Origin of the sequence: Mesorhizobium sp. B3-2-1 (assembly GCF_006439515.1) — a bacterium.
In the GTDB taxonomy this organism is placed as follows: Bacteria; Pseudomonadota; Alphaproteobacteria; order Rhizobiales; family Rhizobiaceae; genus Mesorhizobium.
The window spans coordinates 114,792-170,502 of sequence record NZ_VFTI01000002.1 but is presented as its reverse complement, the minus strand read 5'-3'; the positions used below and the strand labels follow the sequence as shown (position 1 = coordinate 170,502).

At 62.9% G+C, this 55,711-nt stretch carries 53 protein-coding genes and 1 pseudogene (2 of these 54 only partly in view); 27 read left to right on the top strand and 27 right to left on the bottom strand.

Annotated features, from left to right (window positions below; genetic code table 11):
* Together FJW08_RS02655 and FJW08_RS02650 are read left to right on the top strand one after the other, a co-directional pair.
* Positions 1-614: the final stretch of an MlaD family protein gene (locus tag FJW08_RS02655; protein ID WP_140757564.1), read on the top strand. It extends 760 nt beyond the left edge of the window; 614 of the gene's 1,374 nt are visible here — the last part of the coding sequence; its start codon lies beyond the left edge, outside the window; its stop codon occupies positions 612-614.
* Positions 615-651: 37 nt separating this feature from the next.
* On the top strand, positions 652-1,302 hold the full coding sequence (locus FJW08_RS02650) for an ABC-type transport auxiliary lipoprotein family protein (RefSeq protein ID WP_140808616.1): 651 nt from the start codon (positions 652-654) through the stop codon (positions 1,300-1,302).
* A 40-nt stretch (positions 1,303-1,342) separates the two neighbouring features.
* Here the strand turns inward: FJW08_RS02650 and FJW08_RS02645 are convergent, their stop codons facing one another.
* Together FJW08_RS02645 and FJW08_RS02640 are read right to left on the bottom strand one after the other, a co-directional pair.
* Complete coding sequence (locus FJW08_RS02645) at positions 1,343-1,957, bottom strand: 3'-5' exonuclease (protein ID WP_140808614.1); 615 nt, start codon at positions 1,955-1,957, stop codon at positions 1,343-1,345.
* A 124-nt stretch (positions 1,958-2,081) separates the two neighbouring features.
* Complete coding sequence (locus FJW08_RS02640) at positions 2,082-8,474, bottom strand: kinesin (RefSeq protein ID WP_140808612.1); 6,393 nt, start codon at positions 8,472-8,474, stop codon at positions 2,082-2,084.
* Between the two features lie 275 nt (positions 8,475-8,749).
* Here FJW08_RS02640 and FJW08_RS02635 point away from each other — a divergent pair, with 275 nt between their 5' ends.
* From FJW08_RS02635 to FJW08_RS02625, 3 genes are all read left to right on the top strand, one after another.
* A complete protein-coding gene (locus FJW08_RS02635) occupies positions 8,750-9,118 on the top strand; it encodes an Hpt domain-containing protein (RefSeq protein WP_140757560.1) in 369 nt (122 codons plus the stop codon).
* Between the two features lie 144 nt (positions 9,119-9,262).
* Positions 9,263-9,583: a 2Fe-2S iron-sulfur cluster-binding protein gene (locus FJW08_RS02630; protein WP_140757559.1), complete on the top strand. Its 321-nt coding sequence runs from the start codon at positions 9,263-9,265 to the stop codon at positions 9,581-9,583.
* Between the two features lie 90 nt (positions 9,584-9,673).
* Positions 9,674-10,705, top strand: coding sequence for an NAD(P)/FAD-dependent oxidoreductase (locus FJW08_RS02625; RefSeq protein WP_140808610.1), 1,032 nt, complete (start codon positions 9,674-9,676; stop codon positions 10,703-10,705).
* On the opposite strand, the gene FJW08_RS02620 is transcribed toward FJW08_RS02625, so the two are convergent.
* Complete coding sequence (locus FJW08_RS02620; RefSeq protein WP_140808608.1) at positions 10,706-12,187, bottom strand: MDR family MFS transporter; 1,482 nt, start codon at positions 12,185-12,187, stop codon at positions 10,706-10,708.
* A gap of 222 nt (positions 12,188-12,409) precedes the next feature.
* On the bottom strand, positions 12,410-13,030 hold the full coding sequence (locus FJW08_RS02615; RefSeq protein WP_181178407.1) for a DUF922 domain-containing protein: 621 nt from the start codon (positions 13,028-13,030) through the stop codon (positions 12,410-12,412).
* A 114-nt stretch (positions 13,031-13,144) separates the two neighbouring features.
* On the opposite strand from FJW08_RS02615, the gene folP reads away from it, so the two are divergent.
* From folP to folK, 3 genes are read left to right on the top strand one after another with little or no spacing between them, the layout of a single operon-like run.
* On the top strand, positions 13,145-13,993 hold the full coding sequence (gene folP / locus FJW08_RS02610) for a dihydropteroate synthase (protein ID WP_140808606.1): 849 nt from the start codon (positions 13,145-13,147) through the stop codon (positions 13,991-13,993).
* Between the two features lie 3 nt (positions 13,994-13,996).
* Complete coding sequence (gene folB / locus FJW08_RS02605; protein ID WP_140701472.1) at positions 13,997-14,356, top strand: dihydroneopterin aldolase; 360 nt, start codon at positions 13,997-13,999, stop codon at positions 14,354-14,356.
* On the top strand, positions 14,340-14,852 hold the full coding sequence (gene folK / locus FJW08_RS02600; RefSeq protein WP_140808604.1) for a 2-amino-4-hydroxy-6-hydroxymethyldihydropteridine diphosphokinase: 513 nt from the start codon (positions 14,340-14,342) through the stop codon (positions 14,850-14,852). The genes folB and folK overlap by 17 nt, the downstream gene beginning before the upstream one ends.
* A gap of 10 nt (positions 14,853-14,862) precedes the next feature.
* On the opposite strand, the gene FJW08_RS02595 is transcribed toward folK, so the two are convergent.
* Together FJW08_RS02595 and FJW08_RS02590 are read right to left on the bottom strand one after the other, a co-directional pair.
* Positions 14,863-15,408 carry a DUF924 family protein gene (locus FJW08_RS02595; protein ID WP_140808602.1) on the bottom strand — a complete coding sequence of 182 codons (546 nt, stop codon included), beginning with the start codon at positions 15,406-15,408 and terminating at the stop codon, positions 14,863-14,865.
* A 15-nt stretch (positions 15,409-15,423) separates the two neighbouring features.
* Positions 15,424-17,259, bottom strand: coding sequence for a monovalent cation:proton antiporter-2 (CPA2) family protein (locus tag FJW08_RS02590; RefSeq protein ID WP_140808600.1), 1,836 nt, complete (start codon positions 17,257-17,259; stop codon positions 15,424-15,426).
* A 163-nt stretch (positions 17,260-17,422) separates the two neighbouring features.
* Between FJW08_RS02590 and FJW08_RS02585 the strand changes: the two genes are divergently transcribed.
* From FJW08_RS02585 to FJW08_RS02575, 3 genes are all read left to right on the top strand, one after another.
* Positions 17,423-18,412, top strand: coding sequence for an AraC family transcriptional regulator (locus FJW08_RS02585; protein WP_181182823.1), 990 nt, complete (start codon positions 17,423-17,425; stop codon positions 18,410-18,412).
* Between the two features lie 59 nt (positions 18,413-18,471).
* Positions 18,472-19,680 carry an MFS transporter gene (locus FJW08_RS02580; protein WP_140808598.1) on the top strand — a complete coding sequence of 403 codons (1,209 nt, stop codon included), beginning with the start codon at positions 18,472-18,474 and terminating at the stop codon, positions 19,678-19,680.
* A gap of 178 nt (positions 19,681-19,858) precedes the next feature.
* Positions 19,859-20,125 carry a hypothetical protein gene (locus FJW08_RS02575; RefSeq protein ID WP_140808596.1) on the top strand — a complete coding sequence of 89 codons (267 nt, stop codon included), beginning with the start codon at positions 19,859-19,861 and terminating at the stop codon, positions 20,123-20,125.
* Positions 20,126-20,246: 121 nt separating this feature from the next.
* On the opposite strand, the gene FJW08_RS02570 is transcribed toward FJW08_RS02575, so the two are convergent.
* From FJW08_RS02570 to FJW08_RS02555, 4 genes are all read right to left on the bottom strand, one after another.
* The gene (locus FJW08_RS02570; protein WP_140808594.1) at positions 20,247-20,798 is read right to left on the bottom strand and encodes a hypothetical protein; all 552 of its coding nucleotides are present in this window, start codon (positions 20,796-20,798) and stop codon (positions 20,247-20,249) included.
* A gap of 123 nt (positions 20,799-20,921) precedes the next feature.
* Positions 20,922-22,007: a TIGR01620 family protein gene (locus FJW08_RS02565; RefSeq protein ID WP_140808592.1), complete on the bottom strand. Its 1,086-nt coding sequence runs from the start codon at positions 22,005-22,007 to the stop codon at positions 20,922-20,924.
* On the bottom strand, positions 22,004-23,482 hold the full coding sequence (locus FJW08_RS02560) for a YcjX family protein (protein WP_140808590.1): 1,479 nt from the start codon (positions 23,480-23,482) through the stop codon (positions 22,004-22,006). The genes FJW08_RS02565 and FJW08_RS02560 overlap by 4 nt, the downstream gene beginning before the upstream one ends.
* Before the next feature lie 76 nt (positions 23,483-23,558).
* Positions 23,559-24,062 carry a histidine phosphatase family protein gene (locus FJW08_RS02555; RefSeq protein ID WP_140757547.1) on the bottom strand — a complete coding sequence of 168 codons (504 nt, stop codon included), beginning with the start codon at positions 24,060-24,062 and terminating at the stop codon, positions 23,559-23,561.
* A gap of 275 nt (positions 24,063-24,337) precedes the next feature.
* Here FJW08_RS02555 and dksA point away from each other — a divergent pair, with 275 nt between their 5' ends.
* The gene (dksA, locus tag FJW08_RS02550) at positions 24,338-24,754 is read left to right on the top strand and encodes an RNA polymerase-binding protein DksA (RefSeq protein WP_006202025.1); all 417 of its coding nucleotides are present in this window, start codon (positions 24,338-24,340) and stop codon (positions 24,752-24,754) included.
* A 135-nt stretch (positions 24,755-24,889) separates the two neighbouring features.
* Here the strand turns inward: dksA and FJW08_RS02545 are convergent, their stop codons facing one another.
* On the bottom strand, positions 24,890-25,636 hold the full coding sequence (locus tag FJW08_RS02545) for a flagellar biosynthetic protein FliO (protein WP_140808588.1): 747 nt from the start codon (positions 25,634-25,636) through the stop codon (positions 24,890-24,892).
* A 329-nt stretch (positions 25,637-25,965) separates the two neighbouring features.
* Here FJW08_RS02545 and FJW08_RS02540 point away from each other — a divergent pair, with 329 nt between their 5' ends.
* Together FJW08_RS02540 and FJW08_RS02535 are read left to right on the top strand one after the other, a co-directional pair.
* Positions 25,966-28,542: an ATP-binding protein gene (locus FJW08_RS02540; protein WP_140808586.1), complete on the top strand. Its 2,577-nt coding sequence runs from the start codon at positions 25,966-25,968 to the stop codon at positions 28,540-28,542.
* Positions 28,543-28,628: 86 nt separating this feature from the next.
* Positions 28,629-29,342 (top strand): DeoD-type purine-nucleoside phosphorylase, encoded by a 714-nt coding sequence (locus FJW08_RS02535; RefSeq protein ID WP_140808584.1) that lies wholly within the window; start codon positions 28,629-28,631, stop codon positions 29,340-29,342.
* On the opposite strand, the gene FJW08_RS02530 is transcribed toward FJW08_RS02535, so the two are convergent.
* On the bottom strand, positions 29,339-29,638 hold the full coding sequence (locus FJW08_RS02530) for a ribbon-helix-helix domain-containing protein (RefSeq protein WP_140701458.1): 300 nt from the start codon (positions 29,636-29,638) through the stop codon (positions 29,339-29,341). The two genes, FJW08_RS02535 and FJW08_RS02530, sit on opposite strands and share 4 nt — an antisense overlap.
* Before the next feature lie 230 nt (positions 29,639-29,868).
* Between FJW08_RS02530 and FJW08_RS02525 the strand changes: the two genes are divergently transcribed.
* The 3 genes from FJW08_RS02525 to FJW08_RS02515 all read left to right on the top strand — a co-directional run bounded on the left by FJW08_RS02525 (position 29,869) and on the right by FJW08_RS02515 (position 32,493).
* Positions 29,869-30,264 (top strand): VOC family protein, encoded by a 396-nt coding sequence (locus FJW08_RS02525; protein ID WP_140757543.1) that lies wholly within the window; start codon positions 29,869-29,871, stop codon positions 30,262-30,264.
* Positions 30,265-30,344: 80 nt separating this feature from the next.
* The gene (locus FJW08_RS02520; RefSeq protein ID WP_140808582.1) at positions 30,345-30,875 is read left to right on the top strand and encodes a gluconate 2-dehydrogenase subunit 3 family protein; all 531 of its coding nucleotides are present in this window, start codon (positions 30,345-30,347) and stop codon (positions 30,873-30,875) included.
* 46 nt (positions 30,876-30,921) lie between these two features.
* Complete coding sequence (locus FJW08_RS02515) at positions 30,922-32,493, top strand: GMC family oxidoreductase (protein WP_140808581.1); 1,572 nt, start codon at positions 30,922-30,924, stop codon at positions 32,491-32,493.
* Between the two features lie 169 nt (positions 32,494-32,662).
* Here FJW08_RS02515 and FJW08_RS02510 read toward each other — a convergent pair whose 3' ends face one another.
* Entirely contained in the window at positions 32,663-33,070 is a 408-nt protein-coding gene (locus FJW08_RS02510) for a hypothetical protein (RefSeq protein ID WP_140757540.1), read from the bottom strand.
* A gap of 312 nt (positions 33,071-33,382) precedes the next feature.
* On the opposite strand from FJW08_RS02510, the gene urtA reads away from it, so the two are divergent.
* The 6 genes from urtA (at position 33,383) to FJW08_RS02480 (ending at position 39,616) form a co-directional block, all read left to right on the top strand.
* On the top strand, positions 33,383-34,693 hold the full coding sequence (gene urtA, locus FJW08_RS02505) for an urea ABC transporter substrate-binding protein (protein WP_140808579.1): 1,311 nt from the start codon (positions 33,383-33,385) through the stop codon (positions 34,691-34,693).
* Between the two features lie 117 nt (positions 34,694-34,810).
* Positions 34,811-36,427 (top strand): urea ABC transporter permease subunit UrtB, encoded by a 1,617-nt coding sequence (urtB, locus tag FJW08_RS02500; protein ID WP_140808577.1) that lies wholly within the window; start codon positions 34,811-34,813, stop codon positions 36,425-36,427.
* Positions 36,424-37,659: an urea ABC transporter permease subunit UrtC gene (urtC, locus tag FJW08_RS02495; protein ID WP_140808575.1), complete on the top strand. Its 1,236-nt coding sequence runs from the start codon at positions 36,424-36,426 to the stop codon at positions 37,657-37,659. Before urtB ends, urtC begins: the two co-directional genes overlap by 4 nt.
* A 6-nt stretch (positions 37,660-37,665) precedes the next feature.
* The gene (urtD, locus tag FJW08_RS02490) at positions 37,666-38,412 is read left to right on the top strand and encodes an urea ABC transporter ATP-binding protein UrtD (protein WP_140808573.1); all 747 of its coding nucleotides are present in this window, start codon (positions 37,666-37,668) and stop codon (positions 38,410-38,412) included.
* Between the two features lie 69 nt (positions 38,413-38,481).
* Positions 38,482-39,177 (top strand): urea ABC transporter ATP-binding subunit UrtE, encoded by a 696-nt coding sequence (gene urtE, locus FJW08_RS02485; protein WP_140808571.1) that lies wholly within the window; start codon positions 38,482-38,484, stop codon positions 39,175-39,177.
* Positions 39,178-39,439: 262 nt separating this feature from the next.
* Positions 39,440-39,616, top strand: coding sequence for a hypothetical protein (locus FJW08_RS02480; protein ID WP_084636783.1), 177 nt, complete (start codon positions 39,440-39,442; stop codon positions 39,614-39,616).
* A gap of 48 nt (positions 39,617-39,664) precedes the next feature.
* Here FJW08_RS02480 and FJW08_RS02475 read toward each other — a convergent pair whose 3' ends face one another.
* The 9 genes from FJW08_RS02475 to FJW08_RS02435 all read right to left on the bottom strand — a co-directional run bounded on the left by FJW08_RS02475 (position 39,665) and on the right by FJW08_RS02435 (position 48,097).
* A complete protein-coding gene (locus FJW08_RS02475; RefSeq protein ID WP_140808569.1) occupies positions 39,665-40,816 on the bottom strand; it encodes a GGDEF domain-containing protein in 1,152 nt (383 codons plus the stop codon).
* 115 nt (positions 40,817-40,931) lie between these two features.
* Positions 40,932-41,192: a hypothetical protein gene (locus FJW08_RS02470; protein WP_140808567.1), complete on the bottom strand. Its 261-nt coding sequence runs from the start codon at positions 41,190-41,192 to the stop codon at positions 40,932-40,934.
* A 161-nt stretch (positions 41,193-41,353) separates the two neighbouring features.
* Positions 41,354-42,160 (bottom strand): DUF72 domain-containing protein, encoded by an 807-nt coding sequence (locus FJW08_RS02465; RefSeq protein WP_140808565.1) that lies wholly within the window; start codon positions 42,158-42,160, stop codon positions 41,354-41,356.
* A 28-nt stretch (positions 42,161-42,188) separates the two neighbouring features.
* On the bottom strand, positions 42,189-42,653 hold the full coding sequence (locus FJW08_RS02460; protein WP_140808884.1) for a GNAT family N-acetyltransferase: 465 nt from the start codon (positions 42,651-42,653) through the stop codon (positions 42,189-42,191).
* 41 nt (positions 42,654-42,694) lie between these two features.
* Positions 42,695-45,616 carry an excinuclease ABC subunit UvrA gene (gene uvrA / locus FJW08_RS02455; RefSeq protein WP_140808563.1) on the bottom strand — a complete coding sequence of 974 codons (2,922 nt, stop codon included), beginning with the start codon at positions 45,614-45,616 and terminating at the stop codon, positions 42,695-42,697.
* Between the two features lie 691 nt (positions 45,617-46,307).
* A complete protein-coding gene (locus FJW08_RS02450; protein ID WP_140808562.1) occupies positions 46,308-46,607 on the bottom strand; it encodes a hypothetical protein in 300 nt (99 codons plus the stop codon).
* Positions 46,608-46,695: 88 nt separating this feature from the next.
* Positions 46,696-47,301 carry an ATP-dependent Clp protease proteolytic subunit gene (locus FJW08_RS02445; protein ID WP_140757529.1) on the bottom strand — a complete coding sequence of 202 codons (606 nt, stop codon included), beginning with the start codon at positions 47,299-47,301 and terminating at the stop codon, positions 46,696-46,698.
* Between the two features lie 23 nt (positions 47,302-47,324).
* Positions 47,325-47,786, bottom strand: coding sequence for an SRPBCC domain-containing protein (locus FJW08_RS02440; RefSeq protein ID WP_140808560.1), 462 nt, complete (start codon positions 47,784-47,786; stop codon positions 47,325-47,327).
* Positions 47,783-48,097, bottom strand: coding sequence for a metalloregulator ArsR/SmtB family transcription factor (locus FJW08_RS02435; protein WP_140808558.1), 315 nt, complete (start codon positions 48,095-48,097; stop codon positions 47,783-47,785). Before FJW08_RS02435 ends, FJW08_RS02440 begins: the two co-directional genes overlap by 4 nt.
* A 225-nt stretch (positions 48,098-48,322) precedes the next feature.
* Between FJW08_RS02435 and FJW08_RS02430 the strand changes: the two genes are divergently transcribed.
* Both FJW08_RS02430 and FJW08_RS02425 read left to right on the top strand, forming a co-directional pair.
* Positions 48,323-48,847: a single-stranded DNA-binding protein gene (locus tag FJW08_RS02430; RefSeq protein ID WP_140808557.1), complete on the top strand. Its 525-nt coding sequence runs from the start codon at positions 48,323-48,325 to the stop codon at positions 48,845-48,847.
* Positions 48,848-48,976: 129 nt separating this feature from the next.
* Positions 48,977-49,387, top strand: a complete 411-nt coding sequence (locus FJW08_RS02425) for an OsmC family protein (protein ID WP_140808555.1) — start codon at positions 48,977-48,979, stop codon at positions 49,385-49,387.
* A gap of 10 nt (positions 49,388-49,397) precedes the next feature.
* Here FJW08_RS02425 and FJW08_RS02420 read toward each other — a convergent pair whose 3' ends face one another.
* From FJW08_RS02420 to FJW08_RS02410, 3 genes are all read right to left on the bottom strand, one after another.
* Positions 49,398-50,027, bottom strand: coding sequence for a MarC family protein (locus tag FJW08_RS02420; RefSeq protein WP_140808554.1), 630 nt, complete (start codon positions 50,025-50,027; stop codon positions 49,398-49,400).
* A 120-nt stretch (positions 50,028-50,147) separates the two neighbouring features.
* Complete coding sequence (locus tag FJW08_RS02415; RefSeq protein ID WP_246682185.1) at positions 50,148-50,663, bottom strand: hypothetical protein; 516 nt, start codon at positions 50,661-50,663, stop codon at positions 50,148-50,150.
* A gap of 100 nt (positions 50,664-50,763) precedes the next feature.
* Entirely contained in the window at positions 50,764-51,297 is a 534-nt protein-coding gene (locus FJW08_RS02410) for a hypothetical protein (RefSeq protein WP_140808552.1), read from the bottom strand.
* 85 nt (positions 51,298-51,382) lie between these two features.
* Between FJW08_RS02410 and FJW08_RS02405 the strand changes: the two are divergent.
* Positions 51,383-52,215 (top strand): annotated as a pseudogene (locus FJW08_RS02405) (AraC family transcriptional regulator).
* Between the two features lie 23 nt (positions 52,216-52,238).
* Here FJW08_RS02405 and FJW08_RS02400 read toward each other — a convergent pair.
* Positions 52,239-52,859, bottom strand: coding sequence for a ParB-like protein (locus tag FJW08_RS02400; RefSeq protein WP_140757522.1), 621 nt, complete (start codon positions 52,857-52,859; stop codon positions 52,239-52,241).
* On the bottom strand, positions 52,847-54,586 hold the full coding sequence (locus FJW08_RS02395; RefSeq protein ID WP_246682167.1) for a SulP family inorganic anion transporter: 1,740 nt from the start codon (positions 54,584-54,586) through the stop codon (positions 52,847-52,849). The genes FJW08_RS02400 and FJW08_RS02395 overlap by 13 nt, the downstream gene beginning before the upstream one ends.
* A 174-nt stretch (positions 54,587-54,760) precedes the next feature.
* On the opposite strand from FJW08_RS02395, the gene gyrA reads away from it, so the two are divergent.
* On the top strand, positions 54,761-55,711 hold the 5' end (the start) of the coding sequence (gene gyrA / locus FJW08_RS02390) for a DNA gyrase subunit A (RefSeq protein WP_140808548.1). It continues 1,851 nt past the right edge of the window; the window shows 951 of its 2,802 coding nt (coding positions 1-951); its start codon is at positions 54,761-54,763; the stop codon falls past the right edge of the window.

Sequence of the window (55,711 nt, the reverse complement as noted above, 5' to 3'; positions counted from 1 at the left end):
CGCGGCAGCTCGATGGTGTGATCAAGAACGTCGATACGGCGGTGGGATCGGTCAACGATTTCGCCAAGCAGACGCAAGGCACACTGGCCAAGGTCGACGGCGTGCTCGACGGTATCGACCCGGCGCAGGTCCGCACGGCCCTAGCCAACATCCAGAAGGCCAGCGACAGCGCCAACAAGGCGGCAGCCGATATCGCGCAGGTGACCGGCAAGATCGCCAATCGGGCCGACGACATCGACCAGACGATCAAGGACGCCAGGCACCTGGCGCAACGGCTCAACGACGCCTCGGTGCGGGTCGACGGCATCCTCGCCAAGGTCGACAAGCTGCTCGGCTCGGGTCAGGCCGACGGCGTGTTGGCCGACGCAAGGGATACGCTGAAATCGTTCAAGCAGGTCGCCGATACGCTGAATGCCCGCCTTGGGGTCATCACCGACAATCTGGCGCGCTTCTCCGGTCAGGGGCTGCAGAATGTCGAGGCGCTGGTGCAGGACAGCCGCCGCTCGATCAATCGCATCGAGGAGGCGGTGACGGATCTCAGCCGAAATCCGCAGCGCATCCTTTCGGGTGGCGAAGGCGAGGTTCGGCAGTTCGACGGCAGGGCGCGGCGTTGACTTCGGCGCCGGCCCGCCGCAAGAACATTGCTCGCGAATGCGGGTTGATCTTACGATCCGGGGACAACGGGGATCACGCGTGACTTTGAGTAGGCTTGGAACGGGCGGGTTGAAATCAGCCGCGGCGCTGCTTGTCCTGGCGGTTGCCGGTTGTGCGGTGCTGGGCGCCAAGCCCACACCGCTCGACACGTTCGAACTGTCAGCGCCATCCGTCGACGCGCATGGCCATAGCCGCAAGCAAATCCTGATCGCGCAGCCTTCGGCGCTGAAGGCGCTGGACAGCCAGAACATCGTTATCAAACCCTCGGATCGCTCGATCCAATATTTGAAGGGCGCTCAATGGGCCGACCGCCTGCCGCTGGTCGTGCAGGCGCGGCTGGCCGAGACGTTCCAGCGCTCGGGCAGCTTTGCCGGCGTCGGGAAGCCGGGCGAGGGGCTGGCGATCGACTATCAGGTGATCGTCGAGGTCCGGTCCTTCGAAGTGCGTGTCGACGGCGGCGAACATGCCGAGGTCGAGCTGTTCGTGCGCGTGCTCAACGATCGAAACGGCGAAGTGAAGGCTTCCAAGAGTTTCACTGCATCGGCACCGGTATCGGGCAGCGGCAACCCGGCCTATGTCGGCGCTCTCGACGCGGCCTTCGGCGATGCTGCCAAACAGATCGTCCGGTGGACCGATTCGGTGATCTGAGCGTCAGGCGCGCAGAGGGATTCCACCAAACTCTTTCAGGCTACGGACGGTCAAAGACGTCCGGCCGCAGCTTTCCAGTCTTCATCAGGTGCTGCAGGGTGTAAGTCACGGACAGCGCATCGTCGAGCGCGTCATGTCCCTGCAATGGCGGGTGTTCGACGCCGTAGTAATCCGCAAGCTTGTTGCTCGGCGTCCTTGCCAGGTCCTCGATCGGCATGCCGGCCGCGATCAGCAACTTGACCGCGTTGTCGAACCGGTTGGCCGGGATGGAAGGCTCGATGCCCGCGACATAGCAACTGATGGCGATCATGTTCAATTCGTCCTTGCCCCAGGACCAGAACCGAGCCCCATCGGAAAAACGATCGATGCCGGAAAGAGCTTCTTCCAGCTCGACGCCCTCGGCCTCGATGACTTCTTCGGTGATTCCGGTCAGCCTGGTGAAGAACGGATCGAGCGCGTATCTCTCGCCAAATCGGTCGATCGGCCTGATGTAGGCCTTGTGCGTGCCCAGCACGGGGAAGTCGCCTTCGAGGCCGAGCCTTGCCGCGCCGATTTGTGCGATGATCGGATCGGGGTCATGCGCCGCGCACCAGAATCTGCGTTGTGAGCCCTCGAGGCAGAGAAACTCGCAGTCGAAGATGATTGCCGTCTTCACAACTCAGGATCCGGTTCCGGGAAAACGAGATAAAACCCGGATGCGTCTCCCGGGTGGCGACATCAGTGCCTTCAAGAAAAAAGGCGGGAGTCCCCCGCCATTTTCGTTTTGGCTCGTCGACCGCTTAGTGCAGGCGGCCGCTGGCATGGGCCAGCATGGTGTAGACCTTGCCGGTGTCCGACGTGAGATAGGTCTGCGCCATGATGTTGTCGCGGTCGTTGCGCGAGACATCCTTGAGCAGCTTCTCGAAATCGTCGCAATAGCGGTCGACGGCGGCTCGGAATTCGGCCTCCGCCTGGTACTTACGGCGGATTTCGTCGAACGTCTGCTGGCCCTTCAGAGTGTAGAGCCTGCGTGTGAACACGTCACGCTCGCCACGCCGGTAGCGGTTCCACAGCTCGATCGAGGCATCGTGATCGATCGCCCGTGCGATATCGACGGACAGCGAGTTCAGCGATTCCACGACATGCAGCGGCGAACGCTGGGCAGGGGTCGGGCGCGGGGCTTCGGCAGGCGCCTGGGGGGCCGCCGGCTGGAGGTCGGCATCGTTCGACGCGGCAGTCAGCAGATCACGCACCCAGCCGCCTTGCGGCGCGCGGGCAGTGGTGTCGGCGGCACGCTGGCGCGGTGCCGCCTCCGCCGGACGCTCCAGATCGAGCGTGCCACGCAGTCCCGCGCCGCCCAGCGGTGCCTGCGGCGGGCGCAAATCCGCCTGCGGCGGTGCCGGGGCGCGACGGGGCGGCTCGGCGGCCCGTGCGGCCGGTGCCTGCGGGGCCGGGCGCAAGGGGCGTGGTTCCGAGGAGTCGCCGCCACGACCGGATTTCGCAACGATATCCGAAAGCTCCTTCAAGGCGTTTATCTGCTCGGAAACGGCGCGGCGGATGGCCGAGGTCGATTCCTTGGCCTCTTCCGGCATCTCGATGACGCCTTTCTTGAGTTCGGCCCGGGTGAGGTCGAGTTCGCTCTTGATCGAGCCCGCCGTGCGCCGCATTTCCTCGGTCGCATCGGCGAAGCGCTTGGTTGCCGACTCGACGACATCGGTGATGGCGTTGCGGATCTTGTCGGCAGATTCCAGCGTCTTGCCTTCGGCGTTCTGCAGCGTCTGGCCGACGAGGTTTTCGAAAGAACGCATGACCCTCTCGAGATCTTCCGACTTCTTGACCAGGCCAACGGCAAGATCCTCGAGCGACGACTGTCTTTCCAGCGTGTGTTCGAGGTTGCTCTGGGCCGAGCTCAGGAGGTCGGAAGCGCCGGCGAGCAGGCGGCTGTGTTCGTCGAACTTGGTGGCGATCGAGGCGACTTCACGCAAGGTCGACGACGACAGTTCCGTCAGCCTTGTCGTGTTCGAATCGACCAGACGAGCCGAGCTGGCAAAGATCTGCGCCGCCTTTTCGGTGGTCGCCGCGAAGCTTTGCGTGCTGCCGGTCAGGCGTTGGTCGACCTCGCCGAGGTTGACCGCGGCCTGCTCGATCAGCTGACCGAGCTGCGAGCTGGACTTGGTCATACGGCCGATGAGATCGGCGACGCTGTCGGACAGCGACGAACGGGCGCCTTCGACCGCCGACAGGGTTTCGGCGGTACGGTTGGCGAGCGCGTTGACCAGGGTCGCATTCTCGCTGCGCAGCTTCTCGGTCGCGCGTTCGGTGACCTCTTCCATGCTCTTTTGCAGTTCCGAGCCGCCCTGGGCGAAGCGCTCGACCAAAGGCCGCGCGGTTTCGTCGAGGATCTTCGACATCTCGGCGGACCGCGCCGCGAGCATGGTGTTGAGCTCGCGGGTGTTGGCGCCGATCGTCTTGGCGGCGTCGTTGGTGCTCTGGCCGATATGCTGGCCGACCGCGGTGAAGGTCTCCGCGATGACATTGGCACGCGATACGAGTTGCGCCTCGGCGGTCGATACCTGCTCGTTGATCTTCTGGCCCATCGTCTCGGCAGTGTAGGCGAGCCGGTTTTCGACGCCGGCGATCTGCTCTTCGACCCGGGCGGCCGCGGCCGCCGCGCTCGACGCGAGACGCTCGTCGGCGCCGGCAAGCGCCTGCTCGATTTCGCGGGCATGCACGGCCAGTTCCTGGCCGGTCTGGCGCGCGCGATCGGCGACCCTCTGTTCGGTGCTTGCGAAGGCGCCGACAATGGTCTGCGCATGCTCGCCGATCGTCGAGGTGCTGTCGGCGATGCGCGAAACCAGGCGCTGGTCGGCGTCGTCGAAGATGCGGGCGATTTCGGATGCCCGGCTGGAAAGCGCGTCCGAGCCTTCGGCGATGCGCGAGACCAAGTGCTGGTCGGCGGCATCGAAGATGCGGCCGAGATCCGACGCGCGGGCGGCGAGCGCCTCGGCGGATTCGCCGATGCGCATGCCGAGCCGCTGGTCGGCGCTTTCGAAGTTGCGCAGGATGTCGCCGGCGCGGGCGGCCAGCGACTGCGCCGTTTCCACGGCCCGGGCGACGAGCTTCTGGTCGGCCGCGTCGAACGTGCCGGCAATCTCGCTAGCGCGGGCGGCAAGCTGATCGGCCGCCTCCTGAGCCCGAGCGGCCAGTTGATCAGTGGTTGCTTGTGCGCGGGCGGCCAGCTTCTGGTCGGCCATGTCGAAGGCGCCGGCGATCTCGCCAGCGCGAGCGGCGAGCTGATCGGCGGTTTCATGGGCGCGGGCCAACAGCGAGCTGGAGGTGTCATCGGCGCGGGCGAGCAAGGCGTTCGTCGTATCTTCCGCTCGGGCGTGGAGGCGACGATCGGCCTCCTCGAAGGTGCGGGCAATGTCTTCGGCCCGTGCCAGCAGGGCGGCGGACGTCTGTTCGGCGCGCTCGGCGATCTTGCGATCGGCGTCGCTGAAGGCGGCACCGGCCTGTTCGTGCAGCGTGCTAGTGACTTCCAGCACCTTTTCGCGCAAGGCGCCGGCGACGAAGACCGCGCTCTTCTCGAGCACGCTGCGAACGTTGTCGACACCGGTCGACAGCGCGCGCTCCATGGTGCCGGCGCGTTCCTCGATGATGCCGGTCTGGCGGCTGAACGCCTGCTCGATCTTGTCGACATCGGCAGCGATCGCGGCGGAAATGTCCGTGCTCCTGGCGGCGATCTGGTCGATGTGGCCCGACAGCGAGCGATCGACGTCCTTGCGGGTCTCGGCGAGCTTGCCGAGATCGTCTTCCAGCGCGCGGCTGAGCATATTGCGGCCTTCGGACAACTTGCCGACATGTCCGGCGATGATGTCGTCGATATCGCCGCGGCTTTCGGTCAGCTTCTGCAGGTCGGCTTCGAGAGCGCGCTTGAGAATGTCGCGGCCTTCGGCCAGCTTCTCGACCTGGCCGGCGACCAAACCGTCGATGCTGGAACGGCTCTCGGCCAGCTTGGCAAGATCGGCCTCCAACGCGCGCTTGAGGACATCGCGGCCTTCGGCCAGCTTCTCGACCTGACCGGCGACCAGACCGTCGATGCTGGAGCGGCTCTCGGCCAGCTTGGCAAGGTCGTCCTCGAGGGCCTTCGACAAGGTCGAACGCTCCTGGACAAGCCGTTCCGCATGGTTGTTGACGTGGCCGCTAACGGTCAGCAGGTCGGCCTCAAGAGCTCTCGACAAGGTCGAACGCTCCTGGGCAAGCCGCTCGGTGTGGCTGTCGACGTGGTTGCCGACAGCTTCGAGGTCGGCTTCCAGCGCTTTCGATAGTGTCGAACGCTCCTGGACAAGCCGGTCCGAGTGGCTGTTGACAAGGCTGTTGACGGCTTCGAGATCGGCCTCCAGCGCACGGGCGAACTGGGTGCGGTCGTCGACCAGTTTCTGGGACTGATCGGCAACGGTGTTTCTGACCGTGTTGAGGTCGGCTTCCAATGCGCGGCGCAGGATGTCGCGACCTTCGGCGAGCTTCTCCACCTGGCCGGCGACCAGCCCGTCGATGCTGGAGCGGCTTTCGGCCAGCTTGGCGAGATCGTCCTCCAGCGCTTTCGACAGGGTCGAGCGATCCTGAACCAGCCTGTTCATGTGGTCGGCGATGACGCTGTTCACATTCTGCAGATCGGCTTCCAGAACGCGCGAGAGCTGTCCGCGATCCTCCGCCAGTTTGTCCGACTGGCTCGATATGACGTTCTTGATTGTGTTGAGGTCGGATTCCAGCGCACGCTTGAGAATGTCGCGGCCCTCGGCCAGTTTCTCGACCTGGCCGGCGACCAGACCGTCGATGCTGGAGCGGCTTTCGGCCAGCTTGGTGAGGTCGGCTTCAAGCGTCTGCGACAGCAGGCTACGGTCTTCCGCCAGGCGCCCGGAATGGCTGTCGATCAGGCCACGTATGCCCGACAGGTCGCTTTCAAGCGAACGGCCTAGCTGCGTGCGGTCTTCGGCCAGCTTTGCCGAATGCGCCTCGATGAGGTTCTTGATACCGGCAATGTCGTTTTCCAGCGCCTTGGCGAGCACCGCGCGGCCCTCGGCGATCTTCTCGACCTGGCCGGCGACGAGGCCGTCTATGTCGGCGCGGCTGTCGGACAGTTTGCCGAGATCAGCTTCCAGCGCACGCGACAGGATGTTGCGGCCTTCTGCCAATTTTCCGACATGTCCGGCGACCATTTCATCAATGATCGTACGAGCTTGCACCAGTTTACCAGAGTCTTCGTTGAGAGCCAGAGAGAGCCGGTTGCGGCCTTCCTCCAATCGTTCGAGATGGCTGCCGAGCGACGCATCGATGGCGGCGCGCGATTCGTTGACCTTGCGCAGATCTTCTTCGAGCGCACGCGCTATCAGGCTGCGGCCTTCGGCCAGCTTCTGCACCTGATTGGTCACGGCGGCATCGATGCCGGCGCGGCCCTCGGCGAATTTCTCCAGGTCCGCCTCCATGGCGGCAGCCATGCGCTCGCGGCTCTCGGAGAGCTTGCGGCTGTGGTTTTCGACGGCTTCCTCGATGCCGACGCGGGCATCGGCAAGCCTCTGGATATCGGCGTCGAAGGAACGCGACACGACGTGGCGGGCTGCCTCCATGCGGCCCGCGAAATCGCTGGCGCGCGCTTCGAGCATGGATGAGGTCGAGGTGACGATGTCGGCCATGTCGGCCCCGATCTGGGTCTTGCCCTGATCGATCATGGCCGACAACGTGTCCTTGCTCTCGGCGAAGGTGTGGGCGATTTCACGCGCACGCTCGACCAGCGTTTCGTTGATCTGGCGGGCACGGGCCTCAAGCGCGGCATTGAGCTTCTGCGTGCCGGTATCCAGCGCTTCCGCGCGGGTCTGGAACTCGCTGATCAGCGCCTGGCCGCGTTCGGCCAAGGTACGCTCGATGCCGTCGAGGCTAGCCTCGAACTCGGAATTGAGGGTGCGCGCGGCGCCGCCGAGCAGCGACACCATGCCGGTGGTGCGGTCGTCGAGCAGGTCGGTCAACGAGCGGGTCAAGCCGTCCGTGGTGTCCGTCAGCTTGGCGATACGGGTGTCGAGCAGGCTGGCGAAAGCCTCGCCGGAGGTCGAAAGCCGGTCGGTGATGTTGTCGAGGCGGCCCTCCACCGAGTCGAAGATCGACAGCGAGCTTTCGTTGATGCGGTCGATCAGCGTGTCGCCGGAATTGGTGATCGTCATCGACAGTTTGGTCGACGCATTGAGGATGCTGTCGCGGATGATGTCGCTTGCCGCGCCGATTTCATCGCGCAACGTCTCGTGCGCGCCGGAGATCGAGGCGCGGACGCGTTCGGCATGGGTGACCACCGCTTCGCGTTCGCTGCCCAGTCCGTCGACCAGCGACCTGATCCGGGTTTCGTTTTCCGAATAGGAGCGCTCGATCTGGTTGACCTCGCTGTGAACCAGCGTTTCCAGTTCCACGGCACGGGCAAGGGTGCGTTCGATGCCTTCACCCATGGCGGCCACCTCGCGGCGGACGGCCTGGCCGATCATCATGACGCGATCCTGAGCCATGTTTTCCGGCTCGGTCAGGCGGAAGGCCACTTCCGTCATCGATTGCGCGGCGATGCGCATGTCCTGGGCGCGGCGAATCATCGCCGCGAAGGCCCAGAACAGGATGACGGGCACGATTGCCGCGACGGCCAGGCCGATCAGTTCGGGGCGGGCAAAGAACTGGTCCAGCGTGCCTATCCGCCAGATGCTCGGTCCAAAAAGCAGGTTGGCCAGTCCGCCGGCGCCGGCGATCCAGGCGAGCGAGACAAAGGCGATGACCCAGTAGATGGTGTTGGAGGCGCGCCTGTTCAGGCTGTGCAGAAGGGTCTTGTAATCTTTCTGGCGATCGTCGTTGGCTGGCGCGAAGCCGGCGGGCTGGCCACCATTGCGCGTCTCTACCGGGCGAAGTTCGGCCGGCTTGGCCTTTGGCGCGGGCTTCTCGGCCTGAGCCTGATTGACGACGGGCGCCGCCGGCTGCTGATTGCGTCCCTCGCGTGCCAGCTCGTCGGCGGCCTGCGATATCTGCGCTTCCAGATCTTCCATCGAAGCCGCGATATCGAGGTCGCCACTGTCGGTATCGCCGCTCAGGTCGAGATCGAGCGCTTTTTCGAGTTCCCTGGCTACGTCGCTGTCGAGATTTCTGGTCGTATTTGGTTTCTTCGCCATGCCTTCGCTACCCTGTACTAGCTGCCGCGGGGGCTTATAATTCTGTTTGTCTTACCCCCGCGCAGGAGGCTGAAAATGGACCCTCGTATCGTAATGACACAGGGGGGTAAAGAAAACATGCATTCCGCGGGATACGTAAAACTTTAAATATAAGGTTAACGGAAGCGTGATTTGGGCGCCGCTTTGGCAACATTTTTCCGGGCCATTCATTAACCCGTTGTCCACTGGAATCGCCTAGTTTTTTCAGGCGGCCGAAGAAAATGGAGTTCGAGTTCATGCGTGGCGAAAGCGGCATTGCCTTCTCAATGCCGGGGGGCGACGTGTCGGGAACGAGGCAGTCCCGGCCGGTCGATTTGGCACACCTTGCCCGGCAAACGATGGGCGACCGCGCCCTTGAGCAAGAGGTGCTGGCGCTGTTTGTACAGCAGGCATTGTCGGTGCGCGACAAAATAGTCGATGCCGACATCAAGGACCGGCTTCTGCTGGCTCATGGCTTGAAAGGATCGGCCCGCGGCGTGGGCGCCTTCGCCATCGCCGATTGCACCACCGATATCGAGCACCAGCCGGAGAACCTCCAGACGCTCAATCGGCTCGGCAAGCTTATCGACGAAGTGCGCGACTTCATCGCCGCCATCAATCGCTGATTCCGGTTTGCGACAAAAACGTCACGGAGCGGCGCTTTCGCGCGGCAGTTGACTTGTTTGCCGGAGTGATTATCTCGGGCGAAACTCGCTTTCGTCCCGGGCGAAATTCCTTTCGTCTCGGGCGAAATTCCTTTCAGGTGACAAATGACCAAACTGACCTTCATCGCCCATGACGGCACACATTTCGACATGGATGCCGAAAACGGCTCGACGGTCATGGAAAATGCCATCCGCAACGCCGTGCCTGGCATAGAGGCGGAGTGCGGCGGCGCCTGCGCCTGCGCGACCTGCCATGTCTATGTCGATGAGGCATGGACGGCAGAAGTCGGTGAGCCCGAGGCGATGGAAGAAGACATGCTGGACTTCGCCTATGAGGTCCAGCCGAACTCGCGCCTGTCGTGCCAGATCAAGGTGCGCGACGCACTCGACGGCCTGATCGTGCGGGTGCCCGAACGTCAGGGCTGAAATCCAGCATCGGCGATTTTTCCCGCTGACGCTTGGCAGCGGGGCAATGGTCATGCAGTCTCGCCCGGACTTTCGCAGCGAGGCGCATCAATGACCGGGATCATCAGCACAGACGTCCTCATTGTCGGGGCAGGGCCGGTCGGCCTGTTCGCCGTGTTCGAGCTCGGCTTGCTGGACCTGAAGTGCCATCTGATCGACATTCTCGACAAGCCCGGCGGCCAATGCGCGGAACTCTATCCGGAAAAGCCGATCTACGACATTCCCGGCTGGCCTTCGATCTCGGCGCAAGGGCTCGTCGACAAGCTGCTCGAGCAGGTTGCGCCGTTCAAGCCGGACTTCACCTACAACCGCATGGTTTCCAGTCTCGAAAAGTTGGACGACGGCGGCTTTCGCGTGACCACGGACGAGAACGAGGTGTTCGAGGCCAAGGTGGTGGTGATCGCCGCCGGCGGCGGCTCATTCCAGCCGAAGCGCCCGCCAATTCCCGGCATCGAAGGCTATGAAGGCACGAGCGTTTTCTATTCGGTCCGCCGGATGGAGGATTTTCGGGGCCATGACCTGGTCATCGTGGGCGGCGGCGACTCGGCGCTGGACTGGACGCTGAACCTGCAGCCGGTGGCAAGGAGCGTGACACTCGTTCACCGGCGGGCGGAGTTTCGCGCGGCGCCCGACAGCGTCAACAAGATGTACGCCATGCAGGAGATGAAGCAGCTGGAATTCAAGGTCGGCCAGGTGGCCGGGCTCACTGGAGCCGATGGCCAACTGGCATCGGCCACCATCAAGGGCGGCCCGGATGGCGACATCGAGGTGCCTTGTACCCGCATGCTGCCGTTCTTCGGCCTGACCATGAAGCTCGGCCCGATCGCGGAATGGGGGCTCAATCTCAATGAGAACCTGATCCCGGTCGACACCGAGAAATTCCAGACATCGGTGCCCGGCATTTTCGCGGTGGGCGACATCAACTGGTACCCGGGCAAGCTGAAGCTGATCCTGTCGGGTTTCCACGAGGTGGCGCTGATGGCGCAGGCCGCCAAGCGCGTCATCAGCCCCGGCGAACGCATCGTGTTCCAGTATACGACTTCGTCGACCAGCCTGCAGAAGAAGCTCGGCGTCTCCGGCTAATTATTCCGGCAGGATCGGCGCCGGATCGTCGACGTGGCCTCGAAGTTCTTTCTCAGGCATCAGGGTCAGCGTGATAAGGCCCAGTACCAGAGTGCCGGCCGCGACGAGAAAGATCATCACGAAGGGCTCGGCCGATACGACATGTCCAGCCACCTCGACGCCTTCGCCGGCCAGCGGCAACCCAAATCCGAGAGCGACGGCGCCGAGCATCGCGACCCCCAATGCACTGCCGAGCGAACGCAGAAAGGTCAGCACTCCCGTCGCTACGCCAAGATGCATGCGGTCGACGGCGTTCTGCACGGATACGGTGGTTACCGGAAATGTCGTCCCCGTCCCCAGTCCGATACAGACGGTCAGGACTTCGACGATAAGCAGCGATGCATGGCCGGCGACAAAGGCCAGCAGGCCCATGCACAGGATGGCGAAGATGACGCCGACCATGGCGATGCGCTTGTAGTGGATGAAGCGCGGTATCAGGCGGCCGCTGGAAGCGGCGCCGGCCACGGTTCCAAGCAGAAGGCCAAGCATTGCAATGCCCGATTCGCTGGCCGTCAGGCCAAGGATCGATTGCAGATAGACGGGCAGATAGACGGCGAGGCCGACGCTGGAGGCCTGGAGCAGGAACATCGACAGAGTGCCAGCCAGGACGATCGGGTTGCCCAGTACCTCGAGCGAAATGAGCGGTTCGGCCGCCCGCGTCAGCCGCAGGGCAAAGGCGCCCCAGAAAAGCACGGAGCACGCCAGGACACCAATGACTTCCGGCGATAACCAGGGATAGGCGCTGCCGCCCCAGTTCAGCGCCAGCAGCAACAGCGCCGTGGCGACGATGAGCAGCAATGCGCCGAGACCATCGATGCTGTGATTCTTGGCCACGATCGGCAGCTTCTTGAGCGGCTTGTTGATGATCGCCATCGCAACAAAGCCCAGCGGGATATTGATCCAGAAGATGAGTGACCAGTGCAGATGCTCGGCAAAAGTGCCGCCCAGCAGCGGACCGGCGACGCTGGCGACGGCCCAGGTGCCTGAGAACCACGCTGCATAGCGCGCCCGCTCGCGCGGCGGGACGAGGTCTCCGACCACGGTCTGCGTCAGCGCGAAAAGGCCACCGCCACCGGCCCCCTGGATCGCGCGCCCCAGGATAAGGACGAACATGTTGGGGGCCAGTGCGCTGACCAGCGATCCGGCGAGAAAGATGAGGATTGCCGCGTAGACGGTCGGCCGACGCCCATGGACGTCGGAAATCTTGCCGTAGAGCGGTGCCACGGCGGTTGCGGTCAAGAGATAACCGGTGACGATCCATGGCAGGTATTCGGCATGGCCGAGCGAGCGCCCGATGGTCGGCATGGCGGGCGCGACGATGGTCTGGTCGAGGGCTGCCAGCAGCATCGACAGGAGAACGCCGCCGATGATGGCGTTCTTTTCGCTTTCTGTCAGCGGCGCGCTCGCCGCCGCCACGGCCTGCTTGTCGACAGCCTGGTCCATGTCTTCTCGTCCACGCGCTTTGCGCTGCCGCATCGGGTCTGCCTGGTGCATCCGCGTCACGATCGATCGTGATGCCCGTGCTTCCAGTTCGTGCCCGTGGCAACCCTGGATATGTCGTTCCGTATAGGCCGATTTCGCCTGGTGCTCGAAAAAAAATCGAAACTGGCTCTACGCTTCCACCCGGTTGGCTTGGACCCTGGCGAACGGAGGCGGCGAGGAAATTCAGGTCGGCGGCTGCAATTGGCCACTTCCGATGCGTTCCATCCGGTAGCGCATCAGCCGCAGGATGCGGCTTTCGAAATTGACACCTTCGACACGGTCGAACCGCAGTTGGTCCTGATCGTGTCTGGCAAGCTCAGCCGCCGTGATCTCGGCGGCCTTGGCTTTTGCCGCATCGCAATCCTTCTGCGGATAGGTCGCCTTGAGCGCATCTTCCAATGCGCGGCCGTGGTTCTTGGCGATCTCGACATGGCGGTCTTCATGGCGCTTGATGTCGGCCGACAATGTATCCCAGAACAGCCGCACATCGGCGTCGGCTTTGCGCGGGCGGCGCCATTCGGGAAGGATCACCTTGACCTTGACGGTGACGACCGCGTCGGCGATCCGGCAGGAGCCGGACTGGCTGGCGTAGCTGATGCGTGTCGTGAAGGCCATCTGGGTGGCGCCAGGGTGGCGCGACCCCGTGCTTTTGACCTGCGGCCCGTGTTTGGCGAGTTGCTGCTCAATATCCTCCAGCGTTCTGCCGCCAATGGCGAAATAGCTGTATGTCTTCACCAGATTAGCCGCATCCGCCGGAACGGCGACGGTAAGCAGCAGTGCGCAGAGCAGGGATCGTGTCATCATGTTGCCTCTTCGGTCACCTTGCTTTACGGCCTTTGCCGGCGCAACGGAACTGATCCGATGCGGATCACACATCGTTGATGGCCCCTTGGTTGGTGAACCCATGGTTGATGCGCAATGACGGCGAGGCGATGGCAGCTGGCACATGAGCGTCATCTCGAGCTTGGCGGCAAGGCCGTGGTCGTCGGCATCCTCAATATCACGCCGGACAGCTTCTCCGATGGTGGCCTGTTTGATGCTCCCGAAACCGCGTTGGTCCAGGCGCGCCGCATGATCGGGGAAGGCGCCGCGATCATCGATGTTGGCGGAGAATCGACCCGGCCGGGCGCAGCCGCGATCTCGGCCGGCGAGGAGCAGGCCCGTATCCTGCCCGTGATCGAAGCACTGGCGCATGCCGGCGACGTGCTGATCTCGGTCGACACCTATCGTGCGGAGACAGCGCGGCTCGCGGTGGCTGCCGGCGCGCACATCGTCAATGATGTCTGGGGTCTGCAGCGCGAACCCGACATTGCGCGGGTGGCGGCCGAAACCGGCGCCGGGCTTGTCATCATGCATACCGGCCGGGATCGCGAGAAGCTGCCCGACGTGATCGCCGACCAGCTGGCGTTCCTGGGAAAATCGCTGGAGATCGGGCGCGGGCAGGGTGTCGCCGACGACCACATCGTGCTGGACCCCGGCTTCGGCTTCGCCAAGGAGACCGCGGAGGAAAACCTCGACCTGATGGCGCGGTTCTCCGAGCTCTGCGCACTCGGCTTCCCGCTGATGGCCGGCACGTCGCGAAAACGCTTCATCGGCACCGTCACCGGTCGCGACGCCGCCGACCGGGCTGCCGGGACAGCGGCGACCAGCGTCATTCTCCGACTCAAGGGCGCGCATCTGTTTCGCGTCCATGATGTCGCAATCAACGTGGACGCGCTGGCCGTGGCGGATGCTATGCTGGCGCGGGAAACCGGATCGGAACGCTGAGCCATGTACGTCATCCGCATGAAGAATTGCGCCTTCTTTGCCCGGCACGGCGTGCTGGATGAGGAAGAAGCGCTCGGTCAGCGCTTCTATGTCGATGCCTCGCTCACCGTCGAGCCCGGACGCGCGCTCGTCGATGACGCCATCGGGGAAACGGTCAATTACGGCGTTGCCTTCACCGTCATCGAGGAAATCATCACCGGACACAGGCGCTTCCTGATCGAGGCCTTGGCCTTGGAAGTCGCAAAGGCTCTCACTGGGCGCTTTCCCCAGATTAGGAAAGCCGAGATCACCGTTCGCAAGCCCAATGCGCCGGTGCCTGGCGTGCTCGATTACGTCGAGGTGACCGTTGTCTGGCCCGAGTAACACCGTCTATCTGAGCCTCGGCGGCAATCTGGGCGATCCGGCCAAGTCGATGGGGGCTGCGTTGCGCCTGCTTGACGCCGATCCAGATACTGACGTGGCCGCCGTTTCTTCGCTCTATCGGACACCGCCCTGGGGCAAGCTCGACCAGCCGGATTTCCTCAACGCGGCCGCCGAATTGTCGACGCGGCTGTCGCCGCGGGCATTGCTCGACCTGTGCCTCGATGCCGAGCGAAAGCTCAAACGCGTGCGCGAGGAGAGGTGGGGGCCGCGTCTGATCGACATCGACATCCTGGTGTTCGGCGACCGCATCATCCATGAAACGGGCCTGGAAGTGCCACATCCGCGGATGCTGGAGCGCGCCTTCGTGCTGGCGCCGCTGGCCGAGATCGCGCCGGACCTTACCGTAGACGGCAAACGCGTTGTCGATCGGTTGGGCTCGGTCGATGCGGCCGGCATCGAGCGGCTGCCATCCGGCCAGGATTGGTGGGTGGCCTAGAACGGCGGTATCAGCCCGAGAAACCACCGTCGTCCAGGAATGCTTTTTCCTCAGCCGTCGTCTCGCGGCCGAGCATTCTGTTGCGGTGCGGGAAGCGGCCGAAGCGCTGGATGATGTCACGGTGTTCCAGAGCGTATTTCAGATTGAACTCGGCCCTGACCGTGTGAAGTTCGACCGACCGGTCCTGGTCGGCAAGATTTTCCGAATGTTCGAACGGCAAATAGAGGAATACGCGGACCTCCGGTTCCAGCGCCAAATCGTGGCCGGCAGCGACCGCCTTTTGCGCGAAATGCTTTGCCAGTGGATCGGTCGCAAACATATGGCCGGTGCCGCGAAAGCAATTGCGCGGAAACTGGTCAAGCAGGATCATCAGCGCCAGCGAGCCTTCCGCATGTCCTGACCAGTCGTCGCACTCGCGGCGGGCGGCAGCGTAATGGAGGTCGAGGAAGCGGTCGCGCAAATCGGCATCGAAAGCGTTGTTCTTTTCGAACCACGCATCCTCGCCGGCGTCGCGCCAGAATTTGGTCACCGACAGGGCTCTGCTATCCAATTCCATGCCTGATTCCCTCGTTCAATCCGCCGGTTCGGATTTATGCAGTACGCCGGCCGTTTCCTCGTTGAGCGCCTGGCCAGGACGGCGGGGCGTGGAGAGCGGAGTCGGGATTGGCGTGCCGATATTGCCTTTCAGGAAACGCTGTCCCGAGCGGATGCCTTCGGCGAGCTGGGTCTCGAAGCGGGCCGTGTCGCGGCGCCTGACGTCCTCGATCGTTTCGGCGACGTCTTCGGGGTCAACGCCCAGCGCTTCCAGCGTCGAGCCGCCAAAGACGAGCGCCGATTCGAAGGTCTCGCGCAACTGATAATCGACGCCGGCGCGGATGAGCTGCAACGCCGTGCCGCGGTCGAACGCACGTGCCAGCACCGTAAGCAAGGGAAATTCCGCCTTGACGAGTTCGGCGATGCGGATGGCGGCGTCGGGCTTGTCGACACAGATGAGCACGGCCCGCGCGCGGCCGGCCCCGGCGGCGTGCAGGATGTCCAGCCGCGTGCCGTCGCCATAATAGACCTTGAAGCCGAAATCGGCGGCCGCCTGGATCATCTCGACATCATTGTCGATGATCGAGACGTCGATGCCGCGCAAGAGCAGCGGTTGGCTGGCGATCTGGCCGAAGCGGCCAAAGCCGATGATCAGCACGCTGCCGGTCAGGCCGTCGGCGACTTCGACGCCGTCCAGCGACTGCTCGTCGCGCGGCGTGAAATAGCGCAAGGCAATGATCGCAAGCGGCGTCAGCACCATGGAGATGATGACGATCGCCGTCAGCGTCGCGTTTGCCTGGCCGTCGATGATGCCGACTGCGGCGGCCGCGGAATAGAGCACGAAGGCGAATTCACCGCCTTGCGCCATGAAGACCGCGCGCTCGAGCGCCTCGCGGTGGCCTGATTTCAGGATGCGGGCGACGATGTAGATGCCGAAGGCCTTCATCACCATGTAGGCGACGACATAGATGGCGATCAGCTTCCAGTTCGCGGCCACCACATGCAGATCGAGCGACATGCCGACCGCAAGGAAGAACAGGCCGAGCAGGATTCCACGGAACGGCTCGATGTCGGCTTCGAGCTGATGGCGGAAAGTCGATTCCGAAAGCAGCACGCCGGCCAGGAACGCGCCCATCGCCATCGACAGGCCGCTGAGCTGCATGGCGAGCGCCGACCCGAGCACGACCAGCAGAGCCGCGGCCGTCATCACCTCGCGTGCACGGGCATCCGCCAGGATGCGGAAGAAGGGGTTGAGCAGGTAGCGTCCCGCCACCACCAGTCCGACGATCGCGGCGATGCCGATACCGACCTCGGTCAGCCGCTCCGACAGGCTGGTATCGGCACCGCCGGGCGCCAGGAAGGCGATCAGGGCGAGCAGAGGCACGATGGCCAGATCCTCCAGCAGCAGGATGGAGACGATGCGCTGGCCCTTGGGCGAGGCGATTTCGCCGCGCTCCTCCAGAAGCTGCATGACGATGGCCGTCGAGGTCAGCACGAAACCGGCGCCGGCGACGAATGATTGCGCGATCGGAAACCCTCCGGCCATGCCGACACCGGTCAGCAGCACCGCGCAGACCCCGACCTGGAGCGCGCCAAGCCCAAAGATCTCGCGGCGCAGGCCCCACAGCCGCGATGGCTGCATTTCCAGGCCGATGATGAACAGGAACATGACGACGCCGAGTTCGGCGACATGGAGGATGGCTCCCGATTCGGAAAAGACGCCGATGCCGAACGGGCCGATCACCGCGCCGGCGGCCAGGTAACCGAGAATCGAACCGAGACCCATGCGCTTGAAGATCGGGACGGCCACCACGCCTGCCGCCAACAACGCCACCACCTGAACTAGATCGCTGCCCGATGCTTCCGCTGCCATGCCTCTTGTCCCTGTGTCCGACAGCACTCCTTGCATGCAGTTGGAGCGGGAGGCAAGGGCGGGGAGCCTGCCAGGACAGGCAGGGGGTGCCGTTGAAGCGATTCCCCTGGTGGAACAGCGGTCTCCGCTTGCCTGCCGGACGTTTGGTATCTATATCGGCGGGATGACTGACCATTCGTCCCGGCCGGGTCCCCCGCCTCACATCCCGATGGATGCGCTCAGCGAAGTTCTACAGGACTTTCGCTTGAGTGGAGTCAATTATGGCCGCTGCGAGCTCCGACATCCTTGGAGCATAGAATTTCCGCAACAATCGCTGCTTCGTTTCCACTTTGTTGGTCAGGGTCCATGCTGGATTCATACCGAAGCGCAAGGCTGGCAGGAGTTGCGCGATGGCGATCTGGTGCTGCTGCCGCAAGGTATCGCCCATCGGCTGGCGAGTGCGCCGGACGTCGTGGGCGACTCGCTCGAGGGTTGCCAGGTGACCAAGTTGGGGGGCAACGTCTGCGAAGTGGTGCGGGAAGGCACGGGCGCGACAAGCACCCTTTTCTGCGGCTCGATGGCCTTGGGTGCCTGTGCGCTAAACCCGTTGATTACGTTGATGCCGCCCATCATCAAGGGTTGCGACGTGGCCGGCAATGACCCGGTCGTTGGTCCTTTACTGGCGGCTATGACCGCGGAAGCCGCGCAACCGCAGATGGGCAGCGCCACCATCTTGTCTCGGATGGCGGACTTGCTGACAGCCCGGCTCATTCGTTGCTGGGTCAATTGCACGGGGGCTTCGACCTCCGGTTGGCTCGCGGCCATCCGCGACCCCCATATTGGCCGCGCTCTGGCAGCCATGCACAGAGACCCCGGCCATAACTGGACGCTCGAAAGCCTCGCCGGCCTGGCAGGCCAATCTCGCTCGATTTTCGCGGAGCGCTTCAGTGCCGTGTTGGGAGAAGGCGCGGCACGCTATCTAGCCCGTCTGCGCATGCAGCTTGCCCGCGAGTTGTTGGGGCAAAACGGCTTGTCGGTGGCCGAGGTTGCCACCCGCCTGGGCTATGATTCCGAGGCGTCCTTCGCTCGCGCCTTCAAGCGCATCACCAATGTTTCGCCGGGCGTTGTGCGTCGCACAATTCCCGGACGAATAGATATGAATTTCGGATTTTAAGATACATATCATCCGGAAAGAGTCGTTTATGAAGATCTCCAAACTTTGGAGATCCTTCCGTGACTGACACAACATTACAGCTTGAAGACGCGGCGATAGACCTTGATGCGGCCGCGCCGGCCACATGGAGCGCAACCACATGGTTCGCGGTCCTTTCGTTGGCGGCCACCAGCTTTGCGCTGGTGTCCGCCGAATTCCTGCCGGCAGGTCTGTTGACGCCGATGGCGCGCGATCTCGGCATCAGCGAGGGGACGGCCGGGCAGGTGGTCACCGCCACCGCCTCCGTCGGCGCCGTGACGGCCATGTTGAGCAATGTCCTCATCGGCCGATTGAACCGCAAGACGGTGCTTGTCGGCCTCATGGCCTTGGCGGTCGGTTCCAACATTCTTGCGGCGCTGGCGCCCAATTTCTGGCTGCTATTGTTGGGCCGGGCCGGGCTGGGGATCGCTCTCAGCGCTTTCTGGGCACTTTCGGTAGCCGTCGTGGCGAGGCTGGTTGGCGCCAATGCGACGGGGCGGGGCATGGCTATCGTCACCCTCGGCGTCTCGCTCGCAACAATTGCCGCACCGTCGATGGGCGCGTTGATCAGCGACTGGCTGGGTTGGCGCAGCGCCATGGCCATGACGGCGGGGTTGGCCTTGCTTGCCATGCTGCTGCAGTTACTCAGCCTGCCGACCTTGCCTGCAACGGCAAGCAATAGTCTTGCAGACGTCCTTCGCCTGACACGGCGGCGTGGCATTCAACTCGGTATGCTTGCTATCCTTTTGCTGATGACAGGGCATTTTGCCGGCTCGGTCTATGTGCGTCCGTTTCTCGAACACGTGACGCTCCTTGCGACCGGGCCAATTGCCCTGGCGTTGCTTGGATTCGGCATCGCGGCTGTGATCGGCAATATTGCCGGTGGCCGCATGGCCGACGCCAATATCCTCGTGGCTCTCGTGGTTACGGCCGCATTGATGGCGTTCGCGGCGCTGGCATTGGTGCTTTGGGGCGTGCACATCGGCGTTGCCTTTGGCTTCGCCACGCTATGGGGTTTCGCCTTCGGCATGGCGCCGGTGGTGCTGCCGACAAATCTGTCTCGCGCGGCGCCGGACGCGCTGGAAGCAGCGGGCAGCCTGATGGTCGCGTCCTTTCAGGTCGCCATCACCATCGGCGCGGTTGTCGGCGGCTATGTTGTGGACACTTACGGCCCGACAGCGCCTTTGACTGCGACTGCCGTCCTTGCCGCATCGACGGCCGTCTTGGCGCTGCTACAACCGCGCAGCTGAACTTTGCCGCCGCCGACGCAGTAGCCTGAATCCGGCCGTTGGCGATGTTGCAGGCGCTTACACAAGTTGACGTCGGTAACGCGTTGCATCTTGCCACAGTCGAAGGCTAAGCACGCTCGGCTTCGGCCATTGGGGGTGAGCGGCGATCAAGTCGCACCCTTTTGAGGAGATGACTGACATGAAGAAGTTTTTGCTCGTCGCCGTCGGGCTGGCGGTGCTTGCCGGTTCGGCCTGTTCGAAGGCGCCGGAATGCACGACCGAGATGGCGACCAAGAAGGCGCAGGACATGGCCGCCGCGCTGCAGGAGGCGATCACCAAGGATCCGACCAAGGCGGCTGACCTGACCGCCAAGGTCCAGGCGGTGACGACCAAGTATCAGGGCTCCACGACCCTGGCCGACGCCTGCAAGGCGTATGACGAGGTGACCGCCGCGATCAAGGGCTGACGCCCGGTTCGTCTGCTCAAAGGAGGCGGTGGCGATGGGGTGCCGCCTCTTTGTGGGGGTATTTCGAGCAATTCCAAGAAAAGTGTCCGGAATTTCGTAAAGAAATAGAGGCGGGGTGTGCTCAGTTCGGCGCGATGGAGCCGACTTCGACGGCATCGACCCGCTTCAGGCTCATACCGATGACCGGCACCAACTGGTCCTGAACGCGCACGGCGACCGTCACCGTCATCGAATTGTCGTCGGGAATGCGTGCCTGCATGACGCCGCGCAATTGGTTGCGATTGATGGTGAAGACCACCTTGCGGGCGTCGACGACGTTGCCGCCGATGATATCGAGCCCGGCGCCGGCCGAGCCACCCATGAAGGAGCCCTTGTAGTCGCGGCCCTTGCGCTCGATCCTGGCCGACATCGGCTGGGTGAACACGCCGACCCGGCAACCGCCGTCAAGCGTCATGCCCATCTTGCCGTCGGGCGTGGAGCCGGTGAAGCTGCAGTTGAATTTCGTACCCTTGTACTTGCCGGCGACGATTTCGCCGGGGCCGACCCATTTGCCTTCGGCTGACTGGAAAAACTGCTTGTCCGGCTCTCCGGCGCAAGCCCCGGAGGCAATACCGGCGGCCGCTGTGCTCGCCACCACCAGGGGCAGGATGCTGGACAGAATTACGCTTTTCATCGACGACACCCGGCAACAACGAGGCTGTTTGAAACCGGTTTGACCATGAAGAAGATTGGTTAATGCTTCGTCACCGGGAGCCTTCGAAACCGCGATCCGAGCAGCGTCCCAAAGAGCCGGACGCTATTTGCCGGGGCCGGCTGTTTCGGCGTCTTTCTTGGTCGCGAACGATGTCAGTGCGGCGAGGAAGTCGCCCAGTCCCGGGCGCCTGGCGGCGCTGAAGGGCAGGGGGCGCGCCGTCTCCATCGCCGCGATGCCGATGCGCGCCGTCATCATGCCGTTGACGACGCCCTCACCGAGCTTTGCCGAGAGGCGCGCAGCCAGGCCGTGGCCGACGATCTGCTGGACAAAACTGTCGCCGACGGCAATCGAGCCGGTGACCGCCAGATGCGCCAGCACGCTGCGCGCCAGGCGGAAGAAACCCAGCGTTCCGGGCCGTCCGCCATAGAGTTCCGACAGCCGGCGGATGAGGCGCCCGGCCTCGAAGACGACATAGGCGACATCGACGAGCGCGCGCGGGCTGACCGCCGTCACCAGAGAGACGCGCTTGGCGGCCTCGAGGATCATCACCTTGGCCCTGACATCGAGGGGACCGAGGATTTCCGCTTCCGCCAGGCGCACCAGATTGGCGCCGTCGATGATCTCGCCGCGCAATTCGGCCAGCGCGCGCCGGCCGGCCGCGGTCTCGGGCTTGGCCGCGACAAAGGCCGACAGTTCGTCGACCACCGCGCGTGCTGCCTTCGGATCGTCGCGCGCGGTGGCATCGAGCGCGCGCTTCTGCAGCTTTTCGACCTCGGCGAGGCGGGCGATCGCCAGGAATTCGCGTATCAGGATCACCAGAAGCGCCAGCAGCGCAATCGCCGCCATGCCGGCGGCCAGCCAGCCCAGCCATTCGGCGCGGGCAAAGAGATCGCGTATCAGCTGGTCGGTCCACAGGCCGACAGCCAGCGAAACCAGCACGCCGGCGGCGCCGAAGAAGATGCTGCCGAGAACCGAGCGCTTTCTGGGGGCGATCGACGGCGGCGGCTCGGCGGCAATCATCTCCGGTTCGTCGAAGACGTCGACCTCCGCCGGGATGACCAGCGCCACATCGGCCTTCATCGGGCGCGGTCTGCGCGACGGTTCGGGCTGGCGTGCTTGTGGCGCGTTTTGTTTCGGCGCGGCTTCCGGCTCGATACGGAATGCCGCCGGTTTGCGGGGCGCGGTCATGCCAGGTGGTCTCCGATCAGGAACTGCAAGGCGCGGTCGAGCCTAATATGCGGCAGCGACAGCGTGACACCTTCGGCCGTGCGTTCGAGTTTCGGCGGGCGGAACCGGACGAAGCGGATTGCCGGGTCCGTGGAGTCCTGCCTGGGGTCCGGTCCCGAAAGGTCGAAAACAGCATCAATGTTTTCCGGTAAATCTCCAGGAAATATAGCTGTTTCTGTTTTTCCGTCGAATGTTTCGCCATTGATCTTCTCGCCGGCTATCGGCGTGCCGATGATGACAGGCAACGTTTCGCGGCCCTGCTCTACGGTGCCTTCGCGGGTCGCGCGCATCGCCGCCATGGCGACCACGTCGACATCGGCGCCAGTGAAATTCGCCCGCGCCACGGCGCGGTCGGCAAGGCGCCGCACGATCGCCTGCAACCGGTCATGGCTCTCGTGATGCAGATGATCGGCCTTGGTCGCTGCAACCAGGATGCGGTCGATACGCCGGGAGAAAAGGTCGGTGAGGAAGCTGCCCCGGCCGGGACGGAAACAGCTCAGGATCTCGGTGACGGCGCGCTCCAGGTCGGCCATGGCACCAGGCCCGGCGTTCAGCGCCTGCATGGCGTCGATGAGCACGATCTGGCGGTCCAGACGGGTGATATGCTCGCGGAAGAACGGTTTGACGACATGTGTCTTGTAGGCCTCGTAGCGTCGTTCCATCATGGCGTGCAGGGAACCGTTGCGCGCGCGCCTGTCGCCTAGGCCTGCCAGCGGCGCGAAGGTCAGCGCGGGCGAGCCTTCGAGGTCGCCGGGCATCAGGAAACGTCCGGGCGGCAAGGTGGAAAGCGCCCGCTCGTCCAGCTTGCATGCCTTGAGGTAGGCGGCGAAGCTTTCAGCCAGCCGGCGTGCCGTCATTTCGTTGGCGTCGGCATTCGGGTCGATTTCCTCCAAGATCGCTCGCCAGTCCCGCGAAAGCTCCTCGCGCACCGGCAGCGTGGCCATTTCGAGGGCCTCGCGCGAAAAATCGGCGAAGGATTTGCCGAGCAGCGGCAGGTCGAGCAGCCATTCGCCGGGGTAATCGACGATGTCGACCGACAGTTTGCCTGACGAGAACATGCGGCTCCAGCCGGAGGCCGATTCATATTCGATCGTCAGCCGCAGCTCCGAAATGGCGCGGGTCGAGTCCGGCCAGACGCGATCGTTGACCAAAGCGGCGATGTGGTCCTCGTACTGAAAGCGCGGCACGGCGTCGTCGGGCTGCTGTTCGAGGAAGGCGCGCGCGATACGCCCCGATTTCTGCGCCTCGAACAGCGGCAGGCGTCCGCCGTGGATCAGATTGTGGACGAAGGCCGAAATGAAGACGGTCTTGCCGGCGCGGGAGAGACCCGTGACACCCAAACGCAGCGATGGAGAAAAAAGTCCGGTGGCACGTCCCGACAATGTGTCGAGGGCAATTCTTGCCTCGTCGGTGAAGGTGGTCAGCGATGATGCCAAAATATGATCTCTCGGACTTGCGTCCGCTCGATATAGGCGCTGGAACCCGGCTTTGAAATGGCGCCGGAAATCGGCATCAGAGATCGACCGGTGTCAGGAACGCTTCGAGATAGCCCGCTCCCTGGGCCGCTTTCGCCAGGTTGCCGGGGAAACGGACGACCGCGAGGCCCGAGGTCGGAAAGCCATGATTGAGCATTGCCCGCGCCGTCTCGCCACCATCGCCCGAAACCGCCATGGCGAGATCCTCCGTCATCGGGTTGTGGCCTATGACCAGCAATGAGCCGGATCCGCCATGATCCCGGACGAGGCGGAGATAGCCGGCTGCGTCGTCGCTGTAGAGCGAGTCGAAAAACAGCACCTTGCCCGTGTCTGTCTGGCTGGCCAGCCCCTCGAGCGTTTCCCTGGCGCGTTTGGCATTGGAGCACAGCGTCAGGTCCGGCACATAGGAACGGGATCGCATCGCGGTCCCCATCTTTTCGGCATCGGCGCGGCCGGATGCGTCGAGTGGACGATCGAAATCACGCATGCCCGGCAAGGCCCAGCCGGCCTTGGCGTGTCGCAACAGATAAAGCCTGCTCACCCAACCTCCAATGACGCCCGAGAGCCGATGTCCCGCCGCGATTAGCCACGAGAAAAGCTTCACGCACAATGGTGCGCGCTCTTCAGTGCGGCGAATCACTTGCGGGGCGAGCGGTGAAGATCGTCCTACTTTCGCCATCAAAACAGACCCATCCCCCTCCGGAGAAGGCGGCGGACGCACTTTAACAATTGCGTGAGACAGCCGCTGATTGCGCTTGTACAGGCGTCAGGCGACGAATATATAGGCGCCAAATTTGGGGCAGTTGGGTGAGTCGAATGAACGACATCGTTACCGCCGATTACGTACCCTCCGAAGACGAGCCGTTCATGAACGAACGGCAGAAATCCTACTTCCGCCTGAAGCTCGTCACCTGGAAAAATGACATCTTGCGCGAAGCGCGCGAAACCCTCGAAATCCTGCAGCAGGAAAACGCCAACCATCCCGACCTCGCCGACCGCGCCTCTTCGGAAACCGACCGCGCCATCGAGCTCAGGGCCCGCGACCGTCAGCGGAAGCTCATCTCAAAGATCGATTCGGCGCTGCAGCGCATCGACGAAGGCACTTATGGCTATTGCGAGGAGACCGGTGAGCCGATCGCGTTGAAGCGGCTCGACGCGCGCCCGATCGCTACCTTGTCGATCGAAGCGCAGGAGCGGCACGAGCGCCGTGAAAAAGTCTATCGCGACGACTGATAGATCGCCTCCGCATTGATTTCCAAATGGCCGGTTTTCCGGCCATTTTTGTTCGATGTCGCCGCGCACTTCAACAGGCCAAGCGCGCTTGAACGTCGACCAGTTCAATTCACTGGCGGGCGGTCCAGGTGCAAATCATTTCTTCTGGCTCGAGAGTTCGCCCAAAAGCCTGGTCATTTCATCGTCGAGCGACGGCGGAGCCTTGGCCGCCGGTTTGCCTGTCGAGGCGCCGGACCGGGGCTGGTCCAGCGAAACCTCGAGCTCCTTCATCAGCGTGTCGTCGATGCTGTCCTGCCTCGGCGGCGGTGGCGCTTGCCTGGCGCCATTGGTGTTGGCGGAGCCATAGGCAGGCAGCGGCGTGACATTGGTCGACTGGTAGTTTTGCGTCGCTGGTTTCGGCGCGGGCGTGGGCGCCGGTGGTGGCGCAGCCGGACGCTGGCGGGCGGGCCCTGCCACCGGCTGCGGTGCGGGTGCTTGTCGGGGAGGCGCGGCAGCGGGCTGCGGCGGCCGCGGCTTCGCGGCCGGGACCGCGGCCGCCGGGACGGGCTGCAGGCCGCCATCTCCGGTCAACGCCGGACGGCGCGGCGCGGCGAGGCGGATGTCGCGTTCGACAACGACGTCGGTCGGGCCCCCGATCAGAAGCAGATGTTCGATGTCGTCGCGTCGCACCAGCACCAGTCGGCGATGGCTGTCGACGGCGGTGGCGTCCATGACAGCGAGCCGCGTCTTGCGGTTGCGGCCGCCGGCGACAAACGTGCCGAAGGTCAGGTTGCGCACGAGCCTGACGATGATGAGAACGATGACCAGCAGGATCAGCGCCGCGAAAGTCCACAGGAGTGCCGCCGCATAACCGGGACCCGCCACGCTATCCAGCCACTGCATTGGTTTCCCCTGATCGGTTTTGGAAAGTGACGCGACACTAGACCGTTGCGACTGGCTACGGCAAGTTGCCTTTCACGCATCGTGAACAGGCTTGAAACACTCGAAGGCCGGCCGACATCATTTTTATCCGACATTTGCCGCACGGGCCTTTTCCGGACTAGGAGAATGTGATTCAACCGGCTAAAGCGCGTCGCGCTGAAACGGATTCATGCGACGCGCTTCAGGTCCTTGTTTTTCATGCATGTCGTTTTCCCAAAACCGAAGTCACTTTTGGGCGATATGCATTAGGGGCGGGTGTCGGAAACTCGGATTTCACGAGCAGGGGGCATATGGCCAAGGAAGCGCGCGCCGATTTCTATCCGGTACCGATCGTCGACCAGAATACGCGACCGGGCGCGGTCACCCGGCTTGTCATCTTCATCGTCGTCCTGACGGGCGCGGCCGTCGTCTTCGGCCTTTTCCGCGAGCGCCTCGGCGATCCCTTCCTGCTTGGCATGCTCGGCGTGCTGGCGATGATCGGCGTCGGCTTCCTGTTCGCGACCGCGATCGGCTTTGTGCAGATCACGCCGCGCTCGACGGGTGACGAACTGTCCAAGGCTTTCGTCGATTCGATGTCGCAAGGCCTGCTGGTCACAGACACCAAGGGCCGCGTCATCTACGCCAACCGAGCCTATGCCGATATGACCGGAGCCGCCTCGGCTGCCGACCTGAAGACGGTCGAAGGATTGCTCTCGGATGTCCCCGAGGCCTCGGTGACCATCTATCGGCTGGCGTCGGGACTGCGTGACGGACAACCGGGCGATGGCGAGTTCCGGCTCGCGCAATCGATCCGGCCCGGCGCCGAACCGGGCGCCCGCTGGTACCGGGCACGCGCCCGCACGTTCAGCGTTCCGGGCCAGCGCTTGCCGATGCTGGCATGGCAGCTCGCCGATATTTCGCAGGAGCGGGCCGAGCAGGAGCGTTTCTTCCTCGACCTGCAGAAAGCCATCGATCACCTCGACCACGCACCGGCCGGTTTCTTTTCGGCGGACCAGGACGGCCGCGTCACCTACATCAACGCCACGCTCGCCGGATGGCTGGGCATCGACCTTGCCAGCTTCACGCCCGGAGCCGTCACCTTGCCCGATATCGTTGCCGGCGACGGCATGGCGCTTGTGCGCTCCGTCAAGGCGGACCCCGGAACGACGCGCAATGCGGTCATCGATCTCGACTTGACGACGATGACCGGCGAGGCGCTGCCAGTACGCTTCATGCATCGCGTGTCCGCCAGCCGCGAAGGTGTCGGCGGGCCGACGCGCACCATCGTGCTCAACCGCACGCAAGGCGAGGATGCCTCGGCCGATCTGCGGGCTTCGGAAGTGCGCTTCACCCGCTTCTTCAATTCGACACCGATGGCGATCGCCGGCGTCGATGCCGGCGGGCGCATCCTGCGCACCAACGCACCATTCCTGTCGCTGTTTTCCTCGGTCGTCGACCGCGATGCCGTGGATCGCCGTGTGCGGCTCGATACGGTGATCCATGACCGCGACCGGCCGGCCTTTGCCGCCGCGTTCGAGAAAGCCCGGCAGCGGCAGGCCGATATCGATCCGATCGACACCGTTCTGCCCGGCAATGAAGAGCGGCATATCCGTTTCTACGTCAACGCCGTCGCCGACGGCACGGGCGGCGAAGGAGCCGAGGAATCGGCCATCGTCTACGCTGTCGAGACGACCGAGCAGAAGGCGCTCGAAGGGCAGATGGCGCAAAGCCAGAAGATGCAGGCCGTCGGCCAGCTCGCCGGTGGCATCGCGCACGACTTCAACAATGTGCTGACCGCCATAATCATGGCATCCGACCTGCTTTTGACCAATCACCGGCCGTCGGATCCGTCCTTCCCGGACATCATGAACATCAAGCAGAATGCCAATCGCGCGGCCTCCCTGGTGAGACAGTTGCTGGCCTTCTCGCGCAAGCAGACGCTGCGGCCGGAAGTGCTGAACCTCACCGACGTGCTCGCCGATCTCAGGATGCTGCTTGCCCGCCTCGTTGGCAACGACATCAAGCTCAAGATCGACCATGGCCGCGACCTGTGGCCGGTCAAGGTCGATATCGGCCAGTTCGAGCAAGTGGTGGTCAACCTGGCGGTCAACGCGCGCGACGCGATGCCGGCCGGCGGCGATCTTACGGTGCGCACCCGCAACGTGACCGCCGAGGAGTGCAAGACCTTTCCCTATCGCGAACTCACCGCGGCCGACTATGTGGTGGTCGAAGTCGAGGATACCGGCAGCGGCATCGCGCCCGACGTGCTGAAGAAGATCTTCGAGCCGTTCTTCACCACCAAGGAGGTCGGCAAGGGCACGGGCCTTGGCCTGTCCATGGTCTACGGCATCATCAAGCAGACCGGCGGTTTCATTTTCTGTGATTCCGAACTCAGCAAGGGATCGACCTTCCGCATCTTCCTGCCGCGTCACGTCGCTGAAGCGAAAAAGGCAGCCGAACCCGGCGAAGCGCCGGCCGCGGCACCGGCCAAACCGGTCGACAATGCCAAGGACCTGTCCGGGTCGGCCACGGTGCTGCTGGTCGAGGACGAGGACGCGGTGCGCATGGGCGGCATGCGGGCACTGACCTCGCGCGGCTACACCGTTCACGAGGCGTCCTCGGGCGTCGAGGCGCTGGAAGTGTTCGAAGCGCTCGGCGGCAAGGTCGATATCGTCGTTTCCGACGTGGTGATGCCGGAAATGGACGGGCCGACGCTGCTCGGTGAATTGCGCAAACGTCAGCCGGACATCAAGTTCGTCTTCGTCTCCGGCTATGCCGAGGACGCGTTCGCCAGGAACCTGCCGGCGGAGGCGCATTTCGGCTTCCTGCCAAAGCCGTTCTCGCTCAAGCAACTGGCCACGATCGTGAAGGATGTGCTTGAAGCTTAGGTATTTCTGATGCTGCGCCCTTGTACAACGCCGTAACAACGCCATGATTATTGACAATACGGCAGGCGGGCTCGGGGGAGCAGCTGTTGACGCCACACATCGAGGCAGGCAAAGGCGACTACGCCGACACGGTATTGTTGCCGGGCGACCCGCAGCGCGCGGAGTGGATGGCGCAGACATTCCTGGACGCGCCTCGCTGCGTCAATCGTCGTCGCGGTGCGCTTGGTTTTACCGGCTCGTTTCGCGGCAAGCCTGTCAGCATTCAGGCGACGGGTATCGGCGTGTCGTCGTTCCTGATCTATGCCCATGAATTGCTTGAGTATTATGGCGCCCGAACACTGATCCGCACCGGCACCTGTGGTAGCCTGAGCGCCGAGGCAAGGTTGCGCAGCCTTGTGATCTCGCAATCGGCACGGCCTGAAAACACCGAGAGCGGTCGGGTCTTCGGCCTTTACGAAGCTGATGTCGGCCCGGATCCGGCGCTGCTCGCTTGCGCATTGGCCAAGGCAGCCGAACTCGGCATCGATCACCACGCCGGCCTGACAGCCTGCACCGACATATTCTACCATCCTGAAGCGCGCGCCCGCTATGCCGACGCAAGGGCGCTCCGAGCGCTGGCCGTAGACATGGAAACCAGCGCTCTCTATCGCATCTCGGCGCATTTCGGCGCGAGGGCATTGTCGCTGCTGACCGTCGTCGACGATCTGGTCACCGGCGAACAGACCGACTATTCCGAACGCCAGGAGCTTTTCACCGACATGAGCCGCCTGGCGCTCGAAATTGCCACGGCAGGGCGCTAGGCGGCCTCGCGCTTCAGCACCTCCTCCATGGATGGCCGGTGGCCGCGCAGATAGAGTGCGCAAGTGGTGCGCAGCATCGACGCGAAGTTCGGGATTTCGCCGTTGATCTCGATCGCTTCGTCGTAGAGTTTCGAGATGAACTTCGGCGTTGTCAGATTCTGGCTTTCCGCGATTTCGTCAAGCAAGGCCCAGAACGTGGCCTCGAGCTGAATGCTGGTCGAATGTCCGTCGATGCGGATCGACCGGTTGATCTGGCGATAGCCTTCCGGATCTTGTGCGGCAAAGACTCTGCACATCGTTACCTCCCGTTTTTGTTGGTCTTGGGCACCGACGGGCGGTCGGTGCCTTTTGAACACTGCCTGCGGTTTCATCATCGACCGGACGGTCGTCAACGGCAAGCAGACTTTCGTCCTTAGGATGGGGACATATCGGTTTTTCCAATCTCATGCGTGGTAATCGGCTGCCACCACCTTTCTTCGCAGGCGCGCATAATCAGCCTCGAAAGCACGAAGCTGCGGAGTCTGATTTGGCGAAGGCAATCCACACCATGATCCGGGTTCTCGACGATGCCCGCTCCATCGATTTCTACACCAAGGCATTCGGCCTGGAGGTCGCCGAACGGCTGGATTTCGAAACCTTCACGCTGGTCTACCTCAGCAATGCCGATGCACCTTTCGAGGTCGAACTGACCGTCAACAAGGGGCGGCAGGAGCCCTATGTGCTGGGCGACGGCCATGGCCACCTGGCGGTCTCGGTCGCCGATCTCGACAGCGAGCACGACCGGCTCGGCGCTCTCGGCCTCAATCCGAAGAAGATCGTCGAATTCAACCGCGACGGTGCGCTCATCGCCCGCTTCTTCTTCATCGAGGATCCCGACGGCTACAAGATCGAGGTCCTGCAGCGCGGAGGGCGCTTCCAATAAGGGACATCACAGCGCACCGGCAAGGGCGCAGCCAGCAACGGCGCTCCTACGGAGTGCAAATAGCAAGCAGGGAGGAATACATGGTCACGATCTATGACGGAAAGCCCGGACTTTCACGTCGCGAACTCTTGAAACGCAGTGGTATCGGCGCGCTGCTCGTCATTGCCGGCAGTGCCGTTATCAGCCCAGAACACGCCTGGGGGCTGGAGACATCGGCGCTGAAGCCTGAAACCATGGCGACGCTGATCCAGATGGCGCGCGACGTCTATCCGCATGATCAGGTTCCCGACAAATACTATGCCGTTGCGGTCAAGGGCCATGACGAGATGGCCGCCAAGGACCCGGCTCACAAGGAGCTGATCGAAAACGGCATCGCCGATCTCGACAAGAGAGCCGGCGAGGGCGGTTATCGCGGGCTCGGCTGGGAAGAGCAACGTGTGGCGCTGCTTCGGGACATCGAGAGCTCGCCTTTCTTTCAGGCGGTGCGCGGCGGCCTCGTCGTCAGCCTCTATAACCAGAAGGAGGTCTGGCCGATCTTCGGCTACGAGGGCGAATCCTACTCCAAAGGCGGCTATATCGCGCGCGGTTTCAGCGACATCGAATGGCTCTGACCTCACTGCGCGCAACCGCATTCAATTGATTTCATGGGAGGAAACCATGGCAGCAGCATTTGACCTGAAAAACGATGGCGTGGTCGTCATCATCGGCTCCGGCGCCGGCGGCGGCACGCTCGGCAACGAACTGGCGCAGAAGGGCATCGACGTCGTCATCCTCGAGGCCGGCGCCCGCCATGAATATGAGGACTTCATCAACGACGAGTGGGATTCGTTCGCCCAGCTCGCCTGGACCGACAAGCGCACCACATCCGGCGACTGGCGCGTGGCCAAGGATTTTCCCAACCTGCCGGCCTGGATCGTCAAATCTGTCGGCGGCTCGACCACCCACTGGGCGGGCGCTTCGCTGCGCTTCCAGGAGCATGAGTTCAAGACGCTGTCGACCTACGGCAAGCTGGACGGCGCCAATCTTCTGGATTGGCCGGTGACGCTCGCCGAAATGGAGCCCTACTACGCCAAGGCGGAGGCCAAGATGGGCGTCACCGGCACCAATGACTGGCCGCGGCTGCCGGGCAACAACAATTTCAAGGTGCTGAAGGCTGGTGCCGACAAGCTCGGCTACAAGGAGTGCCATACCGGCAACATGGCGATCAATTCGGTCGAACGCGATGACCGCAATTCCTGCCAGCAGACCGGCTTCTGCTTTCAAGGCTGCAAATGGGGCGCCAAATGGTCGACGCTCTATACCGAAATCCCCAAGGGCGAGGCGACAGGCCATCTCGAAGTCCGGCCGAACGCGATGGCGATCAAGATCAACCATGACGCCTCGGGAAAGGTCACCGGCGTCGTCTATGCGGACAAGGACGGCAAGCTGCAGGAACAGAAGGCCCGCATCGTCGCCGTCGCCGGCAACTCGATCGAGAGCCCGCGCCTGCTGCTCAATTCGCAATCGGCCAAGTTCCCGCACGGCCTTGCCAATTCGTCGGGGCAGGTAGGCAAGAACTACATGCGTCATACGACGGGATCGGTCTATGCGATCTTCGACAAGCCGGTGCACATGTATCGCGGCACCACCATGGCCGGTATCATCCGCGACGAGGCTCGCCATGATCCATCGCGAGGGTTCGTCGGCGGTTACGAGTTCGAGACGCTTTCGCTCGGGCTGCCGTTCATGGCTGCCTTCCTCGACCCAGGCAGCTGGGGTAGGTCGTTCACCACCGCACTCGACCACTACGACCACATGGCCGGCCTGTGGATCGTCGGCGAGGACATGCCGCGCGAAGAGAACCGCATCACACTGCATGCCGACGAGAAGGACGAGCACGGCATGCCGATCGCCGATGTGCATTTCGACGACCATCCCAACGACACGGCGATGCGCAACCATGCCTACAAGCAGGCCTCGGCGCTTTACGATGCGGTCGGCGCCACGCGCACCTTCCCGACGCCACCCTATCCCTCGACCCACAATCTCGGCACAAACCGGATGAGCGAGAAGGCGGCCGACGGCGTCGTCAACAAGCATGGCCAGACGCACGACATCAAGAACCTGTTCGTGTCGGACGGCAGCCAGTTCACCACGGGTGCCGCCGAGAATCCGACCCTCACAATCGTGTCGCTGGCGATCCGCCAGGCCGATTACATCGCTGCGCAAATGTCGGCGAAAACCATCTGACCTCCCGACTGCCTGCTGGTGCGGAACCTGACCGGGTTCCGCGCCATTTTTTGTTGTTCGCGGCCTCAGGCTCCGACCGGCCGGCGGTCGTTGCGGCAACATCCAAATGACGTGATAAGACGGGCAGGGTTGCAGACCGCACCGAGGCGGTGCCGTTGCAAGGGAAGACCTACTGATTGCCTCCCCGGGTGCAGGTCGAGGCGGTGAAGGCACCATCGGGCTGCTTCATGATGATGTCGAAGGAGGGCGGGCTCTCGCCGTCCAGCGTGGCCTGGGTCATCGAGAGCGCGTTGCCGCCAGTAGTGTAGCCGCCCAGTGGACCCAGCCAGGAGATCACACCGTTTGCGTCCATCTGGTAATTGTAAGCCTGTTGGGCGGTACCGAAGGTGACGGGGCCTGTATAGATGTTTCCCTTGATGGTGATGTCGCCGAGATTGAGGAACATGCCGAGCAGGTAGACTTCGCAGTGATAGGTGCCGTCGGGCATCTTGCCGTCGCTGAAATCGGCCCGCGCCGCCCCGGTTGCCGCCGCCAGAAGCACTGTGCCAATAAAAGTGCGGGAAATCAGGGATGCCATGACGTTGCTCGGTTGAAACGCGAGCTTGCCCTATTTCCGTTCCGTGCCGCAACATCCGCTGTCTGCGATCTGTTTGTCGAGATCAAAAACTAGGCACTTGATCAATTTGGGCAAAATTTAGGCAAATGCCTGTGTGCTGCGCAAAATTCCCTCAGCCAATTCTTAACCGGCTCTCTTTATTGTGTTCAATCTAATATAATAACCCACTGACAATGTTCGCCTATTTTCGCATTTCGGGATACCCACAGCGGTTGGCATGGGGGTTGCATCGTAGTGTTGCGGTGCAATCAACCAGCTTGGGAGTCTTCCGCAATGAGGGGTAATTTCTCGACAATAACAAAAATGTTCTCGGCGAGCGTGGTTGCCGCCGGTCTGATGATGTCCGCTCCGGCCAGGGCTGCCGACGACACGATCAAGGTCGGCATTCTCCATTCGCTGTCGGGCACGATGGCGATTTCGGAGACGACGCTTAAGGACGCCATGCTGATGCTCATCGACGAGCAGAACGCCAAGGGCGGGCTGCTCGGCAAGAAGCTCGAAGCTGTCGTCGTCGATCCGGCTTCCAACTGGCCGCTGTTCGCCGAAAAGGCGCGCGAGCTGATCTCGAAGGACAAGGTCGCGGCGGTGTTCGGCTGCTGGACTTCGGTGTCGCGCAAATCGGTGCTGCCGGTGTTCTCGGAGCTCGACAACATCCTGTTCTACCCCGTCCAGTACGAGGGCGAGGAGAGCGAGCGCAATGTCTTCTACACGGGTGCCGCGCCGAACCAGCAGGCCATTCCGGCGGTCGATTACCTGATGAGCGAGGATGGCGGTTCGGTGAAGCGCTGGGTGCTCGAAGGCACCGACTACGTCTATCCACGCACCACCAACAAGATTCTCGAAGCCTATCTGAAAGCCAAGGGCGTCGCGGCTGAAGACATCATGGTCAACTATACGCCGTTCGGCTTCTCCGACTGGCAGACCGAAGTCTCGGCGATCAAGAAATTCGGCTCGGCCGGCAAGAAGACCGCCGTTGTCTCGACCGTCAATGGCGATGCCAACGTGCCGTTCTACAAGGAACTCGGCAACCAGGGCATCAAGGCCGAGGACATCCCGGTCATGGCCTTCTCGGTCGGCGAGGAAGAACTGGCCGGTCTCGACACCGCCCCCCTGGTCGGCCATCTCGCCGCCTGGAACTATTTCGAGAGCGTCGATACGCCCGAGAACAAGAAGTTCATCGCCGACTGGCACAAGTTCATCAAGAACGACAAGCGCACCACAAACGACCCGATGGAAGCCCATTATATCGGCTTCAACATGTGGGTGAAGGCGGTCGAGAAGGCCGGCACCACCGATCCGGACAAAGTCATCGACGCCATGATCGGCGTTTCTGTGCCGAACCTGACCGGCGGCTACTCGACGATGATGCCGAACCATCACATCACCAAGCCGGTGCTGATCGGCGAAATCCAGGCCGACGGCCAGTTCGAAACGGTTTCGCGCACGCCGGGCCTGGTGATGGGCGACGAATGGTCGGATTACCTGCCCGACTCCAAGGACCTGATCTCCGATTGGCGCAAGCCTCTGTCCTGCGGCAACTTCAATGTTGCCACCGGCAAGTGCGGCGGCAAGGGAACGAACTGATCCTCCCAGGTCTACCGGCTGGGCCTTCGGGCCCATGCCCAAGACCGCGCGCGTCCGGACGGTTTCCTCCATCGTCCGGACGCCCCATTTCAAGCCTCCAAGGGTTCACGGAAGCCGATGACCTTGATCCGCACGATTGGCCTGACGCTGTTGTTCCTGCTGGCGACGCTGTCGTCGTCGGGGGCAGGCGAAGCCGATCTGCGCGCCATCATCGCCAAATTCGCGACGGCCAAGGGTTTTTCGGAGACCGGAGCTGTCGTCCATGAACTGGCGGCTACCGGCGATCCGACCGTCGAACGCCCGCTCTCGGCACTCGCCGACGGCAACCTCTATGTCCGCAAGACCGATTCCCTGGTCTTCGTCGGCAAGGAAACCGGCGAAAGCGTCCAGCTTTTCGATCCGCTCAGCAGCGATGCATCGGGCGAGGCTGCCAAGGACGACGTTGCCAAGATCAAGGTCAACAATACATTGCGCCGTGTCATCCGCGACGCGCTGGGCACGTTGACGCTTGGCGCCAAGGATCCGGCTGTGCGGTTGGCCGCGGCCGACACCATGTTCAAGACGCCCGATGCCGCAAATATCGGGCCGCTCGACACGGCGATCGCCAGCGAGACCGTGGCCAGCGTCAAGGCCCTTCTAGAACAGGCCCGTGCGGCCTCGGTGCTTGTTTCCGATAGGCCTGAGGCCGACAAACTCGCCGCAGTCGCCTCGATCGGTGCGCGTGGCGACCGCGACGCGGTTTCGCTGCTCACCTCGGTCGAAGCCAATGCGTCCGGCACCGTCAAGGACGCGGCGACGGCTGCGATCGCCAGTATCAATTCGACGCTGGCCTTGTGGGATGCCGGCCAGAACATCTGGTACGGGATTTCGCTGGGGTCGGTCTTGCTGCTGGCCGCAATCGGTCTTGCCATCACGTTCGGCGTCATGGGCGTCATCAACATGGCACATGGCGAGATGGTGATGCTTGGCGCCTACACGACCTTCGTCGTCCAGCAGGTGATCCGGACATCCTTTCCCGCATTGTTCGACTGGTCGCTGGTGATTGCGCTGCCGCTTGCCTTCCTGGTTGCGGCGTTCGTCGGTCTCATCATAGAACGCGGTGTGATCCGCTTCCTCTACGGCCGGCCGCTGGAGACGCTGCTGGCGACCTGGGGCGTCTCGCTTATCCTGCAGCAGATGGTGCGCTCGATCTTCGGACCCACCAACCAGGAGGTCGGCAATCCGTCCTGGATGTCCGGCTCATTCGACATCGGACAACTGGCCATCACCTGGAACCGTCTGTGGATTCTGGTGTTCGCGCTCACGGTGTTCGGCATGTTGCTCTACGTGATGAAGCGCACGCCCTGGGGTTTGCAGATGCGCGCCGTCACCGCCAACCGGCGCATGGCCGCCTCGATGGGCATCAGGACGCCATGGGTCGACGCGCTGACTTTCGCGCTGGGATCGGGAATTGCCGGCATTGCCGGCGTCGCGCTCAGCCAGATCGACAATGTCTCGCCCAATCTCGGCCGCGGCTACATCATCGACAGCTTCATGGTCGTCGTCTTCGGCGGTGTCGGCAATCTCTGGGGCACGTTGGTCGGCGCCTTTTCGCTGGGCATCGTCAACAAGGTTCTCGAGCCCTATGCCGGCGCCGTGCTCGGCAAGATCGTCGTCCTGGTGCTGATCATCCTGTTCATCCAGAAGCGCCCGCGCGGCCTGTTCGCGCTCAAGGGCAGGGCGGTGGAAGCATGATGTCAGGACGCTTCTTCGCCGCGGGCGCTGACCGCCGCATCGCCATCACCATTTTCGTCCTGCTGGCGGTGGCCGTCATCGTGCCGCTGCTCAACCTGGCCGTTTCGCCGACCAGCGCCTTCTACGTGCCGTCCTACATCGTGGCGCTGACCGGCAAATATCTCTGCTATGCGCTGCTGGCGCTCTCGCTCGACCTAGTCTGGGGGTATTGCGGCATCCTCTCGCTCGGCCACGGCGCGTTTTTCGCGCTCGGCGGCTATGCGATGGGAATGTATCTGATGCGCCAGATCGGCTCGCGCGGCGTCTATGGCAACCCGATCCTGCCCGATTTCATGGTGTTCCTGAACTACAAGGAATTGCCCTGGTTCTGGACCGGCTTCGACCATTTCTGGTTCGCCGGCCTCATGGTGCTGGCAGTGCCCGGCCTGCTTGCCTTCATCTTCGGCTGGTTCGCTTTCCGCAGCCGTGTCACCGGCGTCTATCTCTCGATCATCACCCAGGCGATGACCTATGCGCTGCTGCTTGCCTTCTTCCGCAACGATATGGGTTTCGGCGGCAACAACGGGCTCACCGATTTCAAGGATATTCTGGGCTTCAACGTGCAAGCCGATGCGACCCGTTCGGTGCTGTTCGCCGCCAGCGCCATCATGCTCGCGCTCGCCGTCTTCATCACCTGGGCGATCATCGGCTCCAAATACGGCAAGCTGCTGATGGCCGTGCGCGACGCCGAGAGCCGCACGCGCTTCCTCGGCTGGCGGGCGGAGAACGTAAAACTGTTTGCCTTCACCGTCTCGGCTGTCATGGCCGGCATTGCCGGCGCGCTTTACGTGCCGCAGGTCGGCATCATCAATCCCGGCGAGTTCGAGCCGTCCAACTCCATCGAGGTGGTGATCTGGGCGGCGGTCGGCGGGCGGGGCACCATTGTCGGACCGATCATCGGCGCGTTGCTGGTCAATGCCGGCAAATCCTGGTTCACCGGCGTGCTGCCGGAATTCTGGTTGTTTGCACTCGGCGGCCTGTTCGTCGCCGTCACCTTGCTCCTGCCGAAGGGCATCATCGGCATGTGGGACAGCTGGCGCGGCAATGCCAGGGCGTTGCGTGCGGCCTCCGTCGCTGAAGAAGCCGGCACCGAGGTTGGGATCGCGTCCGCGACGTCCAAGCCCGCTCGCTCGCCGGCGCGAAATCCGGGCGAATGGTCCTGGTCCGCCCCCGAACCGCAGGCGGCGGAGTAAGCGGCCATGAGCAAATCCAACACCATCCTCTATCTCGACGGCGTCTCGGTCTCCTTCGACGGCTTTCGCGCCATCAACAATCTGTCGCTGGTGCTCGACAAGGGCGAGATGCGCGCCATCATCGGTCCCAACGGCGCCGGCAAGACGACAATGATGGACATCGTCACCGGCAAGACACGGCCCGACGAAGGCGAAGTATTCTTCGACGGCCAGGTGGACCTCACCAGGCATGACGAGGCCGAGATTGCCATGATGGGCATCGGCCGCAAATTCCAGAAGCCGACCGTCTTCGAAAGCCACAGCGTTGAAGACAACCTGATGCTGGCGCTGAAGGGGCCGCGTTCGATCTTCCCGGCGCTGTTTCACCGCCAATCGGCCGCCGAGGCGCGGCGGATCGATGAGATTCTCGGCATCGTCCGGTTGGGTGACAAACGCCGCGAGCTCGCCGCCAATCTCAGCCACGGCCAGAAACAATGGCTCGAGATCGGTATGCTGCTGGCGCAGGACCCGAAGCTGCTTCTGGTCGACGAGCCGGTCGCCGGCATGACCGATGCCGAGACCGAGGAAACCGCGCGGCTGCTCAGGGATATCGCCCACGACCATTCGGTCATCGTCGTCGAGCACGACATGCACTTCGTGCGCGAACTCGGCGTGAAGGTGACCTGCCTGCATGAAGGCTCGGTGCTCTCCGAAGGGACGCTCGATTTCGTCTCGGCCGACGAGCGCGTCGTCGAAGTCTATCTGGGAAGATGAGCATGATCTGGCGGGTGCAATTCCATCACTTCGACATGTCGTTCCTCCGGTTCTGGAGAAGGCGCTGACATGCTCGAAGTTTCCAATGCCACGCTCCACTATGGCGCCGCCCAGGCGCTGCGTGGCGTGTCGCTGAAGGCGGGTGCGGGCAAGATCACCTGCGTGCTCGGCCGCAACGGCGTCGGCAAGACCAGTTTGATGAGATCGATCGTCGGCCACCACCGGCTGACGAGCGGAAGCGTTGCCTTCGAGGGGAAGGCGCTCGACCGGAGCGCGGCGTATGACCGCGCCCGGTCGGGCATCGCATTCGTGCCGCAGGGCAGGGAGATCTTTCCGCTGCTCAGCGTAGGGGAAAACCTCGAATCCGGCTTCGCCCCCTTGAGGCGCGCCGACCGCAACGTGCCGGCGCATGTCTTCGAGCTGTTTCCGGTGCTGAGGCAGATGCTTGGCCGCCGTGGCGGCGATCTTTCCGGCGGTCAACAGCAGCAGTTGGCCATCGGCAGGGCGCTGGTAATGCGGCCGAAGCTGCTGGTGCTCGATGAGCCGACCGAAGGCATCCAGCCCTCTGTCATCAAGGATATCGGCCGCGCCATACGCTATCTGCGCGACCAGGCCGGCATCGCCGTGCTGCTGGTCGAACAGTATCTCGACTTCTGCCGCGAACTCGCCGACGAGGTCAACATCATGGATCGCGGCCAGATCGTCCACACCGGCCCGGCGGAAGATTTAGACCGGGCTGATGTTCGCAAATTCCTCACGGTCTAGAATCGGCACTGAACTTCATTTGAAGATTTCAAGTTCTTGGCAAGTCCAATATTTCTTCCGTCCATCATCTGCGTCTCTGGCACATGCAATATCGCATGCTAGTCTTTTCCAGGCTTTGTGAGTCGGCCGTTTCCGTATCAGTCTGGTTATCGCAGATCGAGGCGCGGCGAAGGTTCTGCAAGTTCCACGCAAGCAAGGCTTCCTAGCTTCCCGATCTGATTGTCGTTCAAACGCGTTTGGGCACACAGGCTAAGGGACAGCCATGGAACGTTACGTCGAGGACTACCAGAAGCGGCGGCTTACCGAACGCGTCGACATCATCGCCGCCATCAATATCTTGAGGTCACAGGGCTGCGACTACGACGATCTGATCGAGGAGATCACCAAGGTCTTCTACGTCGACCTCGATGCCTTCAATGAAATCGTCATGGCGGCCTAAGGGCGGCCTCCGCTATCCAACAATCACAGGCTCGGCATGTACGCGTGATCAGCTCGCGCGCCGGAAGGGAGAGGCGGTCACGACGCGGTTGCGACCGCCTCGCTTGGCGTCGTAGAGCGCCTTGTCGGCGGCGTTGAGCACCTTGTCGAAGCTGAGCCCTTCCTTGCTGCCAAACGCAAAACCGGCGCTAACCGTGCAGCTCAGCGAGCCGTTTTCGGTTTCTATCTGCCGCGTCGCGAACACGGCCCGGATGCGCTCTGCCGATTCCTCGACCGTTTCCGGCAGCGTGCGCTTCAGTACCAGTGCGAATTCTTCGCCGCCCATGCGCGCGGCGACGTCGGTCTGGCGAAGATTGCCAGCGAGTTCCCTGGCGAACACCTTCAGCACTTCATCGCCCGCCGCGTGGCCGAATTCGTCGTTGATGGCTTTGAAATTGTCGAGGTCGAAGACGACCACCGCGGTAAAGGCGCCGACCGGGACGTCGCCGTGCATCTCGAACAGAGCGCGCCGGTTGAGCAGGCCGGTCAAGGAATCCGTCAGGGCGTTGCGGTGGTGGTGCCGCGCCAGACGCCCCTGGTTGAGGGCAAGCGAAAGCGCGCCAATACCCGTCATGCTGGCGATAACCACGATGAGGCTTAGCTCCTCGGCCCAGTTGCTTGGTGCGTGTCCGAGCACCAGTTCGCCATCCCAGGCAAGAACCATGGCGCAGAGCGCGAAGGACGTGGCCGTGGCCGAATAGAGCGCGATGATGCCGATCGTCAGGGCGGGTGCCTCATCGCGGCCTCTCCAATATTCGAACGCCGTGGCAAACAGGAGCAAGGCGGCGAACATGTTCTCGAACATGAAGCCGAGGCCATCATAGCCCAAACCCATGGGAGGCAACGCTATCGCCAAGGAAACGCAACCCCACAGCGCCCGTGGCAATGGCGAGCCGCCGGTTCGGAACTGATAGGCAGCACCCAGCATGGCCGAAAAGCCGATCAGCAGGAACGCCGAGGTGGCGATGCCGAGCAGGCGTCCCGGCATCTCGATATAGGCGTCATAGATGAAGATATCGCCGACCACGAACACCAGACTGATCGCCCATGTCAGCAGGAATTTTTCCGTGCGGGCGGTCAGCCACATGCCAAACAATGTGAGGCTGAGGCAAGCGGCGGAGAACCCGACGGCCAGCAGAAGCGAAGTGTAGTCGAGCGACATGCCTCTCTTTCCCTGCCGGCGGTCCCAGCTCTGCGGCTTGGCGTCGGCACATTCATGCGGCAAGGAAGTGTCGATAAGGTTACGATGGGCCGAGAACGCCAAGGATTTCTCTGTGTCAGAGAATTGCCACCGACAACAGCATGATGATGCCGATCGCCATCATCAGCAAACCCGGCCAATGTTGCGAGAGGCCCAGGAAGCGAAGGCCACGCCGGGGTGGCTCAAGCGTCGGACCCGTCATTGCCAGGTTTGGCTTCGGTTGATCCGAGCCCACAGCCACCGAGCCGCCGCTCAACTGGCCGCGCCTCAGGGCGGCAACCGCCATGTACACAAGGCCGCCTATAGTCAGCAGCGCTCCGATGAGGATGATAGCCATCTCTCCTCGCTTTTGCCCACCCGGCCGCCGTGGAAACCGGCTCTCGGCGAGATAGGCAAAACGGTCAAGCTGCCCCGCAGGTTCCGAACACGCAGCAACACCCGACCTCGAAGTCGCGACAAAAGACATGGCCGCGGCGCAAGCTTGCCACTTTAATCGGCTTAATCGGCCACACGCTTCATCAGCGCCATCGCCCCGAAGGGTGCGCGCACCTTTCCCTCGGTGATGAAGTAGACGAAGACGTCGCGCGGCTCGACCGGGGCGTCGGTGGCGGGGTCGGCGCGCCGCAGATCGGCCGGCTGCTTGCCTTCCGCCCAGATTTTTGCGCGCTCTGCCCACTCGTCGAGGCCCTTTGGCGTGTAGCAATCGGGATTGTCGTCGCTGCCGGTCTGCAGCCGCGCATAGACGAAATCGCCAGTGATATCGGCGATGTCAGGATATTTGGCGTGGTCGGCATAGACGATCGCCGCCTTGTATTTGCGCGCGAGCGCGGCGAATTCCGGCACGATGAAGCTGTCGTTGCGGACCTCGAGCGCGTGGCGCAGCGCGACGCCGTCCTGTTTTTCCGGCAGCAATTTCAGAAACGCTTCGAAATCGTCCGGATCGAACTTCTTGGTCGGCGCGAACTGCCACAGGATCGGCCCGAGCTTGTCGCCGAGTGCTGCAACGCCGGAACCCAGGAAACGCATCATCGATTCGCCGGCTTCGCCCAGCACGCGTCTGTTGGTGACGAAGCGGTTGCCTTTCAGCGAATAGACGAAACCGTCCGGCGCCTCGTTGGCCCATTTGACGAAGGTCGGCTCCTTGAAGCTCGAATAATAGGTGCCGTTGACCTCGATGCTCGGCACCTGCCGGGTGGCATATTGCAGTTGCTTCGCCTTCGACAGTTTTTCGGGATAGAAGGACGTGTCCCAGGGCTCGAAGGTCCAGCCGCCCATGCCGGCGCGGATTGTTCCCGATGTGCTCATTGTCGTCCTCCCAGATTTCTCAAAGCGATCAGGCCGCGCTGGGCCTTCCGACGGGTTTGGCCATGTCGACCAGTATCCACCCTGGCCGATAGGGGTTGGGCCGGCGACCCGTTTCGTGAAAACCATAGGCGAGATAGAGCGCGATGTTCCGCTCCATCTTGGCGTTGGTGTAGAGCCGCACCTCCGGCAAACCCCACAGACGCGCCTGTTCATCCGCGTGATCGAGCAGCGCTATGCCGAGTTTTTTGCCCTGAAAAGCAGGGGAGACGGCGACGCTGAAGATCATCACGTGATCGGAATGGCGCTCCAGTGTGATCAGTCCGGCAAGCGCGTCGCCACTTTCCAGAAGCCAGACTTCGCCTTGGGCGATGCGTGGCGCGTAGTCCTCGGTAACCGGGATCGGTGGCGCGTCGAGTATCGCATTGTAGGGAGCATAGGCCGCTTGCGTCAGCGCGACGATCGCGGCGAGATCTTCGGGACGGGCAAGCCTCATGCCAAAGCGGCTCTGGACCGTGATCAGACCATCCTCTGTCATCACTCCGCCGCTTCGCGCTTGCCTCCGGGGCGGCGCTCCAGAAGCTCTTTCAGGAACTGGCCGGTGTAGCTGCGTTTCTCGCGCACGATGGCTTCCGGCGTGCCGGAGGCGACCAGTTCGCCGCCGCCATCACCGCCTTCGGGGCCGAGATCCAGCACCCAGTCGGCGGTCTTTATCACTTCGAGATTGTGCTCGATGACGACCACCGTATTGCCCTGGTCGACCAGTTCGTGCAGCACTTCCAACAGCTTGGCGACGTCGTGGAAATGCAGGCCGGTGGTCGGCTCGTCGAGGATGTAGAGCGTCTTGCCGGTTGCCTTGCGCGACAGTTCCTTGGCCAGCTTGATGCGCTGCGCCTCGCCGCCGGACAGCGTCGTCGCCTGCTGGCCGATATGGATGTAGCCAAGGCCGACCTGCTTCAGCGTCTCCAGCTTGTCGCGCACGCCAGGCACGGCGGCGAAGAAATCGACGCCTTCCTCCACGGTCATGTCGAGCACGTCGGCGATCGACTTGCCCTTGAACAGCACGTCGAGGGTCTCTCTGTTGTAGCGCTTGCCGTGGCAGACGTCGCAGGTGACATAGACATCGGGCAGGAAGTGCATCTCGATCTTGATGACGCCGTCGCCCTGGCAGGCCTCGCAGCGGCCGCCCTTGACGTTGAAGGAGAAACGGCCCGGCTGGTAGCCGCGCGCCTTCGCCTCGGGAAGACCAGCGAACCAGTCGCGGATCGGCGTGAACGCGCCGGTATAGGTGGCGGGGTTCGAACGCGGTGTCCGCCCAATGGGCGACTGGTCGATGTCGATGACCTTGTCGAGGAATTCCAGCCCCTCGATGCGGTCATGCTCGGCCGGATGCTCGCGCGAGCCCATGATACGGCGCGAAGCCGCCTTGAACAGCGTCTCGATCAGGAAGGTCGACTTGCCGCCGCCCGACACGCCGGTGACGGCGGTGAAGGTGCCGAGCGGGATTTCGGCGGTGACGTTCTTCAGATTGTTGCCGCGCGCGCCGACGATCTTCAGCCGCCGGTTCTTCTTGGCTTCGCGGCGAATGGCTGGAGTCGCCACCTCCAACGCGCCCGACAGATATTTGCCGGTGATCGAATTGGGGTTGGCCATCACCTGCTGCGGCGTGCCCTGGGCGATGATCTCGCCGCCATGGATGCCGGCGGCCGGGCCCATATCGACGACATAGTCGGCATGCAGAATGGCGTCCTCGTCATGCTCGACGACGATCACCGTGTTGCCGATGTCGCGCAGATGCTTGAGCGTGTCGAGCAGGCGGGTGTTGTCGCGCTGGTGCAGGCCGATCGATGGCTCGTCCAGCACATAGAGCACGCCGGTCAGCCCAGAGCCGATCTGCGAGGCCAGCCGGATGCGCTGGCTTTCGCCGCCCGACAGCGTGCCGGAATTGCGCGACAAGGTGAGATAGTCGAGCCCGACATCATTGAGAAAGCGCAGGCGCTCGCGGATTTCCTTCAAGACGCGGACAGCGATCTCGTTCTGCTTGTCGTTGAGCTGCGCCGGCAGGTCCGTGAACCATTTGTCGGCGTTGCGGATCGACTGTTCCGTGACCTCGCCAATGTGCTTGCCGGCGATCTTCACCGCCAGCGCTTCTGGCTTCAGCCGGTAGCCCTTGCAGACCGGGCAGGGTGTTGCCGACATGAAGCGCTCGATTTCTTCGCGCATCCAGGCGGATTCGGTCTCTTTCCAACGCCGCTCGAGATTGGGGATGACGCCTTCGAAGGTCTTGGTGGTTTTGTAGGAGCGCAGTCCGTCATCATATTGGAAGGTGATTTCGCGCTCGCCGGTGCCGCGCAGGATCGCCTCCTGGGCTTGCGTCGAAAGATCCTTGAACTTGTCGCCGAGCTTGAAGTCGTACGCCTTGCCCAATGCCTCGAGCGTCTGCGAGTAATAGGGCGAAGTTGACTTCGCCCACGGGCTGACGGCGCCGTCGCGCAGCGACACGTTTTCGTCGGGCACGACGAGGTTGGGATCGATGGCGCGCTGGCTGCCGAGACCGTCACAGGTCGGGCAAGCGCCGAACGGGTTGTTGAAGGAGAACAGCCTGGGTTCGATCTCCGGAATGGTGAAGCCGGACACGGGGCAAGCGAATTTCTCCGAGAACAGGATGCGCTCATGCGTCTCGTTCTTCGATTTGTTGACCGAATCCTCACCGGTCTGGCTGGCGTCGAGCGGCTTGTCGGCGAACTCGGCCACCGCCAGCCCCTCGGCCAGTTTCAGCGCTGTCTCGATAGAGTCGGCGAGACGCGTCGCAAGGTCGCCGCGCACGACGATGCGGTCGACGACGACGTCGATGTCGTGCTTGTATTTCTTGTCCAGCGCCGGCACGTCGGCGATTTCATAGAAGACGCCATCGACCTTGACGCGCTGGAACCCCTTCTTCTGCAACTCCAGCAGTTCCTTGCGGTACTCGCCCTTGCGGCCGCGCACGATGGGCGCCAGCAGGAACAGGCGCGTGCCTTCCTCGACCGCCAATACCCGATCGACCATCTGGCTGACCGTCTGGCTCTCGATCGGCAGGCCGGTGGCCGGCGAATAGGGCACGCCGACCCGGGCAAACAGAAGCCGCATATAGTCGTAGATCTCGGTGACGGTGCCGACCGTCGAACGCGGGTTCTTCGACGTGGTCTTCTGCTCGATGGAGATGGCCGGCGACAGGCCATCGATCTGGTCGACGTCGGGCTTCTGCATCATCTCGAGGAATTGCCGTGCATAGGCCGAGAGGCTCTCGACATAGCGGCGCTGGCCCTCGGCATAGATGGTGTCGAAGGCGAGCGACGATTTGCCGGAGCCTGACAGGCCGGTCATGACGATCAGGCTGTCACGCGGCAGGTCGAGATCGACGTTCTTCAGATTGTGTTCGCGCGCCCCGCGAATGGAAAGGAATTTATGGTCGGCCATCGCCGGTCGCCGCCTCAGATCTGGAATTCGTGGGATTGGCGGGTTTTCCCAGCCATCCCCTATGTAGGTCTTTTTGCCGCCACGTCGAGAGACGCCACAACTCCCGACAGAACTCGTTTAACCGTCTTTCGCGCGAGGGGGCAAGCGGAAAGAACAAAGGCCGAACACGCTCCTGACAAAGCTGTGCGGAAACTGACCTGAACGTAACCTCCCGGCGATCACGTTTTCCCGTAACCGGCTATTGATGGTTGACGCGGCCAACTCATGGGAGCAGTCTTCGGAAGTCAGCGAAGCCGGCCGTCTTTCGATGGCCTCGCCGCCCCAAGGCGGCCTGCGAGACGCCGCAGGCATTAGTGATTTGCGCTTCGCCACGACAATGTCGCAATGGACACAGGAGCGGAGCATGACGCCACCGGATAGTCCACCAGGGCTTCAGTTGTCACTGGAGCCGCGGCAGGCATAAGTGCCAGAGGCAGGCGTTTGCGCCGCCCGACAAACCGTGACCTGCCGTATCCCTTAAAATCAGAGACTATGGTCGGATCGTCGGCTGAATGCCGCGAAGCATCCGAAATCAAACGCCGGCAGTACACTCCCGGCAAGAATGGATTAAAAATCCAGAAAAGCCCCGTCCGTTTGCCCAAGGCACGGCGGGGCTGTTCTTTTTGGGCGAGGGCTTGCGTTGGCGGCCTGCCTATCTGGGCGGCTTGATCCCGCCAACTCCGACATCGACGGTGATGCTGCCGGAAATCCTGACATCCGTATCGCCGATCTTGAACTGTCCGTTGCCGCTGCTGGGGAACGCGTCGTCTGGTTCGGGCGCCGGGGCCGGCTTGGCGATGCGATAGTCGCCGGTCACGCCAGGCAGGGCACTTTTTTGCGCCGACAACGAAGCGTCGTCTGCAAGTGCCGAACTGGACGCAAGGCCGACGATGGCAAGCACCATGGCGGCTGCGACACGGTGCGATGTTCCGGATCGATGAGTGTCGGTCATGCCCCTGTTATAGGGACCTGCCGCCAGCGGAACCAGATCGGTGTCGTCAAATTTTCGACACCTAACAGGATCTGATCTGGCCTCTGCTTCACGCCGCCTTTTTGCGGGTGTCGAAGACATGGTCGACAATGCCCCATGCCTGGGCCTCGCGGGCCGTCATGAAATGGTCGCGGTCGAGCGTGCGCTCGACCTCTTCATAGCTGCGGCCACAATGCTGGGCGTAGAGTTCGGTCATGTGGCGTTTGGTCTGGCCAATGCGTTCGGCGTGCCGCTGGATGTCGGAAGCCTGGCCCTGGAAGCCGCCCAGCGGCTGATGCAGCAGGATGGTGGCGTTCGGCAGCGCGATGCGGCGCCCGGCCGCACCCGCCATCAGCAGGAACGATCCCATCGATGCGGCAAAGCCCATGCACACGGTCGACACCGGACAGCTGATATACTGCATCGTGTCGTAGATGGCGAAGCCGCTGGTCACCATGCCACCGGGCGAGTTGATGTAGAGCGAGATCTCCTTCTCGGGATTGTCCGACTCCAGCGACAAAAGCTGCGCGCAGACCAGCGCCGAGACGTCGTCGTTGATCTCGCCGTTGATGAACACGATGCGTTCGCGCAGCAGCCGCGAAAAAATGTCGAAGGCGCGTTCGCCGCGGCTCGATTGCTCGATCACCATCGGCACAAGACTGGCAACACCACTCATTTTTCTTCTCCGATTTTCCGTGTTCAGGCCGCGCGCAGCAGCTGAAGGCGTGGTGTGTTCGCGGCGATAGGTTTTCCGGCCCCGCGCAGCGAAAGCCGGCAGCCGGCGCCAGCCATCGCAACTGCGGGCATCGTCTTGCGGGCAAAGCCGTCATGGACGATGCGCAGATGCGTGCCGCCGGAGACGGTACGGGCGAGCGTGAAGGTGACGGTGCTGTCGAGTGGATGCGCCGCATCGTCCGACTGCTCGCGCCAGGAATAGCGCAGCAGGCGCTCGGGCTCGGCGTCGAGGATCTCGCATTCGATCGGCGCGTCAGACCCGGCGAAGGCAAAGCGGCTGCCAGTCCGAGGCCTAATGTCATTCGGCATCATCCAGGCGGCGAGCAATTCCGGCACGGTCAGCGCCCGCCAAACCTTTTCCGGCGGCTCGGCAAGGTCGTATTCGAACTCGAGCGCATCTGGAGCGACTTCGCTTTGGTTCTTCATTGATCCATGTCCTTCAAAACGGCCTTCAGTCTTTCGATGCGTTCCGGCCAGAACGTCCGATAGCGTTCAATCCAGGAGAGCAGCGGGGCAAGTCCCTGTGGATTGGCGCGGTAATAGGCGTTGCGGCCGGCACGCCGTTCGACCACCAGGCCGGCGCCGCGCAGCACCGCCAGATGCTGGGAGACGGCCGGCTGCGACACCGTGAGGCCGCTGCGCAGTTCCGACACGCTCATCTCGCTCGTCGCGAGACGCTCGAAGACGGCGCGGCGCGTCGGGTCGGCCAGGGCGCGGAAAATCTCTGCTTCGATCATGGCAAAAACATAAGTCGATACTTATTGATTTGGCAAGCGCTGTTTTGAGACCCATATGCAGCGTGGAGGCATTGCTGCCATTCCTTGACAATCAGCGGCAGTGCATATAGGAACGAACAGGGAACAAAAACCTTGTGGGAAAAGCCAGCCTTGGCAGGCGGCTGACGCCGGTAGCCTGTAAGGTGCTGCGACAAAATTTGTTTGAGATGAGCGCGGAGAAATATCATGGCGGGTAGCGTCAACAAGGTCATTCTGGTCGGCAATCTCGGCGCGGACCCTGAAATCCGCCGCCTGAATTCGGGCGAGCCGGTCGTCAACATCCGCATCGCCACTTCGGAAAGCTGGCGCGACAAGAATTCCGGCGAGCGCAAGGAAAAGACCGAGTGGCATAACGTCGTCATCTTCAATGAGGGCATCGCCAAGGTGGCCGAGCAGTATCTGAAGAAGGGCATGAAGGTCTATGTCGAGGGCCAGCTGCAGACGCGCAAATGGCAGGACCAGACCGGTGCCGACAAATACACGACCGAAGTCGTGCTGCAGAAATTCCGTGGCGAACTGCAGATGCTCGACGCGCGCGGCCAGGGTGAGGGCGGTCAGGTCGGCGGCTACAGCGGTGGCAGCAGCAGCCGCGGTTCCGATTTCGGCCAGTCGAGCCCGAATGAAGGGTTCAACCGCGGTGGCGGCAACGCTCCCAGGGGTGGCGGTGGCGGCGGTTCGTCGCGCGAACTGGACGACGAAATTCCGTTCTGATCGGAAGCCGTACCAAACGGCGAATGCTTGTGCTTGATATGCCCCGAAGGTCCCGCATGGACTTTCGGGGTTTGTATTTTGATTATGAGCCGACAGTCGGCGCGATCAAGGGACTGAAAGGACGGTACGATGAAGGCACGGGTAAAATGGGTCGAGGAGCGCACCTTCGTCGGCGAGTCCGGCAGCGGCCACAAGGTCGTGCTGGGCACGGCGTCCAGTCCGGAAGGCAAGACGCCGGGACCGAGCCCGATGGAGCTGGTGCTGATCGGCACCGGCGGCTGCTCGGCCTATGATGTCGTCCATATCCTCGAGGCGGTCGAGGACTGCGTGGTCGAACTCGAAGCCGACCGGGCCGAGACCGACCCGAAGGTGTTCACCCGCATCCATATGCATTTCATCGTCAAGGGCCGTGCGCTGTCACGCGACAAGGTCAAGCGCGCGATCGATCTTTCCATCGACAAATACTGCTCGGCTTCCGCCATGATGGCCAAGACGGCCACGCTTACGCATGATTTCGAGATCGTCGACACGGCGAAGTAGGGCGGTAGGCTCAACCGGCCATCAGCGCCTTGATGCCATCTGCCACGAACTGCACCGCCAATGCCGCCAGGATGACGCCGAGCAGGCGGGTCAGGATCGAGCGGCCGGTCTGGCCGAGGATGCGGTCGATGCGTTCCGACAGCATGAACACCAGATAGGTTATGACGAGGCAGACGAGAATGATGCCGACCAGGGCCGCCTGCGCCGCAAAGCCCTGAAACGAACCGGAGAGCAGCACCGTCGCTGAAATCGCGCCGGGGCCGGCGATCAGCGGGATCGCCAGCGGGAAGGCGGCGATGTTGTGGATCATGTCCTTGGTGATGGCGACGTCGCCGATCTTCTCCTTGCGGTCCTGCCGGCGCTCGAAGACCATTTCGAAGGCGATGAAGAACAGCAGGAACCCGCCAGCGACGCGGAAAGCCGGCAAGGTGATGCCGAACACCGACAGGATAGAGGCGCCGGCGACGGCGAACAGCGCCATCACCAGGAAACCGATTACCGAGGCGCGCACGGAAACTTGGCTGCGCTCGTCGCGGTTCATGCCGCGTGTCACGGCCAGGAACAGAGGCGCCAGGCCAGGCGGATCGATGGTCACGAGAATGGTGACGAAGGCGTTGAACAGGCTGTCGAAACTCGGCATCGCTGACCCTCCCGCCGGGCCAAGCCCGTACCCGCATTGGTAGAGCAAAGCCCGGTCAGTGGGAACTGTCGGAGGGCTGGAGACTTCGATGCGGTATGTCGCGTCGAGTCGAAAACCAATTCAGGCGACGCGCTTTGTTCGGTGGGCTAAATGTTCATAGGTGATTTGCCAAGGGTCGCTCTCGGAAGGTCGTTCCTCGCCGATCCAATGGAAGCTGTTGGCCGTGATCTCGGTGAAACGCCATCGAGTTTGCAGACCGCGCGAGTCATCGCCGATCTGGACAATGTCCCTACCCTCGGCCCGCCCGATCTGGCGCGAGTAATCCTGGTTGAGCGGATCATTCCAGATGATGTGCCAGCCATCGATCCCCGGATCGAAGATGCGCAAAGTCGTGCCATACATGGTGGACCGCGCAGGGCGCCTTGGCCTGATCCAGATATCCTGAATCGCGCGGCCTTCGAGCACCCAGCCGAAATGGCATTCTCCAGTCCATTTCTGGATTGTGCCATCGTCAAGGTGGCGGACCGTGTCCATTTCCCAGCTTCCGATCAGCCATCCGTACAGTTCCATGTCTTTCGCTCGATCGGCTGTGGGAGCTTCGGATCCAAGAGCGGTGAGAAACGAAGAAATCGCCATAGTCACGAGGCCTTTTCGTATCTGGTATATTGGGCGTCGCGGACACCGATTGAGACATGATCGAACATGTTTTTCTCCATTCTTACAATGTATTACAGCCTCATCTTGTTGCCGTCCGCCGCGCCAGGAACTCGACTTCGAGGTGCCAGTCCGCACCGTCGTGCGAGCGCTCGCCGAGCCATCGGAAGGAATCTTCGGTAATGCGCGAAAAGCTCCAGCGCACGGAGGAGCCGGTGCCATCGGCGCCGACCTGCACGATCGTGTCGCCTTCGGCGCGGCCGAGCTGGCGGCTGAAATACTGGTTGCGCGGATCGCTCCAGAAAATGTGCCAAGCATCGACACCGGGGTCATAGACTCGCAGCGTCGTGCCGTAAAAGGTCCATTTGCCGAGCGAGGGCGAGGGGCCGGCGTCACGCGCGGGCAGGATCCAGACGTCCTGAATGGCGCGGCCTTCGAGCACCCAGCCGAAATGCACCTCGCCGCGTCCGGTCAGCACCGTGCCGTCTTCGAGATGTCGCGCGGCGTCAAACGTCCAGGCGCCGACGAAGCGGCCGTAAAGGTTCAGTTTTTCGGCAAGCCCTTCGATCGGTCCGGGACTGTGCAAGGCTTCGGCAAACGAGGATTGGTCGAACATGGCTGGGGTCTCTTCTTGTCAGGAGACCGCGAGGAATAGGCGCTGACGGGGTTTTGGGCTTGGGAAAAATTGCTATATTTCAGCCATGACGGCGATTGCGGATACCCTTGCATCCGGACCCGGTTGGCACGTGGCGGATGTAATCTGCACGGCCAGCGCCGGCGATCGGCCGTACGAGGAAGCGCATCGGGATTTCTGCGTCGCGGCGGTCACCAGCGGCTCATTCCGCTACCGCGCGCAGCAAGGCACGGCAATGCTCGCGCCAGGCAGCCTCCTGCTCGGCAATTCCGGCACATGCTACGAATGCGGCCACGAGCACGGCAGCGGCGACCGTTGCCTCTCCTTCCATTTCGGGCCGACCTATATGGACCGAATCGTGGCCGACGTACCGGGCGCCCGGACGCTCGCCTTCGCGGCGCCACGCCTACCGCCGTTAGCGGCCTTGGCGCCGCTGCTGGCCGAGGCGGAAGCCGCGCGCGACATGGCCGACACGGACGCCTTCGAGGAACTCGCCCTGCGCGTCGCGGGTGCCGCCGTGGCCACGATCTCCGCCGCCACGCATGCCCGTTGCGAGCCAAGCCGCCGCGATCAGAAAAGGGTTGCCGAAGCGGTACGGCGGATCGAAGTGGATGCCGACGGACCGATCTCGCTTCCGGCGCTGGCGGATGGGACCGCGCGACCAGTCCCTATCATTTCCTGCGCATCTTCAGGCAGATCGCCGGCATGACGCCCTATCAGTACCTGCTCAGGACCCGGTTGCATCGCACGGCGGTGCGATTGCGCACATCGAACGATGCCATCTCGGCAATCGCTTTCGAGTCCGGTTTCAACGATCTGGCGACCTTCAATCGGCGGTTTCGGCGTGTCATGGGCGAGACGCCGGGCCGCTATCGCGCCAGGCGCGCGGGCCGCCGCTGAAAAGTCGCGACACACCCGCGGCATCAGTCCATGATCGGTCCGCACCAGCCGGGCAGATAGTCGGCGTCCTTGCCCTTGGCCAGCACCAGCGCGTCCTTCATCGCCTTGTCGAAATTTTTCGCCACGGCACTCCTGTCGATGCGCCGGCGCAGGAAATCCGCCCACAGGAATTCGCTGAACGGGGTGGTGTCCTTGGCATAGCCGCCCAGCCGCCGCAGTTCGCCCGCCATGCTCCGGTAGGGGTCGTCGACCAGTTCGCCGATGGTCTTTGGCAGGGCGGCATAGTCGCGGCGCTGGCCGTTTTCATCGAACGGGTGCATCCAGCCGCGGTTGTCGAGCATGAAAAGGAACGCGTCCTTGTCCAGCGCCGACAGGTCGCTGATCACCGTCACGAGCACATCCTTGACACCTTCGTCGATCAGGGCGCGGGCGAGATGATGGTGGTCGGTGACGTAGTTGCGCTTTTTTGGCCCCAACACGACTGGGATCATGTGCTTGCCCAGAAAAGCGCCTGTTTTCGCGGCGCTCTGCGAGCGGATCAGCTGGCGTTTGAGGTCCACCTCGCGCATCCCGACGGTAATCTGCGTTGGCCGCAGTTCCTTGACCGGAACCGGGGTCACCAGCGGTTCTCTCAGGACGACCATGGCGTACTCTCCTGGTTTTCCGGCTGGCCGGAATGCAGAGCCCTGATGGCGGCATCGACACTGTGAAAGATCCGTTGCGGGCCGACGAGATCGATGATGCCGAACCTTGCAAGGGCTTCTTGGGCACGCACCGACTCCATTCGAGCAATGGCGAATATTGCGCCCGCATTGCGGCAATAGGCGATGGTTTCGATCAATGCCTGGGCGGCGGTGTAGTCGATCTCGACAATGTTACTGGCCTCCAGCACGACGAGTTTTACATCGCCCTTGCCGGCGTCGACCAGATCGCAAAAGCCGCGTTTGAAACGGTCGGCATTGACGAAGGACAATGGCGCCTGGAACGCCGCGACCAGCACGCCGGGGAGTTTTTCGCCAGCGCCCGGCTTGGCCGGCGGCCACCAGACCGAAGTTCCCGGCACTTGTTCCAGTTCGATCGGCAGCGTCCGGGTCGCGCTCCAGATTCCATGCAGCAGCGAGAGGCCGATGCCGACCGCCACGCCGGTTTCGATGGGCAGCACGACGATGGCCGCCATGGTGATCAGGATCAATGCGAATTCGACCGGCGCTTGCCGGTAGACGCTGGCGAACACCTTCCAGCGCAAAATGTGCTGGGCGACGAACATCAGGACCCCGGCGAGGGCGGCCTGCGGGACGTCGGGGAGCAGACCGCCGCCAAAGGCGCCAAGGGCCAGAACGATCGCCGCTGCAACAAGGCTCGAGAATTGCGAGCGGCCGCCCGACTGGGAGACGATTGCCGTGCGTGGTGGGCTGGCGTTGACGGCGAAGGCGCCGAACAGGCTGGACGCGATGCTGCCAGCGCCGACACCAACGAAATCGCGATTGACGTCGGGCGCGTCGCCCTGCTGGGCGAAGGAGCGGGACGTGGCGGCCGTCTGCACCATGACGACGATGGCGATCAACAATGCCAGCGGAACGAGCGCCTGCACATCGTTGAGACTGGCAAGCGGCAGTCCGGCGTGCGGCAGTCCATTGGGCAGGGCGCCAAGCACCTCGACGCCACGATCCTCGAGGCCGAAGACGGCGACCGCTGTCGTGGCAAGCACCATGCCAATCAAGGCGCCGGGAATGCGGGGGCTGATGTGGTCGGCGCCAAGGACGATCGCGAACACGCCAAGGCCGAGCCCGAGGCTCCAGGGATTGGTGAGATGGAGACTGCCGGCAATCTCGCCGACACGTCGTAAGGTTTCACCGCTCTCGGAGGGCAAGCCGAGCAGTCCGGGCATCTGTGAAACGATGATGTGGACGGCGATGCCGGCCAGAAATCCCGTGGTGACCGGAACCGACAAAAGATCGGCAACCCAGCCAAGGCGAAGAATGCCGCTCAACGTCACAATCAGCCCGACCATCAGCGCCAGTATGGCGGCCAGCGCCAGATAGTGCGGCGAACCGGACGCGGCCAGCATGGCGAGGCCGCCGGCAAACAAAGGCGTGATGGTCGAATCCGCGCCGGCCGAAAGGTGGCGATTGGCGCCGAACAGCGCAAATGCCACCGAACCGGCGACAAAGGCGAAAAACCCGACCTCGGGCGCAAAGCCGCCGAGCCTGGCTGTCGCCATCTGTTCGGGAATGGCGATCGCGGCCAGTGTCATACCGGCGATCAGATCGCCATTGAGATCCCGCGGTGTCCAACCGCGCAGCGCCCGCAAAGGCAGCCACGAGCTCAGGCCCATCGCGCTCGCTGCTTTCGACTGGGGGAAACGGTCCATTGCCGGCTTTTGCCTTACTGGCGGCGAAAGCGCCGTGGCCATATCGTCGCAATTAGCGGTATCCTTTTGAAATTACCACTAAAAATGACACTGGAAAAGTGCCGCGGACATTGGAGTTTCAGCCTCGCTTCCTATATAAGCAGCGAGTGATTCCTGTTTAGATTGTGATCCGATTTGACCGACCAAAAGACACCGCGCGGCGCCGACGGCGGCCCCACCGGCATCGAACCCATCTCCATCATAGAGGAGATGCAGAGTTCTTATCTTTCTTACGCCATGAGCGTGATCGTCAGCCGTGCGTTGCCCGATGTCCGCGACGGCCTGAAGCCAGTGCACCGTCGCATTCTCTATGCGGCGCATGAGAGCGGCTACCACTGGAACCGCAAATATGTGAAGTCGGCGCGTCCGGTCGCCGACGTGATGGGTAAATACCATCCGCATGGCGACGCCTCGATCTATGACGCCTTGGTACGCATGGCGCAGGACTGGTCGTTGCGCGTGCCGTTGATCGACGGGCAAGGCAATTTCGGCTCGATCGACGGCGATCCGCCGGCCGCGATGCGCTATACCGAATCGCGCCTGACCAAGGTCGCGCATGAGCTGCTGGAGGATATCGACAAGGATACCGTCGATTTCCAGGACACATATGATGCCTCGGACACCGAGCCGAAGGTTCTGCCGGCGCGCTTTCCCAATCTGCTGGTCAACGGCTCGGGCGGCATTGCCGTCGGCATGGCCACCAACATCCCGCCACACAATCTCGGCGAAGTCTGTAACGCCGCCATCGCCGTCATCGACAATCCGGCGATCGACCTGCCGGCGCTGATGGAGATCATTCCGGGCCCCGATTTCCCGACCGGCGGCATCGTGCTTGGCCGCTCCGGTATCTACAGCGCCTATTCCACCGGCCGCGGCTCCATCGTCATGCGCGGCAAGGTCAACATCGAACAGCGCGGCAACGACCGCGAATCGATCATCATCACCGAGGTTCCCTATCAGGTGAACAAGGCCTCGATGATCGAGAAGATGGCCGAACTGGTGCGCGACAAGCGCGTCGAGGGTATTTCCGACATCCGCGACGAAAGCGACCGTCAGGGTTATCGTGTCGTCATCGAGCTCAAGCGT

Bases quoted from the DNA above. Each gene is read 5' to 3' on its own strand.
- FJW08_RS02650 (WP_140808616.1), top strand. From the start codon at position 652: ATGCGGGTTGATCTTACGATCCGGGGACAACGGGGATCACGCGTGACT.
- FJW08_RS02640 (WP_140808612.1), bottom strand. From the start codon at position 8,474: ATGGCGAAGAAACCAAATACGACCAGAAATCTCGACAGCGACGTAGCC.
- FJW08_RS02635 (WP_140757560.1), top strand. From the start codon at position 8,750: ATGCGTGGCGAAAGCGGCATTGCCTTCTCAATGCCGGGGGGCGACGTG.
- FJW08_RS02630 (WP_140757559.1), top strand. From the start codon at position 9,263: ATGACCAAACTGACCTTCATCGCCCATGACGGCACACATTTCGACATG.
- FJW08_RS02625 (WP_140808610.1), top strand. From the start codon at position 9,674: ATGACCGGGATCATCAGCACAGACGTCCTCATTGTCGGGGCAGGGCCG.
- FJW08_RS02620 (WP_140808608.1), bottom strand. From the start codon at position 12,187: ATGGACCAGGCTGTCGACAAGCAGGCCGTGGCGGCGGCGAGCGCGCCG.
- FJW08_RS02615 (WP_181178407.1), bottom strand. From the start codon at position 13,030: ATGATGACACGATCCCTGCTCTGCGCACTGCTGCTTACCGTCGCCGTT.
- folP (WP_140808606.1), top strand. From the start codon at position 13,145: ATGACGGCGAGGCGATGGCAGCTGGCACATGAGCGTCATCTCGAGCTT.
- folB (WP_140701472.1), top strand. From the start codon at position 13,997: ATGTACGTCATCCGCATGAAGAATTGCGCCTTCTTTGCCCGGCACGGC.
- FJW08_RS02595 (WP_140808602.1), bottom strand. From the start codon at position 15,408: ATGGAATTGGATAGCAGAGCCCTGTCGGTGACCAAATTCTGGCGCGAC.
- FJW08_RS02590 (WP_140808600.1), bottom strand. From the start codon at position 17,259: ATGGCAGCGGAAGCATCGGGCAGCGATCTAGTTCAGGTGGTGGCGTTG.
- FJW08_RS02585 (WP_181182823.1), top strand. From the start codon at position 17,423: ATGACTGACCATTCGTCCCGGCCGGGTCCCCCGCCTCACATCCCGATG.
- FJW08_RS02575 (WP_140808596.1), top strand. From the start codon at position 19,859: ATGAAGAAGTTTTTGCTCGTCGCCGTCGGGCTGGCGGTGCTTGCCGGT.
- FJW08_RS02570 (WP_140808594.1), bottom strand. From the start codon at position 20,798: ATGAAAAGCGTAATTCTGTCCAGCATCCTGCCCCTGGTGGTGGCGAGC.
- FJW08_RS02565 (WP_140808592.1), bottom strand. From the start codon at position 22,007: ATGACCGCGCCCCGCAAACCGGCGGCATTCCGTATCGAGCCGGAAGCC.
- dksA (WP_006202025.1), top strand. From the start codon at position 24,338: ATGAACGACATCGTTACCGCCGATTACGTACCCTCCGAAGACGAGCCG.
- FJW08_RS02545 (WP_140808588.1), bottom strand. From the start codon at position 25,636: ATGCAGTGGCTGGATAGCGTGGCGGGTCCCGGTTATGCGGCGGCACTC.
- FJW08_RS02540 (WP_140808586.1), top strand. From the start codon at position 25,966: ATGGCCAAGGAAGCGCGCGCCGATTTCTATCCGGTACCGATCGTCGAC.
- FJW08_RS02530 (WP_140701458.1), bottom strand. From the start codon at position 29,638: ATGTGCAGAGTCTTTGCCGCACAAGATCCGGAAGGCTATCGCCAGATC.
- FJW08_RS02520 (WP_140808582.1), top strand. From the start codon at position 30,345: ATGGTCACGATCTATGACGGAAAGCCCGGACTTTCACGTCGCGAACTC.
- FJW08_RS02515 (WP_140808581.1), top strand. From the start codon at position 30,922: ATGGCAGCAGCATTTGACCTGAAAAACGATGGCGTGGTCGTCATCATC.
- FJW08_RS02510 (WP_140757540.1), bottom strand. From the start codon at position 33,070: ATGGCATCCCTGATTTCCCGCACTTTTATTGGCACAGTGCTTCTGGCG.
- urtA (WP_140808579.1), top strand. From the start codon at position 33,383: ATGAGGGGTAATTTCTCGACAATAACAAAAATGTTCTCGGCGAGCGTG.
- urtB (WP_140808577.1), top strand. From the start codon at position 34,811: ATGACCTTGATCCGCACGATTGGCCTGACGCTGTTGTTCCTGCTGGCG.
- urtC (WP_140808575.1), top strand. From the start codon at position 36,424: ATGATGTCAGGACGCTTCTTCGCCGCGGGCGCTGACCGCCGCATCGCC.
- urtD (WP_140808573.1), top strand. From the start codon at position 37,666: ATGAGCAAATCCAACACCATCCTCTATCTCGACGGCGTCTCGGTCTCC.
- urtE (WP_140808571.1), top strand. From the start codon at position 38,482: ATGCTCGAAGTTTCCAATGCCACGCTCCACTATGGCGCCGCCCAGGCG.
- FJW08_RS02480 (WP_084636783.1), top strand. From the start codon at position 39,440: ATGGAACGTTACGTCGAGGACTACCAGAAGCGGCGGCTTACCGAACGC.
- FJW08_RS02475 (WP_140808569.1), bottom strand. From the start codon at position 40,816: ATGTCGCTCGACTACACTTCGCTTCTGCTGGCCGTCGGGTTCTCCGCC.
- FJW08_RS02470 (WP_140808567.1), bottom strand. From the start codon at position 41,192: ATGGCTATCATCCTCATCGGAGCGCTGCTGACTATAGGCGGCCTTGTG.
- FJW08_RS02465 (WP_140808565.1), bottom strand. From the start codon at position 42,160: ATGAGCACATCGGGAACAATCCGCGCCGGCATGGGCGGCTGGACCTTC.
- FJW08_RS02460 (WP_140808884.1), bottom strand. From the start codon at position 42,653: ATGAGGCTTGCCCGTCCCGAAGATCTCGCCGCGATCGTCGCGCTGACG.
- uvrA (WP_140808563.1), bottom strand. From the start codon at position 45,616: ATGGCCGACCATAAATTCCTTTCCATTCGCGGGGCGCGCGAACACAAT.
- FJW08_RS02450 (WP_140808562.1), bottom strand. From the start codon at position 46,607: ATGACCGACACTCATCGATCCGGAACATCGCACCGTGTCGCAGCCGCC.
- FJW08_RS02445 (WP_140757529.1), bottom strand. From the start codon at position 47,301: ATGAGTGGTGTTGCCAGTCTTGTGCCGATGGTGATCGAGCAATCGAGC.
- FJW08_RS02440 (WP_140808560.1), bottom strand. From the start codon at position 47,786: ATGAAGAACCAAAGCGAAGTCGCTCCAGATGCGCTCGAGTTCGAATAC.
- FJW08_RS02435 (WP_140808558.1), bottom strand. From the start codon at position 48,097: ATGATCGAAGCAGAGATTTTCCGCGCCCTGGCCGACCCGACGCGCCGC.
- FJW08_RS02430 (WP_140808557.1), top strand. From the start codon at position 48,323: ATGGCGGGTAGCGTCAACAAGGTCATTCTGGTCGGCAATCTCGGCGCG.
- FJW08_RS02425 (WP_140808555.1), top strand. From the start codon at position 48,977: ATGAAGGCACGGGTAAAATGGGTCGAGGAGCGCACCTTCGTCGGCGAG.
- FJW08_RS02420 (WP_140808554.1), bottom strand. From the start codon at position 50,027: ATGCCGAGTTTCGACAGCCTGTTCAACGCCTTCGTCACCATTCTCGTG.
- FJW08_RS02415 (WP_246682185.1), bottom strand. From the start codon at position 50,663: ATGGCGATTTCTTCGTTTCTCACCGCTCTTGGATCCGAAGCTCCCACA.
- FJW08_RS02410 (WP_140808552.1), bottom strand. From the start codon at position 51,297: ATGTTCGACCAATCCTCGTTTGCCGAAGCCTTGCACAGTCCCGGACCG.
- FJW08_RS02400 (WP_140757522.1), bottom strand. From the start codon at position 52,859: ATGGTCGTCCTGAGAGAACCGCTGGTGACCCCGGTTCCGGTCAAGGAA.
- FJW08_RS02395 (WP_246682167.1), bottom strand. From the start codon at position 54,586: ATGGACCGTTTCCCCCAGTCGAAAGCAGCGAGCGCGATGGGCCTGAGC.